This window comes from Motiliproteus sediminis, from assembly GCF_017912535.1.
Lineage (GTDB): Bacteria > Pseudomonadota > Gammaproteobacteria > Pseudomonadales > Balneatricaceae > Motiliproteus > Motiliproteus sediminis.
Genome location: NZ_JAERQK010000002.1, coordinates 278,340 through 334,234, shown reverse-complemented (window position 1 = coordinate 334,234; position 55,895 = coordinate 278,340). Strand labels below are relative to the sequence as shown.

General features: G+C 59.3%; 53 protein-coding genes, 1 tRNA gene and 1 riboswitch (2 of these 55 cut by a window edge). Of the genes, 32 read left to right on the top strand and 22 right to left on the bottom strand.

Annotation, left to right across the window (positions count from 1 at the left end):
- A protein-coding gene (gene rluD / locus JJQ76_RS05995; protein WP_210395812.1) for a 23S rRNA pseudouridine(1911/1915/1917) synthase RluD crosses the window boundary here: on the top strand, positions 1-955 show its 3' portion. 11 nt of this gene lie to the left of the window's left edge; 955 of the gene's 966 nt are visible here — the last part of the coding sequence; its start codon lies off the left edge, out of view; its stop codon occupies positions 953-955.
- A gap of 1 nt (position 956) precedes the next feature.
- Positions 957-1,712, top strand: coding sequence for a peptidoglycan editing factor PgeF (gene pgeF, locus JJQ76_RS05990; RefSeq protein ID WP_210395811.1), 756 nt, complete (start codon positions 957-959; stop codon positions 1,710-1,712).
- Between the two features lie 37 nt (positions 1,713-1,749).
- Here pgeF and tdh read toward each other — a convergent pair whose 3' ends face one another.
- Together tdh and JJQ76_RS05980 are read right to left on the bottom strand one after the other, a co-directional pair.
- Entirely contained in the window at positions 1,750-2,775 is a 1,026-nt protein-coding gene (tdh, locus tag JJQ76_RS05985) for an L-threonine 3-dehydrogenase (protein WP_210395810.1), read from the bottom strand.
- Positions 2,776-2,784: 9 nt separating this feature from the next.
- A complete protein-coding gene (locus JJQ76_RS05980) occupies positions 2,785-3,978 on the bottom strand; it encodes a glycine C-acetyltransferase (protein ID WP_210395809.1) in 1,194 nt (397 codons plus the stop codon).
- Here JJQ76_RS05980 and JJQ76_RS05975 point away from each other — a divergent pair.
- Both JJQ76_RS05975 and clpB read left to right on the top strand, forming a co-directional pair.
- Entirely contained in the window at positions 3,977-4,255 is a 279-nt protein-coding gene (locus JJQ76_RS05975) for a hypothetical protein (protein ID WP_210395808.1), read from the top strand. The genes JJQ76_RS05980 and JJQ76_RS05975 overlap by 2 nt on opposite strands.
- Positions 4,256-4,267: 12 nt before the next feature.
- Positions 4,268-6,841, top strand: a complete 2,574-nt coding sequence (gene clpB / locus JJQ76_RS05970; RefSeq protein ID WP_210395807.1) for an ATP-dependent chaperone ClpB — start codon at positions 4,268-4,270, stop codon at positions 6,839-6,841.
- Positions 6,842-6,904: 63 nt separating this feature from the next.
- On the opposite strand, the gene JJQ76_RS05965 is transcribed toward clpB, so the two are convergent.
- A complete protein-coding gene (locus tag JJQ76_RS05965) occupies positions 6,905-7,462 on the bottom strand; it encodes a DUF4136 domain-containing protein (protein ID WP_210395806.1) in 558 nt (185 codons plus the stop codon).
- A 110-nt stretch (positions 7,463-7,572) separates the two neighbouring features.
- Between JJQ76_RS05965 and JJQ76_RS05960 the strand changes: the two genes are divergently transcribed.
- Positions 7,573-7,989 (top strand): gamma-glutamylcyclotransferase family protein, encoded by a 417-nt coding sequence (locus JJQ76_RS05960; protein ID WP_210395805.1) that lies wholly within the window; start codon positions 7,573-7,575, stop codon positions 7,987-7,989.
- On the opposite strand, the gene hmuQ is transcribed toward JJQ76_RS05960, so the two are convergent.
- Both hmuQ and JJQ76_RS05950 read right to left on the bottom strand, forming a co-directional pair.
- On the bottom strand, positions 7,980-8,306 hold the full coding sequence (gene hmuQ, locus JJQ76_RS05955) for a heme-degrading protein HmuQ (protein ID WP_210395804.1): 327 nt from the start codon (positions 8,304-8,306) through the stop codon (positions 7,980-7,982). The genes JJQ76_RS05960 and hmuQ overlap by 10 nt on opposite strands.
- Before the next feature lie 23 nt (positions 8,307-8,329).
- A complete protein-coding gene (locus JJQ76_RS05950) occupies positions 8,330-8,602 on the bottom strand; it encodes a hypothetical protein (RefSeq protein WP_210395803.1) in 273 nt (90 codons plus the stop codon).
- A gap of 421 nt (positions 8,603-9,023) precedes the next feature.
- On the opposite strand from JJQ76_RS05950, the gene JJQ76_RS05945 reads away from it, so the two are divergent.
- Entirely contained in the window at positions 9,024-10,745 is a 1,722-nt protein-coding gene (locus tag JJQ76_RS05945) for an acetolactate synthase 3 large subunit (RefSeq protein ID WP_210395802.1), read from the top strand.
- 1 nt (position 10,746) lies between these two features.
- The gene (gene ilvN / locus JJQ76_RS05940) at positions 10,747-11,238 is read left to right on the top strand and encodes an acetolactate synthase small subunit (RefSeq protein ID WP_210395801.1); all 492 of its coding nucleotides are present in this window, start codon (positions 10,747-10,749) and stop codon (positions 11,236-11,238) included.
- Between the two features lie 819 nt (positions 11,239-12,057).
- Here the strand turns inward: ilvN and JJQ76_RS05935 are convergent.
- On the bottom strand, positions 12,058-12,957 hold the full coding sequence (locus tag JJQ76_RS05935) for a LysR family transcriptional regulator (protein WP_210395800.1): 900 nt from the start codon (positions 12,955-12,957) through the stop codon (positions 12,058-12,060).
- 173 nt (positions 12,958-13,130) lie between these two features.
- Here JJQ76_RS05935 and JJQ76_RS05930 point away from each other — a divergent pair, with 173 nt between their 5' ends.
- The 3 genes from JJQ76_RS05930 to JJQ76_RS05920 all read left to right on the top strand — a co-directional run bounded on the left by JJQ76_RS05930 (position 13,131) and on the right by JJQ76_RS05920 (position 17,190).
- Positions 13,131-14,630 carry a CoA-acylating methylmalonate-semialdehyde dehydrogenase gene (locus JJQ76_RS05930; protein ID WP_210395799.1) on the top strand — a complete coding sequence of 500 codons (1,500 nt, stop codon included), beginning with the start codon at positions 13,131-13,133 and terminating at the stop codon, positions 14,628-14,630.
- 107 nt (positions 14,631-14,737) lie between these two features.
- Positions 14,738-15,226 (top strand): inorganic diphosphatase, encoded by a 489-nt coding sequence (locus tag JJQ76_RS05925; protein ID WP_210395798.1) that lies wholly within the window; start codon positions 14,738-14,740, stop codon positions 15,224-15,226.
- A gap of 143 nt (positions 15,227-15,369) precedes the next feature.
- Positions 15,370-17,190, top strand: coding sequence for an SLC13 family permease (locus JJQ76_RS05920; protein WP_210395797.1), 1,821 nt, complete (start codon positions 15,370-15,372; stop codon positions 17,188-17,190).
- 119 nt (positions 17,191-17,309) lie between these two features.
- Here JJQ76_RS05920 and ilvY read toward each other — a convergent pair whose 3' ends face one another.
- Entirely contained in the window at positions 17,310-18,203 is an 894-nt protein-coding gene (gene ilvY, locus JJQ76_RS05915) for an HTH-type transcriptional activator IlvY (protein WP_210395796.1), read from the bottom strand.
- A gap of 143 nt (positions 18,204-18,346) precedes the next feature.
- On the opposite strand from ilvY, the gene ilvC reads away from it, so the two are divergent.
- The 5 genes from ilvC to mnmL all read left to right on the top strand — a co-directional run bounded on the left by ilvC (position 18,347) and on the right by mnmL (position 25,136).
- Positions 18,347-19,363, top strand: a complete 1,017-nt coding sequence (gene ilvC, locus JJQ76_RS05910; protein ID WP_210395795.1) for a ketol-acid reductoisomerase — start codon at positions 18,347-18,349, stop codon at positions 19,361-19,363.
- Positions 19,364-19,448: 85 nt separating this feature from the next.
- Positions 19,449-21,335, top strand: coding sequence for a tetratricopeptide repeat protein (locus JJQ76_RS05905; protein ID WP_210395794.1), 1,887 nt, complete (start codon positions 19,449-19,451; stop codon positions 21,333-21,335).
- Between the two features lie 67 nt (positions 21,336-21,402).
- Positions 21,403-21,840 (top strand): hypothetical protein, encoded by a 438-nt coding sequence (locus JJQ76_RS05900; protein WP_210395793.1) that lies wholly within the window; start codon positions 21,403-21,405, stop codon positions 21,838-21,840.
- A gap of 99 nt (positions 21,841-21,939) precedes the next feature.
- Positions 21,940-22,046, top strand: a riboswitch (TPP riboswitch).
- Between the two features lie 106 nt (positions 22,047-22,152).
- Positions 22,153-24,033: a phosphomethylpyrimidine synthase ThiC gene (thiC, locus tag JJQ76_RS05895; protein ID WP_210395792.1), complete on the top strand. Its 1,881-nt coding sequence runs from the start codon at positions 22,153-22,155 to the stop codon at positions 24,031-24,033.
- 164 nt (positions 24,034-24,197) lie between these two features.
- On the top strand, positions 24,198-25,136 hold the full coding sequence (gene mnmL, locus JJQ76_RS05890) for a tRNA modification radical SAM protein MnmL/YtqA (protein ID WP_210395791.1): 939 nt from the start codon (positions 24,198-24,200) through the stop codon (positions 25,134-25,136).
- A gap of 38 nt (positions 25,137-25,174) precedes the next feature.
- Here the strand turns inward: mnmL and JJQ76_RS05885 are convergent, their stop codons facing one another.
- The 5 genes from JJQ76_RS05885 to JJQ76_RS05865 form a co-directional block, all read right to left on the bottom strand.
- Positions 25,175-26,251, bottom strand: coding sequence for a CNNM domain-containing protein (locus tag JJQ76_RS05885; RefSeq protein ID WP_210395790.1), 1,077 nt, complete (start codon positions 26,249-26,251; stop codon positions 25,175-25,177).
- A 43-nt stretch (positions 26,252-26,294) separates the two neighbouring features.
- Positions 26,295-27,137 carry an ion transporter gene (locus tag JJQ76_RS05880; protein WP_210395789.1) on the bottom strand — a complete coding sequence of 281 codons (843 nt, stop codon included), beginning with the start codon at positions 27,135-27,137 and terminating at the stop codon, positions 26,295-26,297.
- A gap of 176 nt (positions 27,138-27,313) precedes the next feature.
- A complete protein-coding gene (locus tag JJQ76_RS05875; protein ID WP_210395788.1) occupies positions 27,314-28,630 on the bottom strand; it encodes a YfiM family lipoprotein in 1,317 nt (438 codons plus the stop codon).
- 89 nt (positions 28,631-28,719) lie between these two features.
- Positions 28,720-29,481 (bottom strand): substrate-binding periplasmic protein, encoded by a 762-nt coding sequence (locus tag JJQ76_RS05870; RefSeq protein WP_210395787.1) that lies wholly within the window; start codon positions 29,479-29,481, stop codon positions 28,720-28,722.
- A 64-nt stretch (positions 29,482-29,545) separates the two neighbouring features.
- Entirely contained in the window at positions 29,546-30,757 is a 1,212-nt protein-coding gene (locus tag JJQ76_RS05865) for an HD-GYP domain-containing protein (protein ID WP_210395786.1), read from the bottom strand.
- 135 nt (positions 30,758-30,892) lie between these two features.
- Between JJQ76_RS05865 and JJQ76_RS05860 the strand changes: the two genes are divergently transcribed.
- The 3 genes from JJQ76_RS05860 to JJQ76_RS05850 all read left to right on the top strand — a co-directional run bounded on the left by JJQ76_RS05860 (position 30,893) and on the right by JJQ76_RS05850 (position 32,735).
- Positions 30,893-31,690, top strand: coding sequence for a DUF1223 domain-containing protein (locus tag JJQ76_RS05860; RefSeq protein WP_210395785.1), 798 nt, complete (start codon positions 30,893-30,895; stop codon positions 31,688-31,690).
- Positions 31,691-31,884: 194 nt separating this feature from the next.
- Positions 31,885-32,358, top strand: coding sequence for a DUF2489 domain-containing protein (locus JJQ76_RS05855; RefSeq protein WP_210395784.1), 474 nt, complete (start codon positions 31,885-31,887; stop codon positions 32,356-32,358).
- Positions 32,359-32,360: 2 nt separating this feature from the next.
- Positions 32,361-32,735 (top strand): hypothetical protein, encoded by a 375-nt coding sequence (locus tag JJQ76_RS05850; RefSeq protein WP_210395783.1) that lies wholly within the window; start codon positions 32,361-32,363, stop codon positions 32,733-32,735.
- A 3-nt stretch (positions 32,736-32,738) separates the two neighbouring features.
- Here the strand turns inward: JJQ76_RS05850 and JJQ76_RS05845 are convergent, their stop codons facing one another.
- From JJQ76_RS05845 to JJQ76_RS05835, 3 genes are all read right to left on the bottom strand, one after another.
- Positions 32,739-34,364 (bottom strand): methyl-accepting chemotaxis protein, encoded by a 1,626-nt coding sequence (locus tag JJQ76_RS05845; RefSeq protein WP_210395782.1) that lies wholly within the window; start codon positions 34,362-34,364, stop codon positions 32,739-32,741.
- A 146-nt stretch (positions 34,365-34,510) separates the two neighbouring features.
- On the bottom strand, positions 34,511-36,994 hold the full coding sequence (locus tag JJQ76_RS05840) for an ABC transporter permease (RefSeq protein ID WP_210395781.1): 2,484 nt from the start codon (positions 36,992-36,994) through the stop codon (positions 34,511-34,513).
- Positions 36,991-37,689 carry an ABC transporter ATP-binding protein gene (locus JJQ76_RS05835; protein ID WP_210395780.1) on the bottom strand — a complete coding sequence of 233 codons (699 nt, stop codon included), beginning with the start codon at positions 37,687-37,689 and terminating at the stop codon, positions 36,991-36,993. The genes JJQ76_RS05840 and JJQ76_RS05835 overlap by 4 nt, the downstream gene beginning before the upstream one ends.
- Between JJQ76_RS05835 and JJQ76_RS05830 the strand changes: the two genes are divergently transcribed.
- Entirely contained in the window at positions 37,671-38,306 is a 636-nt protein-coding gene (locus JJQ76_RS05830; protein WP_210395779.1) for an arylesterase, read from the top strand. The two genes, JJQ76_RS05835 and JJQ76_RS05830, sit on opposite strands and share 19 nt — an antisense overlap.
- A gap of 18 nt (positions 38,307-38,324) precedes the next feature.
- Here the strand turns inward: JJQ76_RS05830 and JJQ76_RS05825 are convergent.
- The 4 genes from JJQ76_RS05825 to flgA form a co-directional block, all read right to left on the bottom strand.
- Positions 38,325-38,400 (bottom strand) — tRNA-Arg (locus JJQ76_RS05825).
- Positions 38,401-38,438: 38 nt separating this feature from the next.
- A complete protein-coding gene (locus JJQ76_RS05820; RefSeq protein ID WP_210395778.1) occupies positions 38,439-38,918 on the bottom strand; it encodes a flagella synthesis protein FlgN in 480 nt (159 codons plus the stop codon).
- A 9-nt stretch (positions 38,919-38,927) separates the two neighbouring features.
- Positions 38,928-39,242 carry a flagellar biosynthesis anti-sigma factor FlgM gene (flgM, locus tag JJQ76_RS05815; RefSeq protein WP_210395777.1) on the bottom strand — a complete coding sequence of 105 codons (315 nt, stop codon included), beginning with the start codon at positions 39,240-39,242 and terminating at the stop codon, positions 38,928-38,930.
- Positions 39,243-39,391: 149 nt separating this feature from the next.
- Entirely contained in the window at positions 39,392-40,099 is a 708-nt protein-coding gene (flgA, locus tag JJQ76_RS05810; protein WP_210395776.1) for a flagellar basal body P-ring formation chaperone FlgA, read from the bottom strand.
- Positions 40,100-40,232: 133 nt separating this feature from the next.
- On the opposite strand from flgA, the gene JJQ76_RS05805 reads away from it, so the two are divergent.
- From JJQ76_RS05805 to flgL, 13 genes are all read left to right on the top strand, one after another.
- Complete coding sequence (locus JJQ76_RS05805; protein WP_210395775.1) at positions 40,233-41,162, top strand: chemotaxis protein CheV; 930 nt, start codon at positions 40,233-40,235, stop codon at positions 41,160-41,162.
- A 31-nt stretch (positions 41,163-41,193) separates the two neighbouring features.
- The gene (locus tag JJQ76_RS05800; RefSeq protein ID WP_210395774.1) at positions 41,194-42,048 is read left to right on the top strand and encodes a CheR family methyltransferase; all 855 of its coding nucleotides are present in this window, start codon (positions 41,194-41,196) and stop codon (positions 42,046-42,048) included.
- A gap of 208 nt (positions 42,049-42,256) precedes the next feature.
- Positions 42,257-42,661 carry a flagellar basal body rod protein FlgB gene (flgB, locus tag JJQ76_RS05795; RefSeq protein ID WP_210395773.1) on the top strand — a complete coding sequence of 135 codons (405 nt, stop codon included), beginning with the start codon at positions 42,257-42,259 and terminating at the stop codon, positions 42,659-42,661.
- 5 nt (positions 42,662-42,666) lie between these two features.
- On the top strand, positions 42,667-43,107 hold the full coding sequence (gene flgC / locus JJQ76_RS05790; protein WP_210395772.1) for a flagellar basal body rod protein FlgC: 441 nt from the start codon (positions 42,667-42,669) through the stop codon (positions 43,105-43,107).
- Positions 43,108-43,163: 56 nt separating this feature from the next.
- Positions 43,164-43,829, top strand: coding sequence for a flagellar hook capping FlgD N-terminal domain-containing protein (locus JJQ76_RS05785; protein WP_210395771.1), 666 nt, complete (start codon positions 43,164-43,166; stop codon positions 43,827-43,829).
- A gap of 11 nt (positions 43,830-43,840) precedes the next feature.
- Positions 43,841-45,817 carry a flagellar hook-basal body complex protein gene (locus JJQ76_RS05780; protein ID WP_210395770.1) on the top strand — a complete coding sequence of 659 codons (1,977 nt, stop codon included), beginning with the start codon at positions 43,841-43,843 and terminating at the stop codon, positions 45,815-45,817.
- Between the two features lie 161 nt (positions 45,818-45,978).
- A complete protein-coding gene (gene flgF, locus JJQ76_RS05775; protein ID WP_210395769.1) occupies positions 45,979-46,722 on the top strand; it encodes a flagellar basal-body rod protein FlgF in 744 nt (247 codons plus the stop codon).
- Positions 46,723-46,750: 28 nt separating this feature from the next.
- Complete coding sequence (gene flgG, locus JJQ76_RS05770) at positions 46,751-47,536, top strand: flagellar basal-body rod protein FlgG (protein WP_210395768.1); 786 nt, start codon at positions 46,751-46,753, stop codon at positions 47,534-47,536.
- Between the two features lie 24 nt (positions 47,537-47,560).
- Positions 47,561-48,241, top strand: a complete 681-nt coding sequence (gene flgH / locus JJQ76_RS05765; RefSeq protein ID WP_210395767.1) for a flagellar basal body L-ring protein FlgH — start codon at positions 47,561-47,563, stop codon at positions 48,239-48,241.
- Positions 48,242-48,252: 11 nt separating this feature from the next.
- Entirely contained in the window at positions 48,253-49,353 is a 1,101-nt protein-coding gene (locus tag JJQ76_RS05760) for a flagellar basal body P-ring protein FlgI (RefSeq protein ID WP_246480326.1), read from the top strand.
- Between the two features lie 11 nt (positions 49,354-49,364).
- Entirely contained in the window at positions 49,365-50,333 is a 969-nt protein-coding gene (gene flgJ, locus JJQ76_RS05755; RefSeq protein WP_210395765.1) for a flagellar assembly peptidoglycan hydrolase FlgJ, read from the top strand.
- A gap of 119 nt (positions 50,334-50,452) precedes the next feature.
- Positions 50,453-52,456 (top strand): flagellar hook-associated protein FlgK, encoded by a 2,004-nt coding sequence (flgK, locus tag JJQ76_RS05750; RefSeq protein WP_210395764.1) that lies wholly within the window; start codon positions 50,453-50,455, stop codon positions 52,454-52,456.
- A gap of 2 nt (positions 52,457-52,458) precedes the next feature.
- Entirely contained in the window at positions 52,459-53,739 is a 1,281-nt protein-coding gene (flgL, locus tag JJQ76_RS05745; protein WP_210395763.1) for a flagellar hook-associated protein FlgL, read from the top strand.
- A gap of 41 nt (positions 53,740-53,780) precedes the next feature.
- Here flgL and JJQ76_RS05740 read toward each other — a convergent pair whose 3' ends face one another.
- The 3 genes in view from JJQ76_RS05740 to fliD are tightly spaced (at most 27 nt apart) and all read right to left on the bottom strand, a layout consistent with a single transcriptional unit that may run on beyond the window.
- Positions 53,781-54,122, bottom strand: a complete 342-nt coding sequence (locus JJQ76_RS05740) for a flagellar protein FliT (protein WP_210395762.1) — start codon at positions 54,120-54,122, stop codon at positions 53,781-53,783.
- Between the two features lie 5 nt (positions 54,123-54,127).
- The gene (gene fliS / locus JJQ76_RS05735; RefSeq protein WP_210395761.1) at positions 54,128-54,547 is read right to left on the bottom strand and encodes a flagellar export chaperone FliS; all 420 of its coding nucleotides are present in this window, start codon (positions 54,545-54,547) and stop codon (positions 54,128-54,130) included.
- Between the two features lie 27 nt (positions 54,548-54,574).
- Positions 54,575-55,895 carry the 3' portion of a flagellar filament capping protein FliD gene (gene fliD / locus JJQ76_RS05730; protein ID WP_210395760.1) on the bottom strand. Its footprint extends 116 nt past the window's final position, so only the last 1,321 of its 1,437 coding nucleotides appear in the window; its start codon lies beyond the right edge, outside the window; its stop codon occupies positions 54,575-54,577.

The following is a 55,895-nucleotide window of genomic DNA, read 5'->3' as shown; positions in this document are numbered from 1 at the left end:
GATTTCTCTGAGCGCCACCGTGCCGGTCGAGCTGGGTGGTAGCCGGTTGGACCAGGTGGTGGCCCAGCTGTTCCCGGAACATTCACGCTCGCGCCTGACAAGCTGGATCAAGTCGGGCGAACTGCAGGTGGACGGCCAGGCACGACGCCCCCGCGACAAGATGCTGGGTGGTGAAAGCGTTCATCTGGAGGCGGAACTGCAGCTCGAAGAGCGCTGGGAAGCGCAGGAGATAGCCCTCGACATCGTGTATGAAGATGAGGATATCCTGGTGCTCAACAAGCCCGCCGGGCTGGTGGTGCATCCGGCCGCGGGCAACCATGACGGCACCCTGCTTAATGCTCTGCTGCATCATTGCCCCGATATCGCCGCGGTGCCGCGTGCCGGCATTGTTCACCGTCTGGACAAGGACACCACCGGACTAATGGTGGTGGCCAAGACTCTGGAAGCGCAGACAGATCTTGTCGGCCAGCTGCAGGAGCGCTCCATGGGGCGCGAGTACGAGGCGGTGGTAACCGGTGTGATGACCGGTGGCGGCACCGTTGACGAGCCGATGGCGCGGCACCCTAAAAACCGCCTCAAGATGGCCGTTCACCCCATGGGTAAGGAAGCGATCACTCACTACCGGGTGTTGCAGCGTTTCCGCGCCCATACCCATATTCGGGTCAAGCTGGAAACCGGGCGCACGCACCAGATCCGGGTGCACATGGCGCATATTCATTATCCGCTGGTTGGCGATATCCTTTACGCCGGGCGTACCCGCTTGCCCCGCGGGGTATCGGAGGAGCTGCAGCAGGCCTTGCGCGGCTTTCAGCGCCAGGCGCTGCATGCGCGCAAACTGGAGCTGTGGCATCCCACCAGCGGCGAGCAGATGAGCTGGGAGGTGGATCTGCCGCCGGATATGGCGGCGCTGCTGACGGAGCTGGCCGAAGACGGCAAGCAGGTGGAGCACTACTGAGATGGCCTGTTGGCTGGCGCCGGCCTGGCCCGCACCTGCGCGCGTCAACGCTCTGGCGACCACTCGCCTGGGAGGGGTTAGTAGGCCGCCCTATGACAGTCTTAATCTGGGCGATCACGTTGACGATGACCCCGTGAGGGTCGCGCAGAACCGTGAACGCTTGCAGGCGGAGGTCGGCGCTGGCGTCAAGTTGAGCTGGCTGCAGCAAGTACACGGTACGCGGGTGGTTGATGCCGCCGCGATCACTCCCGACGAGCCGCCGACGGCAGACGCCGCCTGGACCGGTTGTGCCGATACCGCCTGCGTGGTGATGACGGCAGACTGCTTGCCGGTGTTGTTCTGTGACCGTGCTGGTACCCGGGTAGCCGCGGCTCATGCCGGCTGGCGAGGGCTGGCAGACGGCGTGCTGGAACAGACCCTGGCTGCGCTGGCGGGTGACCCTTCCGAGGTACTGTGTTGGCTGGGTCCGGCGATCGGCCCTGCGGCGTTTGAGGTTGGCGAGGAGGTGCGCGAACGCTTCGTGGCCGAGCTGCCGGCCAGCGGCAGCGCTTTTGTGGCTCAGCCCGGGACCGGCAACAAGTGGCTGGCGGATCTTTACCAACTGGCACGGCTGCGCCTGCAGCGTGCCGGTGTCACCGCCGTGTATGGCGGTGACTGCTGCACCTTCAGCGATACCGAGCGTTTCTTCTCCTACCGCCGGGACGGAGTTACCGGGCGGATGGCAACGCTGATCTGGCTGGCGGCTGCTACCGACTAGTTTCGGCCCATGCCTTCAACCGGTCATTCCTAGGCTGTCACTCCCAATCAAGCACGACCTTGCCGGACTGGCCTGAACGCATCACCTCAAAGCCCTGCTGAAATTCATCTACGGGGAAGCGGTGGGTGATGATCGGGCTGATATCCATGCCCGCCTGGATCAGGCTAGCCATTTTGTACCAGGTTTCGAACATCTCCCGCCCGTAGACCCCCTTGATGATCAGCCCCTTGAAGATCACCTTCGACCAGTCGATGGCGGTGTGGGTGGCGGGAATCCCCAGCATGGCGATCTTGCCGCCGTGGTTCATGGTGTCGAGCATCAGGTTGAGGGCGCTGGGCACCCCGGACATCTCCAGCCCGACGTCGAAACCTTCGGTCATGTTGAGTTCGGCCATCACGTCGGTGAGCGGCTCCTGATCGATCTGTACCGTGCGGGTGGCACCCAGTTTCGCCGCCAGCTCCAGCCGGTAGGGGTTGATGTCGGTAATCACCACATGGCGGGCCCCGGCATGTCGTGCCACTGCGCAGGCCATGGCGCCGATGGGACCGGCTCCCGTGATCAGTACATCTTCGCCCACCAGGTCGAACGACAGCGCGGTGTGCACCGCGTTGCCGAGCGGGTCAAACACCGCCGCCAGTTCGTCGCTGATGTTGTCCGGTATCTTGAACGCGTTGACCGCCGGCAAGGCCAGGTATTCGGCGAACGCGCCAGGGCGATTGACGCCCACGCCGACGGTGTTGCGGCACAGGTGGCGGCGCCCCGCGCGGCAGTTGCGGCAGTGGCCGCAGGTGATATGGCCTTCACCGGAGACCCGGTCGCCGAGCTGGAATCCCTGCACCTCCTGGCCCACGGCGGCGACGGTGCCGACATATTCGTGGCCAACGGTCATCGGTACCGGAATGGTCTGCTGGGACCATTCGTCCCAGTTGTAGATATGAATATCGGTACCGCAGATAGCGGTCTTGCTGATCTTGATCAGCAGGTCGTTGTGACCGATCTCCGGCAGGCTGGCGTCATGGAGCCAGATGCCGGGCTCGGCGTGCAGTTTTGCCAATGCTTTCATGTTGTGCCTCTATGATCCGATCACGCCCAGCTCATGCCCCACCCGGGTGAAAGCGTCGATTGCTCGATCGAGCTGTTCGCGGCTGTGGGCGGCGGAGATCTGAGTGCGTATGCGTGCTTGTCCTTCAGGGACCACCGGGAACGAAAAACCGATGACGTAGATACCTTCGGCCAGGAGCCGGTCCGCCATGCGTGTCGCCAGCGCTGCGTCGCCGATCATCACCGGGATAATCGGGTGATCGGCACCGGCCAGGCGAAAACCGGCGTTACACATTCGCTCGCGGAAGTAGCGGCTGTTGGCATGTAGCTGCTCGCGTAACTGATCGCTTTGTTCAAGCAGCTTCAGCACCGCCAGCGACGCGCTGACGATCGCCGGTGCCAGCGAGTTGGAGAACAGATAGGGGCGCGAGCGCTGGCGCAGCCAGTCGACGATCTCCTGGCGGCCAGCGGTATAGCCGCCGCTCGCACCTCCCAGTGCCTTGCCGAGGGTGCCGGTGAGGATATCGACCCGTTCGATTACGCGGTGATACTCGTGGGTTCCGCGGCCGTGCTCGCCAAGAAAACCGACCGCGTGGGAGTCATCTACCATCACCAGCGCGTCGTATTGGTCCGCCAGATCGCAGATGGCCGGCAGGTTGGCGATTACCCCGTCCATGGAGAATACGCCGTCGGTGGCGATCAGACGGTAACGTGCGCTTTGTGCTTCGATCAGACGTTGTTCCAGCTCGGCCATATCGTTATTGGCATAGCGGTATTTCTTCGCTCGGCACAGGCGCACGCCGTCGATGATGCTGGCGTGGTTGAGGGCATCGCTGATGATGGCGTCTTCCGCGCCAAGCAGGGTTTCGAAGAGGCCGCCGTTGGCGTCAAAGCAGGAGGAGTAGAGGATGGCGTCGTCGGTCTGCAGGAATGCGCTGAGCTGCTGTTCGAGCTGGCGGTGGATATCCTGGGTGCCGCAGATAAAGCGTACTGATGCCATACCGAAGCCACGTTGATCCAGCCCCTCTTTTGCAGCTGCGACCAGTGCGGGGTGGTTGGCCAGCCCCAGATAGTTGTTGGCGCAGAAGTTGATGACCTCGCTGCCATCTTCGATGCGGATGGCGGTTTGCTGGGCTGAATGCAGCGGTCGCTCCTGTTTGAACAACCCTTGGCTCTTGAGGGCGCCGGTTTGCTGACGAAGCTGGTCGAGAAACGCCTGGCTCATGACGGTTACCTTTGCGCTGGATTATTTTGGAAAAGTTTCCGATATGGTGGATTTGTGCATCTTGCTGTTGCCAGGTAGTGCTGTCAACACTAAGAAGGAAAAAAATCCTCTATATTGGAAAAAAGGTCGCTTTTGCGCCAATTCTTCCTCTTTAAAGCTAGCACTGCTTGAACTTTGCGGTGCCGGCCCGCATTTCTACCATCAGTTGATGAATATCGAGCTCGCGGTTCTGGCTTGCCGGCGGACGGCAACGACCACACCCCGGGACGCAAATTGAGAGGCATAAGCTATGCGAATGGATCGACTGACCAGCAAGTTGCAGGAGGCGATCGTCGACGCCCAGTCCCTGGCCGTGGGCCGCGATCATACCCTGATTGAGCCAGCGCACCTGGTGTACAGTTTGCTGGAACAAAAAGGCGGTGCGGTGCGGCCACTGTTGGCCCAGGCCGGTTTCAATGTCAGCGCGCTGAAGAGCGGGCTGGACGTCATTCTTGATGGTCTGGCACGGGTGCAGCATCCGGACGGTGAGGTGGGAATGTCACCGGCGCTGGGGCGGATCTTTAACCTCGCTGACCGTTTGGCGCAGCAGCATCAGGATCAGTATGTTTCCAGTGAGCTGATGATGTTGGCCGCGATGGAGGATAAAGGGCCGGTGGGTGAGTTGCTGCGCAAACAGGGCGGCAAGGAGCAACTGCAGGCGGCGATCGACAAGGTGCGCGGTGGCGAGTCGGTCAGCGACCAGAATGCCGAAGAGAGCCGTCAGGCGCTGCAGCGCTTCACCATTGACCTAACCGCGCGGGCGGCGGAGGGCAAACTCGACCCGGTCATCGGCCGTGACGACGAGATTCGTCGCACCATCCAGGTGCTGCAGCGGCGCACCAAGAACAACCCGGTGTTGATCGGTGAACCCGGTGTGGGTAAGACCGCCATCATCGAGGGGTTGGCGCAACGGATTATCAACGGCGAGGTGCCGGAAGGACTGAAGGACAAGCAGGTGTTGTCGCTGGATATGGGCTCGCTTATCGCCGGCGCCAAGTACCGTGGCGAGTTTGAAGAGCGGCTCAAGGCGGTGCTTAACGAGCTGGCCAAGCAGGAAGGCGGCATTATCCTGTTTATCGACGAACTGCATACCATGGTGGGTGCCGGCAAGTCGGAAGGGTCGATGGACGCCGGCAATATGCTCAAGCCGGCGCTGGCACGCGGCGAGCTGCACTGCGTGGGCGCCACCACGCTGGATGAATACCGCCAGTACATCGAAAAAGACGCGGCGCTGGAGCGGCGTTTCCAGAAAGTGCTGGTGGAGGAACCCAATGTTGAGGACACCATCGCCATCCTGCGCGGCTTGAAAGAACGCTACGAGATCCACCACGGGGTTGATATCACCGACTCGGCCATAATCGCCGCGGCGCGATTATCGACCCGCTATATCACTGACCGCCAGCTGCCGGACAAGGCGATCGACCTGATCGATGAAGCCGCGAGCCGCATCCGCATGGAGATGGACTCTAAGCCGGAGGAGATGGACCGGCTTGAGCGTAAGTTGATCCAGCTGAAGATGGAGCGGGAGGCGCTGAAGAAGGAGAAGGACGCCGCCTCGCGCAAACACCTCGAAGAACTGGAGGCGACCATCGAGAGGTCCGAGCGTGAATTCGCCGATCTTGAAGAGGTGTGGAAAACCGAGAAAGCGGCGTTGCAGGGCTCTCAGCAGGTGAAGGAGAAGCTGGATCAGGCGCGTCAGGATATGGATGTGGCCCGCCGGAGTGGCGATCTGGCACGGATGTCCGAGTTGCAGTATGGGGTGATCCCGGAGCTGGAAAAACAGCTGGATATGGCCAGTCAGGCCGAGATGCTCGACATGACCCTGCTGCGTAATCGGGTGACCGAAGAGGAGGTTGCCGAAGTGGTCTCCAAGTGGACCGGTATCCCGGTTTCCAAGATGCTGGAAGGCGAGCGCGACAAGCTGCTGCGGATGGAGTCCGCCCTGCATGAGTGGGTGGTCGGCCAGGATGAAGCCGTGGTGGCGGTGGCTAACGCGGTGCGCCGCTCGCGTGCGGGGCTTGCCGACCCCAATCGCCCCAACGGCTCGTTCCTGTTTCTTGGCCCGACCGGGGTGGGCAAGACCGAGCTGTGTAAATCGCTGGCCAAATTCCTCTTTGACACCGAAGAGGCGATGGTGCGGATCGATATGTCGGAGTTCATGGAGAAGCACTCCGTGGCCCGCCTGATCGGTGCGCCTCCGGGGTATGTCGGCTACGAAGAGGGCGGCTACCTGACCGAGGCGGTGCGGCGTCGGCCCTACTCTGTGCTGCTGCTGGACGAGGTCGAAAAAGCCCACCCGGATGTGTTCAACGTGTTGTTGCAGGTGCTGGAAGATGGTCGCCTGACCGATGGTCAGGGGCGGACGGTGGACTTTCGAAACACCGTGGTGGTGATGACCTCCAATCTCGGCTCTGACATCATTCAGGGCTACCGCAGCGACGATGACTACGAGCAGATGAAGTCCACGGTGATGGAGGTGGTGGGCACCCACTTTCGGCCCGAGTTTGTTAACCGGATCGACGAAGTGGTGGTGTTCCATGCCTTGGGTAAGGAGCAGGTGCGTGGCATCGCCACTATCCAGCTGCAGCGCCTCGGTGATCGTCTGGCCGAGCGGGAGCTGGCCCTTACACTGAATGATGACGCGTTGGATACCCTGCTTGATGCCGGTTTTGATCCGGTCTACGGCGCCCGTCCGCTCAAGCGCGCCATTCAGCGTTATGTGGAAAACCCGTTGGCGGAAGCGATTCTGGGTGGCGAGTTCGCCCCTGGTGACCGCATTATTGGTCGGGTCAATGACGGGGTGATCGTCTTTGGTTGCGACTAAGGTGATCTAGCCGGACGACCAAAGGCGCCCGCGGGCGCCTTTGCTTTGTCCATGGCGAGTGCGCTATGGCTGCGGCGGGTATTTGGCCAGAATCGCCGCTACGGTTTCGGCGATGAAAGCGGCGTGCTCGGCGGGGGTGTCAAATCCAGGCAAGCGGCGCTCCGAACTGCCGCGCCATAGCAGCTGTTCTTCAGACGGATCGCGCAGGTCGATAATCAACCGGCTCTGTTGGTAATCGGTGCTGTGGGTGCGCATCAGACCCACGCCCATCCCGCCCCGGTGTTTGGAGTAGCTTCCTTCGATAGCGAACACCGGGTCGATATCGACCCGGTCCTCCACCACGATCAGGTAACTGATAAGCAGCTGGGCCTGGTCGCGTTGATCGGTGGGGAACAGTCCGTGGGCTACCAGCTCGTTCTCAACGGCCATCTCCACCCGTTGCTCTACCAGTTCGCTGTTGTAGACTGAAGCCGGCTGGGCGCTTTTTGTCGGGGGTAGCCAGTAGTAGCGGGTCAGTTGAGTAAAGTCGGTGCCGGGTTGATAGTCCACCGCCACCGCCACCGGAATTCGGGCGCAGCCTGCCAGCAGCAGAATTAGGATCAGGGTGAATAGTCGCGTCATAAATCGCTCCTGGCTGGGATATACGGGCCTGTGCGTTTGGACCGCTGTTGTCACGGACAGTTTACGTGGTGGCGGTCTGTTTTGCCCTGTTAGCTGAAAGAGTATTGCCGATGCATGTCTTTACGTACGGCTCGCTGATGTACGAGGCGGTGTGGTCACAGGTGGTGCGGGGGCACTACCGTCAGTGTCTGGCTGGACTGGCGGGGTACCGGCGCTGGTGCGTACGCGGTGAGCACTACCCCGGACTGTGGCCGGCGATGGCGACCGACAAGGTGAGCGGGGTGTTGTATTTCGATCTGGAGGCGGGTGATCTGGCCCGGTTGGACGCTTTCGAAGGCGCTTACTATCGTCGCCAGCGATTGCCCTGCGAGGTGGCTGGTGAGGTGGTGGAGGCGGAGGTCTATCTGTTCAGGTCGCGCTATCGCCAGCTGCTGACAACGCGTGAATGGCAGGCCGAAACATTTGAGCGTCAGGGCCTGCAACCCTTTATTCAGCGTTATCGTGGTTTTATGCCGCCTCAGAAGTGATAGCTGGGGCCCTGATCCATGACCGCTTCAAACCCCTCGAACTGTGGCGGGCCAAGGTAAAGTTCTTTGCTGGTGCCCGCCTGAGCGTGGGCCATCCTGAACTCGTCGGAACGGGTCCAGTCCATAAACGCCTGATAACTCTCCCAGACTGAATGGCTGGCGTAGAGGGTGTGGTCTGCCGCTTCCGGGCCTTTGAGCAGCTGAAATGACTTAAACCCCGGCACTTCGCTGAGGTAGGTGTCCCGCTCCTGCCAGATGCGCTCGAATTCGGCTTCGCGGCCGCGGCAGATACGGAAGCGGTTCATGGCGATATACATGGCGGGCCTCCTGTTTGCAGCGCTCAGTAAAGCGCTTTTTCGTCGCGCACGGTCTCGCGTAGCAACTCCAGAAACAGCTTGTCGGCATCGCTGTGTTGCGCTGGAATCTTGACGTTGGTCGATGCGCTGATGCGTTCGGCAATCTGGGCGTCGGCATTGTCGGAATCGATCAGTTCGCGGGTGATAGCCAGGCACTCGGGAATGATTTCGGGCTCGGCCAGTACTTTCTTGATAAACACGCGCAGCTCTTCAATGATGCGGTCGCGGTTACGGATATCGCTGGCAGGTGAGGTCATGGTCACTCCTTCTTATTCGTGACAGGGTTCAAACGTCTATGCGGTAACTATAAATCACAATTGGAACCTGCCCTAGACATTCGTCGTAATGGCTAATTCATAGTTGATTCGTCCGGTCGGGAATGTAAGAATGGCGTTCCTTTTCTGTTTAGGCAGTAACGTGCGGTTACCACCGGCGTTACGAGAAGTGAGCCATACCGGGCTTATTTCCACCGACTCAGTGCTGGTTAACGTACCGTACCCGCACACGCCCTGAACGTTTGTTGCCGATCCCTTCGGCGACACACTTAGCCCGGTAACTGTCGCTATACGTGTTCGTTAGCTGACATCAATAATGGCGCTGAGTGGTGAAACGTTCGTGTCTCAGACACAAAATCTGACCGATTCGCAGCCTGGTTGCGATAGATTTGAGGGTGTTACAGTGGAACTACTTTCCGGCGCTGAAATGGTTGTGCGCTCCCTGAAAGACGAAGGTGTCGAGTACATCTACGGCTACCCGGGAGGCGCGTTGCTTCATATCTACGACGCCATCTTCCAGCAGGACGACGTCAAACACATTCTGGTTCGACACGAGCAGGCGGCGACCCATATGGCCGATGCCTATGCGCGCGCCAGCGGCAAGCCGGGCGTGGTGCTGGTTACCTCCGGCCCCGGTGCCACCAACGCCGTCACCGGCATCGCCACCGCCTACATGGACTCCATTCCGATGGTGGTGATCAGCGGCCAGGTCATGAGCCACCTGATCGGTGAGGACGCCTTCCAGGAGTGCGATATGGTGGGGATCACACGCCCGATCGTGAAGCATAACCTCAGCATCAAACACCCCTCGGAAATACCGTCGGCGATGAAAAAGGCGTTTTATATCGCCTCCAGCGGCCGTCCTGGCCCGGTGGTGGTGGATATTCCCAAGGATATGACCACGCCCACAGACCGCTTCGAGTATGAATATCCGAAATCGGTCAAGCTGCGTTCCTATAACCCGGTATCCCGCGGGCACAGTGGCCAGATCAAAAAAGCGGTTGACCTGCTGATGAGTGCCAAGCGCCCGGTGATTCTGGCCGGTGGCGGGGTTATTGCGGCGAATGCCTCCGAGCAGCTGACCGAATTGGCCAAATTGCTGAACTATCCGGTGATCAACACCCTGATGGGCCTCGGTGCTTACCCCGGTACCGACGAGCAGTTCCTGGGTATGCCCGGTATGCACGGTGCGGTGGAAGCCAATATGGCGATGCACCACTCCGACCTGATTCTGAATCTGGGTTCGCGCCTGGATGACCGCATCACCAACGCCACGGAAAAATTCTGCCCGACGGCCAAGCTGATTCATGTGGATATCGATCCTTCGTCGATCTCCAAGACGGTTGCCGCGGATGTGCCGATCGTCGGGCCGCTGGACTCGGTCCTTAACGAGCTGCTGAAGCTGGTCAAGGCCAGCAACATCACGCCGGATAAGGAAGCCCACGGCAACTGGTGGAAGCAGATCGACGAATGGCGTGCCCGCCACGGTGGCCGCTACCGCACCGATGATTCCGAGCTGATGAAGCCGCAGCAGGTGATCGAGATCCTGTGTAAGGTCACCAAGGGCGACGCCTACGTCTGTTCCGACGTGGGCCAGCACCAGATGTTTGCGGCCCAGTACTACAAGTTCAACAAGCCGCGTCGCTGGATTAACTCCGGTGGTCTCGGCACCATGGGCTTCGGTCTGCCCGCGGCGATGGGGATCAAGCTCAATTACCCGGATGAAGAGGTGGTGTGCGTCACCGGTGAAGGCAGTATCCAGATGAATATTCAGGAGCTATCGACCTGTGCTCAGTATGACCTGCCGCTGAAGGTTATTCTGCTCAATAACCAGTCCCTCGGTATGGTTCGCCAGTGGCAGGATCTCAACTACGAGAGCCGTCACTCGCAGTCGTACATGCAGTCGCTGCCCGACTTTACCAAGCTGGTGGAGTCCTACGGCCACGTCGGCATGGAAGTCACCAAGTTTGACGAGCTGGAAAGCACGCTGGAGAAAGCCTTCGCCATGAAGGACAAGCTGGTATTTATCAACATCCACGTGGATCCCTTTGAGCATGTCTACCCGATGCAGGTGCCTAAAGCGGCCATGCGTGATATGTGGCTGAGCAAAACGGAGCGAACCTAAGATGCGGCACATCATTTCTGTACTGCTGGAAAACGAAGCCGGCGCCCTGTCCCGGGTGGTGGGCCTGTTCTCTCAGCGTAACTTCAACATCGAATCGCTGACCGTGGCGCCCACCGAGGACCCCACGCTGTCACGCCTGACCCTGACCACCGTCGGTAACGATCGGGTGATCGAGCAGATCACCAAACACCTCAACAAGCTGATCGAGGTGGTTAAGCTGGTGGATCTGACCGAAGGCGATCACATCGAGCGTGAGCTGATGCTGATCAAAGTGAAAGCGGTGGGCGCGCAGCGCGCCGAAGTGATGCGTAGCGTGGAGATCTTCCGCGGTCAGGTGATCGACGTCACCAGTACGGTGTATACCGTCCAGCTGGCCGGTGAAAGCGACAAGCTGGACGCCTTTATCAAGGTTATCGATCCCGCCAACGTGCTGGAAGTGGTGCGTACCGGGGTGTCCGGTATTGCCCGTGGCGAGAAGACGCTGGCGCTGTAATCACTGTTCGATGCGCTATGAAAAACCGCGGCTATGCCGCGGTTTTTTTATGGCGCTGCATGCTTAGGGTGCGGAGGCCGGAGTCGGCGCGAAACGGTCTTTAGTTCAGGGCCGGCCAGTATGGATTTTAAGCTATTTATCTGCGCTGATTGAAAGCCTCTCTTCCGCCCACCCGGGCGGCCCTATTCTTTGGCAAACGTTCCAAAGAACAGGGGAAGAAAGAACTACTTGTGCCTTATGTTCCCCTGGTTCCGCCGCCCTACGGGTCCACTGCGCGCGGCAACGGTGATTCGGGCGGATCGGACGGCACATACCTGTGCCGCAATCCGGCTCGGCATCCATGCCTCGCCCCCTTCGGGGCCTATTTCGAATCCCCGCCACCGTGCTCGTCGGCTCCAAAGGGGCTAAGTCGCAGCCGGATTACCGCATTCTTACTCGAGCCCGAAAAGCAGCTAACGGCACCCGGAGTGCGGCTGGCACCCCCGGCCCTCCGAAAGACGACGAGCACTGGGCGCTCTTGAGGGTTCCGGCCCGCAGGGGCAAGGCCCGGATGGCCGCCGCCGCAACAGCATGGCCAGGGACGGCCATTCTGTTGTGCCCCTCAAGGGCGTTCAGCGCGCAGGTCCCGTAGGGCGGCTTTTGCGGGCGAGTGCTTTCTTGCCTACTTCTTTATCACGACTGATAAAGAAGTAGGTCGCCGGGAGGCGAAACAAGGAATATCAAACCACTATGAAAACGAGCTTTGAAGCACCGACTTGCCGCAGCTAAGTATGTCCGCTCCGCGCCGACTGGCGTCATGAAGAACGCTCAAGGGGGTGGCTATTGGCTCCCCATCAACAGCGCGCGATTAGACGCCGCGTACTGTTTCAGGTGCTCCCACACCACCCCGACCCGGGCCAGTTTTTTCTGCTCTGGCTGCACCGCCATCCAGAAGGTGCGCAGTATGCTGGTTTCCTCGCTGAGGATCGGCACCAGCTCGGGGGCTTCGCGGGCCAGAAAACAGGGCAGAATAGCGACCCCCAGACTCTCCAGAGTGGCGGCCTGCTGAGTGATGACGCTGGTGCTGCGGAAGGTGGGGCGCGAGCCCGGCAGCAGTCGCTCCAGATACGACAGTTGGTCACTGAAGATCAGATCGTCGATGTAGCCGATCAGCGGGTGCTGTTGCAGATCTTCGAGTCGCCGGATCGGTGGTGCCCGATCAAGATAGCGGCGGCTGGCGTAGAGTTGCAGGCGGTAGTCGCACAGTTTGGTGATGATCAGCGAGCTATGACTCGGCTTTTCAATGGTGATGGCGATATCCACTTCGTGGCGTGACCATTTGACGAATCGTTGCAGCGGCAGCAGGTCAATGGCGATCTTGGGTTGGCGCTGGCAGAAACGCGCCAGTTCCGGGGCAATGAACGCGTTGCCGAACGCTTCGGTTACCCCGAGGCGCACTAGTCCCTCGACTTCCAGGTTTTTGCCCTGGAGCTGATCGATGGCGCCTTGGGCTCCCTGGTCCATCGCTTGCGCGGTCTGCAGCAGCAGGCGACCATGTTCGGTGAGGGCGTGGCCCTCGACGCTGCGGTCGAACAGCTGGGTGGCAAGGTTGTCTTCCAAACGGTGCAGGCGGCGCGATACCGTGGAGGGATCGATCCCCAGCAGCTTGGCCGCGTGCGACAGCTTTTCGGTGCGCGCCACCTCCAGAAACACCTTCAGGTCGTCCCAGTTAACGCTCATTGCTCGGCTCTCGATACTGGCTTGCAAATTTGCAAGCTGTTGTTGCTATTGTGCGCATTGTTACAAGACTGCCGTCTGTTTATGCTCGTCGTCAATAGCATCAACGAGTGCGAACCGCGACGGTGTTGATTGAATGCCGGTTGCAACAACAATAACTATGCATGGAGGTTGCCATGAGTGTCCCTAAGATTCCGATGATCATTAACGGTGAACCGGTTCAGTCCCAGAGCGGAAACTGGATTGACGTACTGAATCCCGCCACCCAGGAAGTGGTCGCTCAGGTACCTTTTGCCACCCTCGACGAAGTGGATCAGGCGGTGGCGGTTGCCAAGCGCGCCTTTGAAAGCTGGCGCAAGGTGTCGCTGGCCAAGCGTCAAGCCATCATGATGAAGTTCCGTCAGCTGGTGATCGATAATACCGCCGAACTGGCCGAACTGATCAGCCGCGAGCACGGTAAAACCCTGCCGGACGCCGAAGGCGAAGTGGGGCGGGGTCTGGAAGCGATTGAAAACGCCTGTGGCATTACCCGCTTGCAGTTGGGTGATATCGCCGACAATGTGGCCGGCGACGTCAACGTCTATACCCTGCGTAAGCCGTTGGGTGTGGGTGTCGGTATCACCGCCTTCAACTTCCCCATCATGTTGCCCTGTTTCATGTTCCCGATCGCCATCGCGGCGGGTAATACCTTCGTACTCAAACCCTCCGAGCAGGATCCGTCCTCGACCATGCGCCTGGTCGAGCTGGCGCACGAAGCGGGTGTGCCTGCCGGTGTTCTGAACGTGGTTCATGGTGGACCTGACGTGGCCAACCGTTTGGCCGACCACCCCGATACCAAGGCCCTGTCCTTCATTGGCTCGACTCATGTCGGTACCTCGCTTTACCGTCGTGCCTCTGAAGCGGGCAAGCGCGCCCAATGCATGATGGGGGCCAAGAACCACGCGGTGATCATGCCGGATGCGAATAAAGAGCAGGCGATCAACCATATGATCGGTTCCTGCTTCGGCGCGGCCGGTCAGCGCTGTATGGCCAACTCGGTGGTGATTCTGGTTGGCGAGGCGCGTAACTGGCTGCCGGAAATCGTCGAACGTTCGAAGTCGATGATCATTGACGAGGGCAGCAATCGGGCGGCAGATTTGGGCCCCTTGGTGTCGCCGGCGGCCAAGGCGCGGGTCGAGGGGCTGATTCAGTCCGGTGTCGATCAGGGTGCGACGCTTCTTTTGGATGGCCGCGGTGTGACTGTAGACGGTTACCCCAACGGCAACTTCGTAGGTCCCAGCATCTTCACCAACGTCACCACCGACATGGAGATTTACTCACAGGAGATCTTCGGCCCGGTGATGTGCGTGATGGAAGCGGAAACCCTGGCTGACGCGGTCGAGATAATCAACGCCAACGCCAACGGTAATGGCACCGCCATCTTTACCAGCTCCGGGTACCATGCGCGCTGGTACGAGAACAACGTTAACGTCGGCCAGATTGGTATCAACATCCCGATTGCGGTGCCGGTGGCGTACTTCTCCTTCACCGGTTCGCGCGCCTCCAAGCTGGGTGACCTAGGCCCTAATGGCCAGGAAGCGCTGCAGTTCTGGACCCAGACCACCACCGTGTCGGCGCGCTGGTTCGAGCCGGACGAGCAGTCTGATGGCGTGAATACTACGATCACCATGAAATAAGGGTTTGGAGTGATAAAAAATGCCGCGACACTGTCGCGGCATTTTTGGTTGGGGTGGGTTTCTCTGAGTGTGCTTCCGGTTCCGCCACACTGGGCTAGTCTCAACCCATGACCACCAACCCTGCAACACACACACTGCCTGAGCTGGAAGTGCTGATCGAGGTACCCAAGGGCAGCTTTCTCAAGCGTGGCTCCAACGGCCATATCGATTTTGTCTCGCCCTTTCCCTGCCCTTTTAATTACGGTTGCGTGCCGGATTATATCGGTGGCGAGGGCGATCTGCTGGATGCGGTGGTGCTGGGGCCGCGCTTGCCGTTGTGGAGCCGCGTTAGGATTCCCGCTCGCGGCGCGGTGGGGCTGTCCGAACGCTTTATGTACGATGACAAACTGATCTGCAGTGTGACCCCGCTGACAATCTGGCAGCGCCGTCGGGTACTGCTGTTCTTCCACGTCTATGCGCGCTGCAAGGACCTGCTCAACCTCTGGCGAGGGCGGCCGGGCCGGGCCCGCTGTGAGGGGTGGGGGAGCGCCGAAGACGCATTGCGGCGTGCTCGTCGGGTGCCGGCTGACTGGCAGGGGCCGACGGTACCTTTCTAACCGAACCACCCAGTCACTGACGCCGGTCATTTTATTTCTACGACTTTCGGTTAAGCTGCGACGCCGTTGGCCGATACTGGCCTGAACTCGTTAGTCGCGGCCACGCCAGCGTCGCAGTTCTAGAAAATCCCAGGGAGTACGCCGTGACCGGTGAAATTGTTTTTGTTTTTGCGCTTTTGGCTATCACCGTTCTGCTGTTCATTATCGACAAGATCCGGATGGATCTGGTGGCGATGATGGTGGTGGTCGCGCTGGCGGTGTCGGGCGTGGTATCGCCCAATGAGGCGGTGGCCGGGTTCGGTCAATCACTGGTGGTGATGATTGCAGCGCTGTTCGTGGTGGGCGAGGGGTTGTTTCGAACCGGTGTCGCCGCGGCCGCGGGTAACTGGCTGCTGCGCGTTGGTGGCGGCAGCGAGGTGCGGCTGTTGCTGTTCCTGATACCGGTGGTGGCTGGGTTGTCCGCCTTTATGAGCTCGACCGGTGCGGTGGCGCTGTTTATCCCTGTAGTGCTGAGTATGGCGCGCAAGTCCGGCATGAATCCGGCGCGACTGTTGATGCCGCTGGCGTTTGCATCGCTGATAGGCGGTATGCTGACGCTGATCGGCACGCCGCCCAATATCGTGGTTAGCAGTCAGATGGATGCTGCCGGCCTGACGCCGTTCGGTTTCTTTGATTTCACCCCCATAGGGCTGGCGATTCTGGTTGTCGGTTCGCTCTACCTGGTGTTTGTGGCGCGGCATCTGTTGCCTGCCGGCGAGGTGCGCAACCCGGATAACCCCCATCCGCATCTGGCCGAGTTTGCCGAACGTTACGGCATCAAAGACAACCTGCATCGTTTGCTGGTGCGTTCTGAATCGGACCTGGTCGGCAAGACCGCATCGGCAGCAGGGCTGCGCACCCGCTATGAAGTTACCCTGTTCGGTATTCGTCGCCGTGGTCGTCTGGTCTCCAGTCTGATGCCGGTGCTGGCCGAAACCCAGATGCAGGCCGGCGATACGCTGCTGGTATACGGTTCCCCCGATGATATTGAACACCTGTGTCTGGAACAGCACCTGGAGTCGATGGGCTTCCCCGCCGGTGAGATGGATCTGGTGCGGCGCGAGTTCGGTGTGGCCGAGGTGCTGTTGCGGCGTGGCTCGTCGTTGATTGGTGCGACCTTGAAAGAGGCGCGTTTTCGCGAACGTTTCGGCCTCAGCGTGATCGGTGTGCGCCGGGATAACCGGTCGCAGCAGGCAGAATTTGGCACCACCAAGCTCGCCTTTGGTGACACCCTGCTGTTGGCGGGTGGTTGGCACCTGCTGGAAGCGCTGAAAAACAAACGTGACTTTGTGGTGCTGGAAACGCCGGCGGAGATGAGTGAAGTGCCGGCACATGCGCAGAAAGCGCCGCTGGCGCTGGCGATCATGCTGGGGATGTTGCTGCTGATGGTGAGTGGCGTGACCTCGAGCCTGACGGCGGTGCTGTTGGCGGCGTTGGCGATGATTGTCAGCGGTTGTGTAACCATGCCGGAAGCTTACCGCTCGCTCAACGCCACCAGTCTGGTACTGATCGCCGGGATGCTGCCGCTGGCGGCGGCGATGGAGAAAAGCGGAGCTCTGGGGTTGATCGTTGATCAACTGGTGACCGGGCTTGGTGACAAGGGGCCGCTGATGCTCTGCGCCGGACTGTTTGTGCTGACTTCGGTGTTCAGTCAGTTTATCTCCAACACCGCAACAACGGTCTTGGTGGCGCCAATCGGTATCGCTGCGGCGCAACAGGTCGGGGTCAACCCGGAACCGATACTGATGACCATTGCGCTGGCCGCATCCACCGCATTTGCCACCCCGATCGCGTCACCGGTCAATACGCTGGTGCTGGCGCCCGGCAACTACCGCTTCATGGATTTCGTTAAGATCGGGGTGCCGTTGCAGCTATTGGCGATGGTGTTGATTCTGTGGTTAACGCCGATGTTGTTCCCGTTCTGACGGGGCGTTGAGATGAGCTGTGGTTGGCTTCTGCCAATGCGCGGCGGCCGGGGCTGATGCTTGGTTGGCTGCTTGCGAAGGTACTGCTGCAAGGCTGGTAACGGCGCGTTATACCGCGCTCAGCGCTGGTTATCCGGTAGCTGCTGCCACAGCGCCTTGACCAGCGGGTTGCGCAGGTTTTTCTGCTGCGCCACCAGGCCAACTTGATAGGGCGCGAGCGCCGGACTGACTTTAAGGGTCTCGACGTTGTTCGCCAACGGGCTGTTCTCCAGCACGATCTGCGGTACCACGCCGACGCCGAACCCCAGACTGACCATGCTGACGATCGCCTCGTTACCAGCCACTTGTGCGTAGATGCGTGGCTTGACGCCACGCTGGCTAAACCAGGCATTGACCCGTTTTCTCGACAACCCCTCCTCCGACACGATCATCGGTACCTGCTCCCAGTGCCCCGCCGTTACCAGCTCGCGCACTGGCTGTTCGCCCGGCAGCGTGTGACGCGGTGCGATAAATAGCAGCGGCGACAGGGCGATGGTCTTGAATGCCAGGCCGCTCGGCAGGCTATCGGGATGGGCGGCGATGGCGAGATCTTCGGTGCCGGCCTGGATACGGCTGAGTGCCGGTTCCGGGTCGCCGGTATGCAGCTTGATCTCAATGCGCGGGAAATCGCGGCGAAAGCGGCTGAGGATGTCATAGAGAAAACTGTAGCTGGCGGTCACCGAGCAGTAGAGGCTGATCTCTCCCTGCAATACACCGCTCTGTTCCATCAGGCTGGCGCGCAGCTGCTCCCATTGGCTGACGGCGTCGCGGGCGTAGCGTTGGAAGCGCTCACCCTCGGCGGTCAGGGTGACACTTCGGTTGTCGCGAATAAACAGTTCAACCCCCAGCTCCTGTTCCAACTGTTTGATGGCGCGGCTCAGCGTGGAGGGGCTGACGTGGCAGAGCTCGCTGGCGCGGCCAAAGTGGAGGCTGTCGGCGAGACTGAGAAACTGTTTGAGCGGGCGAATATCCATGTTGGTTATTATATTGCAGTATTTGCAATGCTTCATTGCATATATATCATTTTACGCAACAAGAGGGATCGCTTATGGTGTCGCCATCGAGCCCCGAGGCTCGCCCGAAACCAGATCTTTAATCATTACGTCAGGACTGAATCATGCAAGTTTATTACGATAAGGATTGTGACCTTTCCATCATCCAAGGCAAGAAAGTTGCCATCATCGGTTACGGCTCCCAGGGCCACGCCCACGCCTGCAACCTGAAAGATTCCGGCGTTGATGTCACCGTTGGCCTTCGCAGCAACTCGTCCTCTGTGGCCAAAGCGGAAGCGCACGGTCTGAAAGTGGCACTGGTTGCCGAAGCCGTTGCAGCCGCCGACGTGGTGATGATCCTGACTCCGGACGAGTTCCAGGGCAAGCTGTACAACGAAGAGATCGAACCCAACATCAAGCAGGGCGCCACCCTGGCATTCGCCCACGGCTTCTCCATCCTCTACAACCAGGTTGAGCCGCGCAAAGATCTGGACGTGATCATGATCGCGCCCAAGGCGCCGGGCCACACCGTGCGTAACGAGTTCGTTAACGGCGGCGGTATCCCTGACCTGATCGCGATCCATCAGGACGTTTCCGGCAACGCCAAGAACGTTGCTTTGTCTTACGCTTGCGGCGTCGGCGGTGGTCGTTCCGGCATCATCGAAACCACCTTCAAGGACGAGACCGAAACCGACCTGTTCGGCGAGCAGGCAGTGCTGTGCGGTGGGTGTGTTGACCTGGTCAAGATGGGCTTCGAAACTCTGGTTGAAGCAGGTTACGCACCGGAAATGGCCTACTTCGAGTGTCTGCACGAGCTCAAGCTGATAGTTGACCTGATGTACGAAGGCGGCATCGCCAACATGAACTACTCCATCTCCAACAACGCCGAGTACGGTGAGTACGTCACCGGCCCCGAGGTGATCAACGAGCAGTCTCGTGAAGCGATGCGCAACGCACTCAAGCGCATCCAGAGCGGTGAATACGCCAAGATGTTCATCGCTGAAGGTCAGGCCAACTACCCTTCCATGACCGCGCGTCGTCGCAACAACGCAGCCCACCCGATCGAGCAGACTGGCGAAAAACTGCGTGGCATGATGCCTTGGATTGCTGCCAACAAGATCATCGACAAGTCCAAAAACTAAGCGGACTTTTGATCGAACTAAAACGCGGCTTCGGCCGCGTTTTTTTATGCTAAGTTGGCGTGATTGGCTGCAGGGGAGGGCGGTAGTGAACGAGATTGATCAGTGGTTGCGGCGAGGGCTGGCCGCCCATCAGCAGGGGCGCGCGGATGAGGCCAGCCGTTGCTACGCTGAGGTGCTGACGCGTAAGCCCCGCCATCCCGATGCTCTCCACCTCAGTGGAGTATTGGCGCTGCAGCGCGGCGATCTGAAACAAGCCGAAAAACTGATTCAACGCGCGATCAAAGCCAATCCGAACGTGGCGGACTTTCACAGTAACCTGGGTGAGGTACTGCGTCAGGGTGGCCAGCCGGCGGCGGCGCGCCGGGCACTGCTTCAGGCCCTCAAACTGCAACCGAAGCATCCCTTGTGCCTCAACAATCTGGGTTTGGTCGCCGGCCAGTTAAACCAGCCAGATGAGGCCGAGAGCTGTTTTCGCAAGGCGTTGCGCCTGCGCGCCGATTATTTCGAGGCGCAGCTGAATCTGGGCCAACTGCTGGCTCGGCAGGGGCGGAACCGGGACGCGCTGGAGCCGTTCCGGCAGGCGGCGGCGCTGCGCCCGGATTTCTGGCCGCTGCGCCAGAGCTGGGGTAACGCTTTGCGCCAGATGCAGCGCTATCAAGAGGCGCTGGAGCAGTTTGATATCGCTCTTCAGCTGAGCCCCAACGCTCCTGCTCTGTTAGTCAACCGGGGCGAGTGTCTGCTGCGGCTGGGGCAGTTGGACGCCGCCGCGGAGGTGCTACAGCAAGCGCTGGCACGGGATGCCGGGCTGGCTGCCGCCCATAACACCCTCGGTGTCGTAAGGATGGAGCAGGGGGATCAGGCGGCTGCCAGAGCGGCGGTTGAACGGGCGCTTGAACTCGAGCCGGGGCTGGTGACGGCGCGGCTGAATCTGGCCCAGCTGCTGCGCGAACAGCGTTTGATAGACGATGCGCTGCGACACTACGACCAGGCCCTGCAGCAGGCGCCCGAGCTGCCGGAGGCGCATTTCGGCCGAGCGATGGCGTTGCTGTTGACCGGGCGCTGGCAAGAGGGTTGGGCAGCGTATGAATGGCGTTTTGCCAGCTCGTTTCAACCTGAGTTGCCTACTTTGCCAACACCTAAGTGGACCGGTCATGGGAGCGGACGAACACTGGTCCTGAGCGAGCAGGGCTTGGGCGATAATCTGCTTGGCTGGCGCTGGTTGTCGCAGGCCGCGGAACAGTGTGGCGAGCTCTTGCTGCAGGTGCCGCCGCCGCTGGCAACGCTGGCACGGCAACTCGCCGGCGTTGCCTGTGTGGTGACTACCGATCAACCGCTGCCGGATCACGACTACCACTGCGGCTTGCTGTCGCTGCCGCACCTGTTAAACAGCGCACCGGATCGGGAGCTCCCGCAGGCTTACCTGTCAATCGAGGACAACGCCAATACGCCTTGGCGCCAACGTTTAACCGCCGCTGCCGATGGCCAGCTGAAGGTTGGCCTTTGCTGGGCAGGGAGTGCGCTTAACCCGAAAAACCGTCAGCGCCGGTTGGGGTTGGAGCCGCTGTTGCCGCTGCTGGTCGAGCCGGGTGTTTGCTGGGTGAGCTTGCAGAAAGAGGTCGCTCCAGATGATGGGGAGTTGCTGCAACAGAGCGGCGTTCAGGTGCTGGACTGGATGGCCGAGTGTGATGATTTTGCCGCCACCGCGGCGCTGGTTGGCGCGCTGGATCTGGTTATCAGTTTGGACAGTGCGGTGGCGCATCTGGCCGGGGCGATGGGTAAGCCCTGCTGGACTCTGGTGCCCTATTATCATGATTGGCGCTGGCAGCTGAATGGCGACGAGGCGCTGTGGTACCCGCACATGCGGCTGTTTCGCCAGCCTGCCGGCGACGGTGACTGGACCTCCGTGGTAGCGCAGCTGGATGACGCGTTGAGGAAGGTGGTCGCCACGGGATTGATCCATGGCAAGGATTAAGGATGTTCAGTCGGGGGCGACTGGGGTATGTTAGCGCGGTGAGAATAATTGACGCATGGAGAGAGCGATGTCTCTAACCTCTGAACAGAAAGATAAGCGTATTCGACTTTTCTGGTACCTGGGCCTGCTGGCGTTGCCGCTTTTGGTGTTGGCGCTGCTGTTGAACCAGGATCCCTACCATCGGGTGCAGTTTAATCAGGTGCTGGAGTTGCGGGCAGAGCTTGCCGAACGTGGGGTTGGTGCGGATGTGATCGCGCAGCTGGACCGGGTTGGCGGGCGCAATATCAGCGCTGCGGAGCTGGACAATCTGCTCGAGGCCGACAGCCAAACGCTGTTCTTTATGCTCAACAGTGCCCAGTTGAGCAGTCAGCTGAAGGGCTCGATGCAGGTCATTCTCAAAGATGGTTTTGTGACCCGCCAGGAAGCACGCCAGTACGGCGTGGTGGCCAAAGCGGTGCTCACCGACCCTGCACTCTACCAGCGCCTGGGTTACGCCCCGGAGTAGTGGCCAAGCCACGCTGCGCGGACTGTTGCTGTGTGCACAAACGTCACCGGTGTTAGCCGGGGTTGCCTTGTCTGGGCGTGGCGCTAGCTGTATAGTTGAGCGGTCTTGTCGGGGTTCCCTGTTGCTAACGGGATGAGAGGTGACAACAACCAACCCGCGAACCTGATCCGGCTAATACCGGCGTAGGAAACAAGATTCCGGCCCCGTGCTGTCGCTGCACGCTCTCGGTTTCCCTCCCCACAAGACCCGTATCGTTTTACACACCCGACTCGTTGTTGAGTCGCAGGCATTGTTGCCGGGGAGAGGTCACAGATGAACAGCAAAGAAAACCTGAGTCTACGCGAGTCCGCCCAAGTCGATCAGGCATCGGTACAGCCGTTTCCGGGCAGTCGCAAGGTTTATATCGAAGGCTCACGCCCCGATATTCGCGTGCCGATGCGTGAGATCACCCTGGCCGATACCCCTACTGAGTTTGGCGGCGAGAAGAACGAGCCGCTGCGGGTTTATGATACCTCTGGCCCCTATACCGATCCCGACGTCAGCATCGACGTGCGCAAGGGGCTGGCGCCGATGCGCGAAGCCTGGATTCTGGAGCGTGACGACACCGAACAACTGGCCGGGCTGACCAGTGACTATGGCCGCGAGCGTGAAGCCTTGGCAGAACTGGAAGGCCTGCGCTTCGAGCTGCAGCGCAAACCGCGCCGTGCTAAAGCGGGCAAGAACGTGACCCAGCTCCACTACGCCCGCCAGGGGGTCATCACCCCGGAGATGGAATATATCGCCATCCGCGAGAACATGAAGCTGGTGGAGGCCAGGAACAATCCGCAGCTTAACGAGCAGCATCCGGGCCACAGCTTCGGTGCCAACATTCCCAACGAGATCACTCCCGAGTTTGTTCGTCGCGAAGTGGCCGAAGGACGGGCGATCATCCCCGCCAATATCAACCACCCGGAAGTGGAGCCGATGATCATCGGCCGTAATTTCCTGGTCAAGATCAACGGCAATATCGGCAACTCGGCCTTGGGCTCTTCGATCGAAGAGGAAGTAGCCAAGATGACCTGGGGTACCCGCTGGGGCTCCGACACCATCATGGACCTCTCCACCGGCAAGAACATCCACGAAACCCGCGAGTGGATCATCCGCAACAGCCACGTGCCGATCGGTACCGTGCCGATCTACCAGGCGCTGGAAAAGGTTAACGGCGTCGCCGAGGACCTCACCTGGGAGGTGTTCCGCGACACCCTGATCGAGCAGGCGGAGCAGGGGGTGGACTACTTCACCATCCATGCCGGGGTACTGCTGCGCTACGTGCCACTGACCGCCAAGCGGATGACCGGCATCGTCTCCCGCGGTGGTTCGATCCTGGCCAAGTGGTGTCTGGCGCACCACAAGGAAAACTTCCTCTACACCCACTTCGACGAGATCTGCGAGATCTGCAAAGCGTACGATGTGTCGTTCTCTCTGGGTGACGGTCTGCGTCCCGGCTCGGTGTACGATGCCAACGACGCGGCCCAGTTCGCCGAACTGGAAACCCTTGGCGAGCTGACCAAGATCGCCTGGCAGCACGACGTGCAGGTGATGATCGAAGGCCCCGGCCACGTGCCGATGCACATGATCAAAGAGAACATGGACAAGCAGATCAAGGAGTGTCACGAAGCGCCGTTCTACACCCTGGGACCGTTGACCACCGACATCGCCCCCGGCTACGACCACATCACCTCCGGCATCGGCGCGGCGATGATCGGCTGGTACGGCTGCGCCATGCTCTGCTACGTGACGCCCAAAGAGCACCTGGGACTGCCCAACAAAGATGACGTCAAGACCGGTATCATCACCTACAAGCTGGCCGCTCACGCTGCGGATCTCGCCAAGGGCCACCCCGGCGCGCAGATCCGCGACAACGCCATGTCCAAGGCGCGCTTCGAGTTCCGCTGGGAAGACCAGTTTAATATCGGTCTCGACCCGGACACCGCGCGCGCTTACCACGACGAAACCCTGCCCAAGGAATCGGCCAAGGTGGCCCACTTCTGCTCCATGTGCGGACCCAAGTTCTGCTCCATGAAGATCAGCCAGGAGGTGCGCGAGCTGGACGACAGCCAGATCGCCGCCATCAATCTGGAGGCTGAGAAAGGGATGGCAGCCAAAGCCGAGGAGTTCAAGGAGACCGGCAGCGAGCTGTACAAAAAGGTTTAAATTGCCCCAGCGCTCCTGCGCTCGGTGATACGGCGTCAAAAATCAGCGGTGCTTGCTCATTTACGGTTAGTAAACTCCGCCGCCCCGCTGATGTTTTCCTAGTCTTACCGTCGCTCGTAACGCGCTGAAACAATTTAATCGAGGGGAATACAGGCTTTTAATTCATGCAGCTCGCAGACCACGTCAATACCCTGGGGCGCCACCTGAAGGCCAAGTACGGTCAGCGGGTGCACAAGCTGGCGCTCAACGCCAGCTTCACCTGCCCTAACCGGGACGGCAGCAAGGGGGTCGGCGGTTGCACCTTCTGCAACAACGTCTCCTTCAGTCCCAACGCCAAGCAGCCGCCCACCATCGCCTCGCAGATCGAGGCGGGACGGCAGGTGATTCGTAAGCGCACCGGCGCCATGCGCTATCTGGCCTACTTTCAGGCCTACACCAATACCTATGCCGACATTAATTACCTCAAGGGCTTGTACGACGCGGCGCTGGCCGAACCCGACGTAATCGGTCTCTCCGTGGGAACCCGCCCCGACTGCGTGCCAGACCCGGTACTGGATCTGCTCGCGGGCTATCAGGCCGAGGGCTATGAAGTGTGGCTGGAGCTGGGGCTGCAGTCGGCCAACGACGCCACCCTGGCGCGGGTTAACCGCGGCCACGGCTGGGTGGAGTATGAAGACGCCATCCGTCGTGCCCATGCGCGCAGTTTGCAGATCTGTACCCACCTGATCGTCGGCTTGCCGGGTGAGAGCGCCTTCGACAGCGTTGGCTCCTTTGAGCGGGTGATGGCCTTGGGTACCGAGGGGTTGAAGCTGCACCCGCTGCATATCGTCAAGGGCACCCAACTGGCGCGCCAGTACAAACAGGGGCTCTACGACGGCGTGCCCTTTGATGATTACGTCGATACCTGCGCGACCATCATTCGTCAGGCGCCACCGGAGCTGGTATTCCACCGCCTGACCGGCACCGCCGATCCCCGGATTTTGCTGTCGCCCATCTGGTGTGCGAAAAAGTGGCAGGTGCTGAATGCCATCGCCGCAGAACTGTCGGAGCTGCCGCAAATGCAAGCCCTCGCGACACCTGACGTGCTGGTGGCCAGCGCTTGATCCGATACTGATCAAGCCGGGCTTGGCTCAATGACCTGTCAGGTCGGCGGGTTGCTGTTATCGCCGTGGTGTTGCAGGTCGAGGCCCATCTGTCTGGCCCGCCGCTTCCAGAGCTGGCGCGCCAGCCGCTGCATATTGGTTACCCGATCCCCTTCGTCGACAATCTCCAGACCCAGCAGAGTCTCGAGTACATCCTCCAGTGTCAGTAGTCCTTGGGTTGAACCGTACTCATCCACTGCCAGCATGATATGGGCTCGGTGACGCATCAGCTCGTCATACGCTTGCGATAGCGATAGCTCGGCCAATAAGCCGGGCAACTCACGGCGAAAGCGACGAAGCGGCAACTCCTGATTACCCTCTGCCTGGGCTTGCAGCAGGTCGGCACGCAGCACAAATCCGGTAGGTTTGTCACGGGCAACGTTGTAGATCGGGATGCGAGAAAAGCGCTGATGTCGGTGGTGCTCGAAATAGTCGCCCACACTCAGTGTCTCTGACAAAGAGAAGATCACCGGTCGCGGTGTCATGACATCCCGTGCTTTGGTTTCCCGCATCAATAGCAGGTTCTGCATGATCCGGGATTCGTGACGCTTCAGCTCGCCCTCCTGTGCGCTGATCTTGGCCATCACTTTGAACTCCTCACGGCTAAAACCGTTGAGAGTGGGTTCGGCGGTCAGGCCACGGGTAAGCCATTCCGAAAGTTTGACAAAGGGATATAGCAGCCAGATAAGGCCTGTCAGACCATAAGCGGTAGCGGGCGCCAGTTGGCGCCAGTAATGGGCACCAAGCGTTTTGGGGATGATCTCGGAGAACACCAGAATCAGCAGAGTCAGTATGGCTGAAGCGATCGCCACATAAACATCACCAAATACCGCCGCTGCCTGGGCGCCCGCGCCTGCGGCACCCACCGTGTGGGCGATGGTGTTGAGGGTTAGGATCGCCGCCAGCGGACGGTTGATATCCTCTTTGTGCTGTTTCAGGAGCCGGCCGGCACCGCTACCCTGCTCCTCCATCAAGGCGATATGTGCTGAGGTAACCGAGAGAATCACCGCTTCAGCAATGGAGCATAGAAATGAGAATCCCAGCGCAACGGATATATAGATGATCAACAGAGTCATGGTGCTGTGTTTGTCCTCAAGTGCCGATGGCTGTGATCCTTGATCAGGGAGTGCGGTTTTGTTGCAGTAGTTGTTTCAGCTCCGCCAGCTCTGTTCGCAGCGCTTTCATTTCGGCGTGCATGTCGGCTTCGATATGATCGCGTGCCTCGTCTACGGCGCTGACCGTGGTCTGGGTTTCCGATTCGGTAAAGCTCTGCATCGCGTTGACGATAATGGCGATAAACAGGTTCAGCATGGTAAAGGTGGCGATCAGGATAAACGGTATGAAAAACGCCCAGGCGTAGGGGTAGGTCTCCATCACCGGGCGCGAGATCCCCATCGACCAGCTTTCCAGGGTCATGATCTGAAACAGCGTATAGAGCGAGGCGCCGATGGAGCCGAACCACTCGGGGAACGCTTGTCCGAACAGGTTAGTGGCGATCACCGCAAACACGTAGTAGATCAGCAGCAGTACCAGCGCGATAGAGGCCAGGCCAGGTATTGATGCCAGCAGTGCACCTACCACGCGGCGCATGGATGGTACGATAGACAGAATGCGCAGTACCCGCAGCACCCGCAGCGCCCGTAGCACGGCAAACTGGCCGGTGGCCGGCATCAGCGCGATGGCGACTACGGCGAAATCAAACAGGCTCCAGGGGTCACGGAAAAAGCGCCCCCGATAGACAAACAGCCGCAATCCAATCTCGATCACAAATACGCCCAGAATGATTTTGTCCAGCAGCAATATGGGGTCGCCATAGAGCGCCATCACCCTGGGTACGGTTTCCAGTCCCAGCGTGACGGCATTGATCATGATCAGGGCGAGAATCGTGTGCTGGAAAACCTTATGGGTAATCAGCTGTTCGCAACGGGCGGTCAAGGAAGCTGTGGGGCGGGGAGAATGCATGGTGTCGTTTTCGTTCGATATCGGTTGTCGGGAGATCATCTGGCTGGGTAAGGATTGACCCGGTTACCGCGGATTCTATCCCGCGGGCGCTGTTCAATGGAGAATAAAAACGGCTGAAGAGCAATAAATGCCGGCGCTGTTCTGCCCATTGTCACTGTTAGCCTGCTATTGGTCATCTACGGTGGGTTGATGCCACGGTAGAGGCGTAAGGTCATTAGCTGCTGGTCAATCTGTGCTACCAGCTGCTGGTAAGGGGGGCTGGCGATGTCGCCAAAGTGGCTGCTGAAACTGGTGGCGTCGATCCCTTCGGGCAGCTGTTTCACGCCGATCATCAGATCGCCTTCACGCAGCGGACGATCGAAGCGTTGCAGCAATGCCCGCGCCTGCTCCGCGTCGGCGGTTGCGCGCATGGCAAACAGGGTGCCGGCGCGATCCGCGGCCAGATCGGCGAAGCTGAATCCGCTGCCGCTGGGATTGGCGTCGAGCAGCTCTTTCAGCTCTCCCAACGCATAACTTAAACCCTCGGCCGCCAGCACCTGAACCGCGGCCGAATAGATAAAGTGCAGCCGCAGGTCTGCCCGTTGCCGCAGCAGGGTGCGGCGATGCGGCCAGATTTGACGCTGCTGATCCGTAAGCACCGGCCCCGTGAGTTGCTCGAAGCGGGGGTCACCGAGGTAGATCGCCAGTGCCAGGATCGCAGCCCGGGCGCGCAGGTGCTCTTTCCCGGCCGGCGAGGTAGCGGCCACGTGCCGAAACAGCGGCGCGATAAAATAGGTCAGAGAGACCCACTGTTGCGGTTCCAGCTTGTCGGCTTCGGTCAGCAGTACCGCATAGGACTCGGCGATCCAATCGCCGTTGAGGCTTTCCTCGCTACCGCTCCAGCCGCGTAATCGTTCCAGTAGGCGGCTGAAATGGCGCTCCGGGTTAGCTGGAGGTGTGAGCCGCAAGGTCAGCGAGCTTGCGCTCGGTTGGAGTAATACCACGCTGTCCAGCAGGGCCTGACGGGTGCGATGACCAAGCAACAGATCTAACGCCGGTCCCAGCAGTAGGTTGGCCAGAGCGTCTGGAAGCCGCAGCTTGCCGACCTCTACCTGACTCAGGCGGGGTTCTGTAGACGGCGGAATTAGCGCCGTTACCGAAAGGTAGCGGCCCAACGACCATCGTTGGTGGTGCCAGCTGATGGCCAGATGCAAACCTTCGGCTCGGGTCTGGAAGCGGGTGTGCAGCGTTGGGTAGGCCCGCGCAATCAACGATGGCAGCGCCTCAAGCTCTGCGGCACTGAGCTGGAGGTCGGCAGAGGGCTGAGCACGGGTTATCACGCGCAGGGTTCGTTTGACGGCGCTGCGCCCGAGCTGTACCTCTTCGGCGGAGGCCGTTGCCGGAAAGGGCACGCGTGGCGTGTTTTCCAGCGCCTGACCGAGCAGATACAGTAGTATCACCGCCAGCAGGGTGGTCAGCGTGATCAATATCAGGGTGATTTGGCGCCATGACATCGGGAGGTGTACCTCGTGCCCCGCAGTGGGTGACAAGGTTTTAGGTTATAGGGATTTGGCGGCCTGTTGGCAACTGCCGCGCTGCAGCCTCAGTCAGCTTGCGCCGGCGCTGTCCCCAGATAGTGTGCCCGGATGCTGCTGATTTCGCCGGCTTGCTGCAGCTGTTCCAGCCCCTGTTGCAGTCGTTGCAGCAGCGCCGGGTCGGTATCGCGGTGGAAGGCGTAGCCGAGCTCCCCCTCGAGCAGGGTGTAGATAATGGTGAAGTTTTGCGGGTCTACACCCGCTTCGCGCATATTCCAAGTCACCACATCGTAGCTGTAGGCGATGGCGTCGACCCGCCCGCGTTGTAGCAGCTCGACCAGTTTCGAGGCACGGTCGGTTACCACCATGCTGGACGTGTCCACTCCTCGCTCCAGCAGCAGCTGTTGGCCGATGTCTTCGCGCACGACTCCAAGGCGGAGGGATTTCAGGTCGTCGTCGGAGGTTACTCTGGGCGGGCTGTCCCTGCGCGCCAGCAGCACCATGTGAATCGGGACCAGCGGCCCGACAAAGCGGAACTGTTGCACCCGGGAAGGGGTATAGGTCATGGCGAACAATGCGGTATTCGGCTCACGTTGCAGGCGGGCGTAGCCGCGTGCCCAGGGCAGAAACTCTATGGCCCCGGTACCGAGGCTTAGGCCCAGTTGTTGCCACAAGAGCGCCAGTGAATCAACGGCAACCCCGCGCGCGTTGCCTTCAGCGTCGGTGAAGTTGTAAGGCGGGTACTCTTCGCTCATCCAGGTGATTGCCGTTTCGGCGTGCGCCACCGGAGCGAGTAGCAGGCAGAGTGATAGTAGCAGGGGTCTGGTCACGGCGGGTCAGGGATAATGTGAGTCGGTGGATTGACTATAGTCGACCCGGGGGCTCACCAATGCGTCAGCGAAGCAATCGACGAAGCAGAGGCTGGGCATCCAGCCCCCAAGCGGCCAGATCTGCGTAGCGATGGATGTGGTCTTGGTCGCCTGCCAGGTCGAAGTCATAGGGCTCGACAGAGCGCTTGCGCAGGGTGTCGTAGAAGATGCGTACCCTGGGATTGAGCCGATCATCACTGCGCTCCAGCACCAGTGCCAGATGACCGCTGGCCAGCTCCACCACCGAGCCGGCCGGATAGACGCCGACAAAGCGGATGAACTGCTGCGCCAGTTGCGGGTGAAACTGGTGTTGGCTCCAGTCATAGATTTTACGCAGCACCGCGGTGGGGGCGATGGCATCGTGATAGCAGCGGTCACTGGTCAGAGCATCGTAGACATCAACGATTGCCGCCATATGGCCATAGTGGCTGATCTGCTCGCCCTTAAGACCCAGCGGATAGCCGCTGCCGTCGAAGCGCTCGTGGTGTTCAGCCACTACCGCCAGCGCTGTGGGCTCAACCTCGCATTCACGCAACAGTTGCTGCCCGCTGGCAACGTGGCCTTGCATGATGCGAAACTCCTCTTCGGTCAGCTTGCCCGGCTTGTTCAGAATCTGGTCGGCAATCGTTACTTTGCCGATATCGTGCAGCATGGCACCGGTGCCGATGGAGCGAATGGTTTCCGGGTGCAGGCCAAGGTAGTGGGCGAAAGCCACCATCAGGGTACAGACATTGATGGAGTGTTCGAAGGTGTAGTGATCGACTGAGCGGATGCGACCCAGCGCCATCAGCGCATCGGGGTTACGGATAAGGGAGCGGGTCATCCGTTCCACCACCTCTTCGGCCGCGGCGACTCTGATGCGCTGGCCGAGTTTAATACCGCTCATCAGTTCGCCGATGACGCGATGGGCATCACGGGTTATCTCGTGAGCGTTGACCAGCTCCTGGTCAAAACCAAGGTTTTCAACCGGCGCTGGTGCGGGAGCCTCAATGATCGCTTCGACCGCTTGCTGTTGCTGTTCTTCAACTTCCTGGCGTGACGGCGCATCGATGACATCGAGGCCTCTCTCCGTGTCGATGTAAAGGGTCTGCACCGGCAGTGCACGCAGCTTGGCCAGGGTTTTGGCGTCTTTGACCAGAAAACGGTTGCGGGCAAACGGGTGGTCGAGCCAGCCGCAGTTGAGGTCGTCGATGTACATGCCCACCGTCAGGGCATCAATGGTGATCTGTTTAATCAAGCGTCCTTTCCTCGCGTGCACCGGCATCATATCCGTGGCCGATGTTTTGACGTTAGCACACTCGGGAATCTATCGCTGAAGTGTAATGCAGGCCCGTGACGAACGTCATTAAAGCAGCGACGGGAGGATTTGGGTATGAAAGGGTTAGTGCGGTGGCTGGTGTGTATTCCTTTATCGCTGGAGGTCACTGAGGGCCGATCCGAGGTCTGGGTGCAGCGTGGCCCGCCGCCTCAGCTGATCGAACTCTTCACCTCGGAAGGGTGCTCCAGCTGTCCACCGGCGGATACGCGGTTAGCGGGGTTGCTGCATGATCCTGAGCTGTGGCGCAAGCGTTTGCCGGTGGCATATCACGTTGATTACTGGGATTACCTCGGCTGGCGGGATCCTTTGGCTGATCCGCAGCACGCGCAGCGGCAGCGAATGTTATACCGGCAAGGAAAACTGCGGTCGGTGTATACCCCCGGGTGGCTGGTGGATGGGCAGGAGTGGCGGGGCTTTTTCCGTGGTCAGGAGTGGCCGCCCCAACCGCGGCGAGCGGGCGGAGAGTTGAGTGTGTCCGTTGAGCAGCGACAGTTGCAGGTCCGATATCAGGATCGCGACAACCGGGCGTTGCGGGCGCATGCGGTGCTGCTGGGCTTTGACATCGAAAGCGCGGTTGGAGCAGGCGAAAATGCCGGACGACTGTTGCGCCACCAGTTTGTTGCGCTGCAGGTGCTTCGTGCCGACGGGCAGTATCAGTGGCGTTTCGACTTGCAACCACCCAGCGGTCGCAGGGAAGCGGTAGTGGTATGGGGTCTCGCAACCCGACAGTGTACAGCCGTTGCAGGCGCTGGGCGGGTGGCTGGCCGATCCCCGGCCCTGAAACGAGCAAGGGCCCGTCAGCATCCTGCTGAGGGGCCCTTTGGTATCATCCTGATGAGTCTCTCGTCCTGAGAGAAGTTCGAATCCTTCGAACCGTCCTATCCGTTGGCTATCCGTGTTGGAAACCATTATTGCTGCACTGCGTGATGTCAGCTATAGGGCTTTTTCCTATATTTTACGGTATCGGGTGCCAGCGGCTGTGCGGCCGCTGCTGCAACTGCGCTACCCACTGGGTACAATGGCGGCACTGTCGATGGAGTAGAGATATGAGCGAATCCACCCAATGGTTGTTAATTGTTGTCGGGTGCCTGGCGATTGCCGGCCTGATGCTGCTGATTCGCGGTCAGTTGCGCCGTCAACAAAAGGTGCAACAGCAACAGCAGCAGCGCCTGGCAGAGATCGAAGCGGAAGCGCAGAAGCAGCGCGACTACCTTGAGCAAAGCGTGCGGGTCATTGCTACCGCGATGCAGGAGGAGCAGTGCGAAATGGTTGAAGGCTGCATCCGGTTGAAAAAATTGCTTGATCACCTTGCGCCTTATCTGCACGAGCACGAAACCTTCGGTATTTTCAATACGGTGTTTGAAGCCACCAAGCATATGCCGATCCTGGATGAGTGGAAGAAGCTGAAGCTGCGCCAGAAGGTCGGCTATATGCAGGAGATGGATGCGCTGGAAAAAAGCCATAAACAAACGGTGCTGGCGGCCGCCGCTGAACTGGCCAGTTACCGCTTCAGTCACTGACCATGGAAGTGCTGATAACCGTCGCCCTCGCTATTCCGATTCTGGCATTACTGATCTGGGTTCTCAGTCGTTCAGCCATGGGGGGCCAGCGTATCGATCGTCGCAGTGCGCTGGTTTTGCTTGAAGGGGTGGTAAGCGGGGAAACACCCCAGGCGCGGTGGGACCTGTTTGTCAGTTATCCGATCACCTGGGATGAGGAGCTGGAAGCGATCCGGCGTCGTTGCGTGGTACTGCAAGAGGGTGACGATCAAAGCCCGCCGGCAGTGGGTGGGATCGGGGGTTATATATTCAACCGCGCCGGTCGGGCCGAAGTGGCCAAACTGGCTGAGGAGCTCAAGGCTTTGATTGCACAAGAGCCCTATCAGCGCGACTTTTAGAGATTATCGCCCGGTACCGAACTGATCCACCATCTGTCGCAGTTCCTGCGTCAAATCATGAAGCTGACTGACGGCTTGGGCGGTTTGCGCTGCGCTGGCAGCGGTACTGTCGGCTACGTCGTTGATCGATAGTACGTTGCGATTGATCTCGCCCACCACCTGCTGCTGTTCTTCGGCAGCGGCGGCGTTTTGCACGTTGAGCAGGTTGATCGTGGTTACCGCGTCGGTGATTTCGGTGAGGAAACGCCCGGTTTCTGCGGTCTGCTGCACCGTCTCCTGAGCTTTTTCACTGTTGCGTTTCATCCCCTGGGCTGCGTTATGAGTGAGCTTTTGCAGCGATTCGATCATGCCCTGAATCTCTTCCGTGGATTCGTGGGTGCGGGTGGCCAGCGCCCTGACTTCGTCGGCGACCACGGCAAACCCGCGTCCCTGTTCGCCGGCGCGTGCGGCTTCAATGGCGGCGTTGAGGGCCAGCAGGTTGGTCTGTTCGGCGATGTTGGAGATCACCTCGACTACCTGGCCAATGCTGTCGCTACTGGAGCGCAGCTGGTCTGCGCTGACGGCCGCATCGTTGAGCTCGTCGGCCAGGCGCTCGATCCCCTTGATCGCGGTAGTGACGGTTTTTGCGCCTGATTCGGCGTGACGGCTGGCATCTTCGGTGGCATGGGCCGCTTTGGCTGCGTTAGAGGCGACCTCGTGCGCGGTTTGTTCCATCTCGGTGATGGCCGTGGCGACCAGGTCGGTGTCCACATGTTGTTTTTCTGCGCCCTCGATGGTCATGCGCGCGCTCTGCTCCAGCTCGCCGGACTGCTGGCTGAGCTGGTGGGTAAGGTCGTGCAGCCGCCCAATGATGCGGCTGAAGGTATCCATCATCCGGTTGAAGCCGTTGGCCATTTCGCCCAATTCGTCGCTACTTTTGATCTCTATTCGTTGGCTGAGGTCGGCGGTGTCGTCAATGGTTCGGATGGTCCGGGTAACCTGACCGAGAGGGCCTGTGACCAGTTTCTTCAGGATCAGGCTGACCAGTATCAGCCCGCCAACGAGTAGCAGGGTGTTAAGGCCAATATTGGTCCACAGCTGGCGAGAGAGGTGGTCATCGAACTGCTTCAGGGAGTAATCCAGGCGTACCGCCCCCAGCACGGTGCCCGGTTCAGCTGGGTGGCAACTGATGCAATCCGTGCCGCGGAAATTCTTTTCCGCCTTAAGGGGGAGGGTGACCGTCAGCAACCGTCCGTCGTCACTGGTGGTGATGGCATCCAGTTTTGAGCCGTCCAGGGCCTGCCGGTCGATGCTGTCTTTGGCGGTGGCGCTGGTGAACCCGGGACCATAGAGTTTGCGCACTGCTTCACCGCGGAGGATTCGAGCGTCAACAACCTCGGCGCGGGCGGTGATCTTGGTGCGGGCAATCTCCCGTTCTGCCATCTTACCGGTCAGCATCAGCGTGTTGACGTTGTCGAAGTAGGCGTCGGCCAGGGCTTCTGCCTGGTTGAACACCATCGACTCGACCATGTCCCGTTGACTGCGGAACTGGTAGGCCGAGGAAGCCACCAGAATGACTGCGAACAGACAAACCAGAGCAAGATCTATTTTCAGGCCAATTGAAAGATGGCGGGGGGCTGTTGCTGACATCGTCTAATCCCTCAGATCCAGTAGACGCCGATCCAGGCGTTGCGGCTACTCAGCAGATAAGCAAGCACTTATATTGAGTTTGGTCACATTTCGCGGTGGCAACAATAGGTAAAGCTCCTAAAACGGAGAAGGAGGCCTGACCTGGGTCAGTCCTGATGGTCGCGCAGCAGCGCTATCGGTGCTTGGTGGAGAATCCGTTCGGTAGCAAGCCGACCGGCCAGCCATACCAGCAGGGCTCCGACCAGCGGCGCGCTGATCCAAAGCAGTAGATGAAATCGTGGTGCCAGTTGCAGCAGTTGGTAGAGGGCAAAGATTCCGGCCTGCGCCAGCAGCGCCGCCAGTAACCCGGACAGGGCGCCAAGTAACAGGAATTCGATGCTCAGCATCCGGCGTATCAGCGTGCTACCTGCACCCAGAGTGCGCAGCAGCGCGCTTTCGCGCAGCCGTTCGTCGATACTGTTCGCCAGCCCGGCAAAGAGAACAGTGATGCCGGCGGCTAATACGAAGAACAGCACATACTCTGCGGCCAGGGAAACCTGTGCCACGACGGCGCGCAGGTTTTCCAGCAGGGGGGCAACCTCCAGCAGCGTCAGGGTCGGGAATTGCTGCACTAACTGGCGCAGCCATGGCCCTCGTGATGCGGGCAGATAAAAGCTGGTGATTGATGTGGCAGGCAGGTCTGCCAGTGAGCCGGGGGCAAAAATAACAAAGAAGTTAGGGCGTAAAGAGCTCCAATCCAGACTGCGAAGGCTGAGAATTTCGGCGTCGATCTGGCGATCGCCAAAGCTGAACCGCAGCTGGTCGCCCAGCGTGACGCCCAGATCCTTGGCCAGCTTGGCCTCCAGTGAGATATAGGGCCGGCCATAGTCCTGTGGTTGCCACCAACGGCCGGCTTCAATGCGGTTATCCGGTGCGAGGTCGGCGCTCCAGCTCAGATTGAGTTCCCGCCGAATGCCGCGCCTCCCCGGGGCATCTGGCGGAATCTGCTCGGCTGCCGGTTTGCCGTTAATGTGGCTGAGCCGGCCGCGAATCATGGGGTGAATGCCACTGTGGCGCACGTCACTTTGCAGCAGAAAATCCTTCAGCAGATCAACCTCCCAGGGCTGGATGTTGATCAGAAAGTGATTGGGGGCATCCTCGGGTAGTTGCGCTTGCCAGTCTCGCACCAGATCAGTACGAACCACCAGAATCAGTGCCATGGCGGCAAGCGTCAGGCCGAAGGCGGTTAGCTGGGTCAGGCTGGCACGGGGGTGGCGGTAAAGGTTTTTCAGCGCCAGGCGCCAGGGTAGCGGTCCGGGAATTCGCCCAACCAGCCGCAACAGCAGCCAGCCGAGTCCCGCGAGTAATGCTGTTCCGGCAACGCTGCCACCCCCCAGCAGTATTGCCAGTGAATAGTCGCCACTGTAAAGCCACAGCAGGCCGATGGCGACGCTGATGGCGAGTCCGTATATCAGTGTACTGGCGGGTGCGATCGGAGCCAGCTCACGACGCAAAACCCGCAACGGTGATACTGATGCGAGTTGCAGCAGCGGAGGCAGTGCGGTTGCGAGCAGAATTAACAGGCCGGTTGCGGCACCGGTCAGGGCCGGTCGCCATCCACCCGGAGGTAGTTCGATCTGGAGCAGCTCTCCCAGCAGCGCCACCAATCCCCATTGTGCGAGCCAGCCGAGGGCGATGCCGAGCAGGGTGGCCAGCGTGCCGGCGACCAGTAACTGAATACAGAACAGCCGCATGATCCGCCCTTGCGACTGACCCAGACAGCGCAGCAGTGCTGCGGTGTCGTAGTGGCGCCGGGTATAGCGGCGGGCTGCCATGGCAATGGCTATCGCGGCCATCGATACCGCGAGCAGCCCTGAGAGGTTGATGTAGCGGCGGGCGCGTTCCATGGTGCCGCCGATAGAAGGGTTTTCCTGGCGGACATCCAGCAGCCGCTCGCCGGGGCGTAGCTGCGGCGTGAGCCAGTCGCGTAACTGTTGGATGGCAGCGGCATCGCCACTGAACAGGTAACGATAGGTAACCCTGCTGCCGGGCTGGACCAGCCGGGTGTCCGGCAGGTCGTCCAGGTTGATGATTAAGCGCGGGCGAAGACTGATCAGGCCGCCACCGCGGTCCGGTTCGTTGACGATCAGCGCACCCAAAGTGAACTGGCTGATCCCTAGCGTCAACGGTTGCTCGGGGCTGGCATTCAGGCCTTGTAGCACCCGGGGCTCGGCCCACAGGGTGCCGGTTGCCGGTGCGCCCCGTTGGGAGAATGGCTGGGCTTGTATATCACGGGAAAGCCTGAGATCGCCGCGCAAGGGGTAGGCTGAGTCCACCGCCTTGACGCTAACCAGCAGTGTTTCGCCTTCGGCGCTTACCATGGTGGAGAAGCGTTGCTGTTCGCTGTAGCTCAGCCCTGCGTTGCGAGCCTGGCGGCGCAGATCTAGTTGGCTGGGATGGGCGCTTTGCAGTGCCAGATCTGCACCGAGGAATGTGGTGGCCTGGCGCAGCAATGCCCGTTCAACCCGGTCGGTAAAAAAGCCAACCGCGCAGCTGGCGGTGATGGCGATTGCCAGAGCCAGAGTCAGCAGTCGGAGCTCGCCACTGCGCCACTCGCGTGCGAGCAGGCGCAGTGCCAGGGTCCAGGTCATGCTAGTGTTTCCAGCTGGCCCGACACCAGCTGCAAGCGGCGTTGGCAGCGCGCGGCGAGCTGGGCGTCATGGGTGACCAGTACCAGCGTAGTGTGCTCGCGCCGGTTGAGATCGAACAGCAGCTGGATGATTGCCTCGCCGGTGTGCGAATCAAGATTGCCGGTGGGTTCGTCGGCAAACAGAATCTTCGGTTGGCTGGCGAAGGCGCGAGCAATGGCCACCCGTTGCTGCTCGCCGCCGGACAGTTGGCGAGGGTAGTGATCTTCGCGCCCGGATAACCCTACCGCCTGCAGTAGTCTTGACGCCTGGCTCTGCGCAGCGCCGTAACCGGACAGCTCCAGTGGCAGCAGCACATTTTCCAGCGCCGTCAGTGCGGGTAGCAGTTGAAAGCTCTGAAACACGAACCCGACCCCATCGGCACGAACCTCCGCTCGCTGATCCTCATTGAGGCCTTTAAGCGAGATGCCATTGAGCTCCACCTCGCCGTCGCTTTCCGTATCCAGACCGGCCAGCAGTCCCAGCAGGGTCGACTTGCCTGAGCCAGACGCGCCGAGAATAGCGACGCTCTCGCCCGGGTTGACCACCAGCTCTACGCCGCTGAGAATGGTTAGCGTGCCGCTGCGGGCGTTGACACGTTTGCCCAGTTGGCGTGCGCGAAGAATCGGAGTGGCAGAGGATGAGGAAAGTGAAGTCATGGATTGTGGGAGTGTTGTTGTGGCTGTCGGTTCCCGCACAGGCCGAAACGGTGTTGGTTCTCGGTGATAGTATCAGTGCCGCTTATGGCATGGAAACGGCGCAAGGCTGGGTGGCACTGCTGGAACAGCGACTGGAACAGCAGGGCTACGCTTTGCGGGTGGTCAACGCCAGCGTTAGCGGCGAAACCACCAGTGGCGGCCGCAGTCGTTTACCCGGGCTCCTTGAACGCCACCAGCCGGCGCTGTTGATTCTTGAACTGGGTGGCAACGATGGCCTCCGGGGCGTGCCGCTGGAGGCTATCAAACGTAATCTGGAAGCGCTGATTAGCCAGGCGAGGCAGGCCGGAGCCTCGGTGCTGCTGCTGGGGATGCGTATTCCACCCAATTACGGCCCGGTGTACGCGGATGGTTTTTTCGCTCTGTATGCTGATCTCAGCGAGCGTTTGGGTACTGCGCTGGTGCCCTTCCTGCTCGATGGCGTGGGTACCGATCCTGAGCTGATGCAACCTGACGGTATTCATCCCACGGCGTCCGCGCAGCCGGCACTGCTGGACCAGGTTTGGCCGGTACTGGAGCCGGTGTTGGCACAGTTGCAAGCAGTGGGTGCGGTGAAGTAGCAGGACAAGATAGAAAACTGGCCTCCCCGCCAGGACTTGAACCCGGATCTAAGCCTTAGGAGGGCCTCGTTCTATCCAGTTGAACTACGGGGAGACGCGCCGCATTCTACCAGAACGTCACGGTGTGTCGACTCAGGCTTTCCCCAGAGTGCCGCGGGCACTGTAATTTTTCAGTCCGGCCTGATCGTAGAGTGTGGTTTTGCCGCTTTGACCGCGCAGTATTGATAGCAGTTGTTCCAGGCTCTGCTGGTTACGCTTGACGATCTGCTCATTGCGCTGGTTTAACTCGGCTGCCCGGCGAAGGGTTTCGGTCAGCTTGTTCCACGCATTCTGTAGTTGCTGCCCTTGGGTGGTAGGTAGTGAAGCGATCAACTGGTCAACGCCCTGCTGGTCACAGCTCAGCCCCTGCTGGCGGAGAAACTGGTTGCGGGCATCGGTGTTGGCGGCAAGAGCCTGCAGACTCTGCTGCTTGGCGGTCACCACGTGTTGCAGATCGGCGGCCGCCATCTTTTCGATCGCAGATTTTTCGGCGTCGCTTAAACGACAAAGGGTAGCGAGAAGCTCGCTACCCTCGGAGACCAGAGCCATAAAGGCACTAGGAGTTTGGGTCATGGGGCGGTGTTATCCGAACAACTGATCCTCAAGCTGCAGCAGCTTGGCTGCCACGCGCTGGGAGTCCACTTGATAGGAACCGTCCTCGATGGCCTGCTTGATCTGTGCTACCCGATCCGCGTCCACGTCCGGCAGTTGCGCAACCTTCTCTTCCAGCTTTTGCAGGGTTTGCGCTTCCGCACTCAGCTTGACCGTTTCCGGCGCTGCGTTGGGGCTGCCTTCCTGCGCGGCTTTCTTGGCCGGAGTGTCGGTAGCGTTGCCACTGACCCGGTTGGTGTTGCCTGCGTTGGTGCGTGATGACAGGCCGTTGAAATCGATGGCCATGTCTATCTCCTCATTAAATTGCGTTTCTGGGTATAGCTATCGGCCGAGGTCGGCACGACTTGAGACCTTTTTAAGAAAAAAATTGATCTCGATTAATGCTCTCGGAGTATAACCTATGCGCGGCTTGAAATCTTCTATTGATCACTGAGTTAGCGCGTGACCACCCGCCCTCTGGCGGCTACTCTGGCGCGAATGACGCGTTCGGAACGGCTGTTTTTTACCCGAATCTGCTGATCCAGCCGGCCATCTTCCAGCGCGATGCCCCGGGTTTCTACGCTCAGCAGGCTCCCGCCCGCCTGAATTACGACGTCGTCACCTTCGCGGACCAGTAGTGGCGGGGACAGGTGGCGGGGTTGCAATACCTGTTGTGCCGGCAGGTTGCGCCGGCTGATATGGTCGGTCAGCAGGGACGGGTCGGTATAGTAGCCGTGATGCAGCTGGCTGAGGGGGCGTTCGGCGAGAGTCAGTAGCGTACTTGTGAGGCGGGTGTCACGGCCAATGGGGCGGGCACTGACCACAACCGGGCGGAATATCTCCACGTTGCCATTCAGATACACTGACCAGCGTTTGGGGCCTGCGCATTCGGTCTTGACTGAAAAGGCCCCTGGTTCTATTGCACGTGGGTGCTCAAACACCAGCGGGAAAGCGCATGCGGGGAGCTGCAGACGAGAGTCGATGGTTCTTACTTCAATATCGATGCGATCCCCGGGCTGCAGCAGTGGGGCCAGCTGCCGGCGAAGGTAGTCCTGTGCTTGCTGGTAGAGAAGGTCGTTGGCACTGGTAGGGGTAGCCACTAGCGCCGTAAGCAGCATCAGGCACAGCCGGCGAACACTGCCGTATAAACTACCCCTGCACATGGAAATGTCCTATGATTCTGGCACGCTGCATCGCTTTTTCAGGGTGCGCGACGGCGGGTATTTCCTTGGGAGTTGGCATGACGCCATTTAAGGGGTTATCCGGGGCTAACGCAAGTTAAGGAAGAGAATTCAAATGGCGGGTGTCCTCGATAGTGTCAATCAACGCACGCAGTTAGTTGGTAAAAACCGTCTGGAACTGTTGCTGTTCCGTTTGGAAGGTTCGCAGATCTACGGTATTAACGTGTTCAAGGTGCGTGAAGTTATTCAATGCCCCAAGCTGACGTTGATGCCCAAACTTAAAGCCGGGGTTAAGGGCGTGGCCCAGATTCGCGGTACTGCTATTCCGGTGCTGGACCTCAGCGCCATGATGGGTCGTGGCCCCATTTCGGATCCAGCCAACAGCTTTGTCATCGTGACGGAATACAATCAGCAGGTCTTGGGCTTTCAGGTCAGTAAGGTCGAGCGGATCATCAACACCAACTGGGAGGAGATCCATCCGCCGCCCAAAGGTACCGGCAAAGACAGCTACCTCACTGCGGTCACCGACCTCAACGGTGCGTTGGTTGAAATCCTCGATGTGGAGAAGATTCTGGCTGAAGTGGCGCCGCGCTCCGAAGAGGTGGACTTGGGGCTGGCTGATGAAATTCGCGCCAACCGCCAGCACCGGCCGCATGTCTTGATTGTCGATGACTCGGTGGTTGCGCGTAAACAGCTGGAGCGTTGTCTTGAAACGCTTGAAGTGGATGTAACCACCAAGAAAAACGGTAAGGAGATGCTCGATTTCTTGCGCGGCGTTGCGGATGAAGGCGGTCGGCCGGCTGATGACTATTTGATGCTCATCTCGGATATTGAGATGCCGGAGATGGATGGTTATACCCTCACCGCTTCGTTGCGAGCGGACGAGCGCATGAAAGGATTGCACATTATGTTGCATACCTCCTTAAGTGGCGTGTTTAATCAGGCCATGGTGGATAAGGTCGGTGCCGATGACTTTCTGGCCAAGTTCCAACCCGATGAGCTTGCCACTCGTGTTAAAGAGCGGTTGCAGGCAGTCAAGCCCTAGTCTCCCCACAGGAATCGGATAACCATATTTAATGACCAGTCTTCGCACTGCGCCACGCGTTCAGATTACCGCTCAAGGGTTTGCCCTGTTCCGCGACTTTTTGCAGGATGCCTGCGGTATTTTGCTGGGCGATAACAAGGAATACCTCGTTAGCAGTCGTTTATCGTCGATTATGGCGGAGATCAACTGCACCACGCTGGATGAGCTGGTTAAGGCGATGAAGGGCGGAGCGGGTTCTCGCCTGAGAGAACGGGTGGTGGACGCGATGACCACCAATGAAACGCTCTGGTTTCGTGACGTGCATCCGTTCAATATTCTGCGTGATCGGTTGTTGCCCGAGTTGGCTGGTCGAACCGGGGCGCAGCCGCTAAGGGTCTGGTCTGCAGCCTGCTCTTCGGGGCAGGAGCCCTACTCCATCAGCATGACCCTCGAGGAGTTTAAACGCAGCAAGCCAGGGATGCTGCGGGCGGGCGAGCGGGTGGTGGCGACCGATATCTCGCCCACCATGCTGGAGCACGCCAAAAAGGGCGAGTACGACATGCTGGCGGTGGGGCGCGGACTGCAGAAAGAACGACTGGAGCGCTATTTTCTGAAGCTGCCTGAAGGTGGTTTCAAGGTGCGTCCTGAGATTAAGGCGCGGGTCGAGTTTCGCGCACTCAATCTGTTGAGTACCTACACTTTGCTGGGTAAGTTCGACGTGGTGTTCTGTCGCAACGTGCTGATCTATTTCTCTTCCGAGCTCAAGCTGGAAATTCTGCGTAAGATCCACGCGCAATTGAAGCCGGGTGGATACCTGTTTCTGGGGGCTTCCGAGTCCCTCGGACACCTCAACGACCTCTACGAAATGGTTCACTGCAGCCCTGGCATCATCTACCGGGCCAAGTAGTCACTTCTTTGCCGGCGTCTTGCCGGCCCTCTGCCTCTGCTGTTGAGCCCTTGCCGCCCTACGGCGGCAACGTGGCGGTAACACCTTGCCGCTTTTGCCTGTTCTTGCTTTTCTTTTTTTCTTATTCTGTTGTTTATAAAGGGTTTTTATTTATGGCATAAGTGTTGCTTTGTTCTTGGTGCTCGTAGCGCGTAGAGAGGACGGCAACATGGCAATTTCATTTGATGCAGCACTGGGAATTCACCCGCAGGCGCTTTTGGTGCGTACCAAGCGGGCGGAAGTGCTGGCCAATAATATTGCTAATGCCGATACCCCCAATTACAAAGCGCGGGATATTGATTTTCGCGCGGTGTTGGCGGCGCAAAACGCCAGTGATGTGGCACCGGTGAAGCTGGATGTGCGCCGGAATGGTCATCAGTCGGGACTGGTCAATCCGGACCTGGCGGCGGAGCTGCTGTACCGCAATCCGACCCAGCCCTCTGTCGATGGCAACACAGTCGACATGCAGCGCGAGCAGGCGGAATACGCCCAGAATGCGATGGCCTTCCAGGCCAGCTTTATTTTTCTCAACCGCAAGTTCAGCGGCCTGTTGTCCGCGATCAAGGGTGAATAACAATTATGTCTCTCGCCAACGTTTTTAACATCGCCGGGTCCGGTATGAGCGCCCAGTCGATCCGTCTCAATACGGTGGCCAGCAATATTGCCAATGCCGAAAGCGTGAGCAGTAGTGTGGGTGAAACCTACCGTGCCCGCCAGCCGCTGTTTGCAGTGGCTCATCAGCAGGCGATGCAGAAGCCGTTGGGTGATGACGTGCTCGATGCCAGTGCGGGTGTTGGCGTAAAGGTACAGGGCATTATCGAAAGCGACGCACCCTTGCGCCGCCAATATGAGCCTAATCATCCCATGGCCGACGACAACGGCTTTGTGTACTACCCCAACGTCAATGTGGTTGAAGAGATGACCAACATGATTTCGGCCTCGCGGTCCTTTCAGACCAACGCCGACATCATGAATAGCGCCAAAGAGATGATGCAGCGCGTGCTGACGCTGGGGCAGTAAAGCATTTTAGCAATGCGTAAGACCGCCGACGGGTGGCGCTTGCGAGGAGGGCCGTCATGGCTGATATCAAAGGTGTAAACAACGCGGACAATCCGTATCTGAATCTCAATCCGTCCAAAACCGAAAAGGCGGCAGAGACGCAGAGCGATATGTTCATGAAGTTGATGATCGCCAACCTGCGTAATCAGGATCCGACCAGTCCCGCTGAAACCAGCGAGTTCATGAGTCAGATCTCCGATATGAGCATGGTGGAGGGGATCGCCAACCTCAATAACTCGATGAACAACTTCTCCAACTCGATGATGTCGAGTCAGACGGCGCTGCAGGCTTCGTCGTTGATCGGACAGACCGTCTATGTGCCTACGACCACGGCTCAAGTGGATGCCAACGGTCGGGTTGATGGCGTGTTGGAGCTGCCCTATAGCTCGCCGGACGTTAAGGTCACGGTGTTTGACGAAGCGGGGAAAGAGGTTGGGAGTTTCTCTCTGGGCGCTCAGGCTGCCGGTGACGGCAACTTTGCCTGGAACCTGCCAGCGGAGTTGGCTGGTGGTACCTACCGTTTCGAAGCGTCAGCGTTAGGGCCTGATAACGAGTACGAGGCGGTGCAGACCTATCTGGGTCGCAACGTCGAAAGTGTCACCCTGGGTCAGAACGGCGTGGGGATGAAGATCAATATACCGGGCGGATCCGTGTCGCTCGATCAAATCAAACAGATAGGATAAGGGGTGACGTTATGGCGTTTAATACCGCTATCACCGGCCTGAAGGCGTCCACCATCGAGCTGGATGTAACCGGCAACAACATTGCCAACGCCAGTACGGTGGGGTTCAAGTCGGGTCGCACCGAGTTTGCCGACATCTTCACCACGGTGGTGGTCGGTGCCGGTAGTACCAATAACCCCGGTGCCGGTGTGATCGTGTCTGATATCGCGCAGGACTTTACGGCGGGTACGATCGAATTTACCAACAACAATCTGGATCTGGCGATCGACGGCTCCGGTTTTTTCCAGCTCAATGACGGCCAGGGTGGTACTACCTATACCCGTGCCGGCGGCTTTGAGCTGGATAAAGACGGCAACGTGGTGAGCAAGAACGGCAAGTTCCTGCAGGGCTATGGCTTGGATGATGCTGGCAACCAGCTGCCTATCGGTACCATGGCGGTATCGCAGAAGGAGAGCCCGCCGCAAGCGACCGAAAGTATCGGCCTGTCGTTCAATGTCGATTCGCGTGCCGATGCCGATGGTCTGTTGCGTCCTTATGACCCTGATGATTCGGCGTCTTATACGTTCAGTACCACCACGCGGACCTTCGATAGTCTGGGTAACGAAAACACCATCAAGTTCGATTACGTTGAGCAGCCAGCACTGCGTGAGCGTCAGACCCTCAATTTTGCTGATCTGGGCGGATTTCCTATCCCTGACGGGACTGTGGTGCAGATTGCCGGTGGCGATGTGACGCTTAACTTTGGTGGGCCAATAACTGACGCGGCGGATTTAGTCGCCGGTATTTTGGGTGATGCCAATGCGCTAAATTCAATCCGAACTTCCGATGGCAGGGTGCGCAGCATTGCGGCAGACGCTGCAGGGACCGGTCTTGAAGTTACTTATTTTGCGTCGGCCGCCAACGTTGAGGATGTGGTTACTAACTTTCCTGCGGGTGTAAATGTAACAGGTACTTCTGCAGATGTATCTGCCGCTGAGGTGCAGGGACTTTTGTTTGACGGCACCGCCTTTCCTGCAGCAGCGGATGGGAGTATTACCATCGGAAGCGGCACTAAATCGTACCAGCTGGATTATGCGCAGAACGCGACGGTAACGGATATTATCACTCAGTTTGAAAATAACCAGTCGGCAATATTAGCGATCTTTCCTGAAATCGATACGATATCTGGCGATCCCACCAACAATAACCAGCTCCTGATTACTTATAAAACGGATCAGGGGGACTTGGATCCGCTAGCGGTAAGTGAAACGGGGGCTGTTTTGGATACGGTGGCCATGCCGGGCGGGCAGTTGGCGACCATTGAGAATGGCGACAACAGTTTTCAGGGGGTCTATCAGATGTACGCCTATCTGAATGGTACCGATCTGCTGGATATCGGCAAAGCCTTGCCGCCAGGGGCAAGTGGTAATCCGACTGAACCTGGACCGGTGGTTATCACTTTTGATAACACCACCGGTACTTTGCAATCCGTCAACGGCTCGCCGGTGAGTGCGTCAGGCCTGGCGCCGCGGTTGACGATTCAGAATGCCGACCCTGCGAACCCTCAGACCGACGTCATTTTGGACTTGAGTGGTACTACTCAGTTTGCTTCCGAGTCGATCGTAAAATCCTCGACTCAGGATGGTTTCACCAAGGGTGATCTGATCGGCGTAACCTTCGCCGCGGACGGCACCATGGTGGCGAGCTTCAGTAATGGTCAGAACTCCAATCTGGGAATCGTGGCGCTGGCCACCTTTGAGAACCAGGGTGGCTTGCAGCCCACGGGTAACACCGAGTGGAGTGCTACGCTGGAGTCCGGCCAGGCGATTCTGAACCCGCCGGGAACCGGTCTCAACGGCTCGCTGCGGTCGGCCGCGCTGGAACAATCCAACGTTGATCTCTCTGAAGAGCTGGTGGCGCTGATCGAAGCGCAGCGGAACTTCCAGGCCAACTCCAAGACCCTGCAGACCGAAAACGCCGTAACCCAGGCGATTCTGCAGATCAGTTAAGCGCCTTAAGGCCCCGTCCGGGCGGGGTCATGGCTTCTTTTCAGGCACGGTTCGGCTGCGGTCGGGCTGTGCTTTTTTGCGCCTGATAGTTTTGGCACTGCTCTTGCAGTACGTACTGACAACAGTCGTTTTCAGCGTATTAAAAGAGAGGACAGGGCCGAATGGACAAGCTGCTTTATCTGTCGATGACCGGTGCGACGCAGACCATGCTCGCGCAGACCGCGCATGCCAACAACCTCGCTAACGTCAATACCACCGGGTTCAAGTCGGATCTGGCGCAAGCCCGTGCCATGCCTGTGTTTGGCGACGGTTACAACAGCCGTGTGTACGCCATGACCGAGCGTCCCGCCACCGACCAGAGTCCCGGTATGCAGAACCACACCGGCAATGACCTGGACGTGGCGATCCAGGGAGAGGGTTGGTTGGCGGTGCGTGCCGCAGACGGCAGCGAAGCCTATACCCGTGCCGGCGAGCTGCAGATCACTGCCGCCGGCGTGCTGGTTACGGGCAGTGGATTGCCGGTTCTCGGCGAAGGCGGGCCGGTGCAGTTGCCGCCTGCCGCCAAGGTGGATATCGGTGAAGATGGCACCCTGACGGTCAAGGTGGTGGGTGATGCCGATAACACGCTGGCGGTGGTGGATCGGTTGAAGCTGGTCAAGCCTGCCGCGGGTGAACTGGAAAAAGGTCTCGATGGCCTGATGCGCGCCAGTGATAACGCGGTGTTACAGCCAGACCCCACGGTGCGGGTAAAAAGCGGCTATCTGGAGAGCAGCAACGTTAACGCGGTGAGCGAGCTGACCGCGATTATCGATCTTTCTCGTCGTTTCGAAATGAACATCAAGATGATGCAGGACGCCAAGGAGAATTCCGAAGCGGCGGCACGTGTATTGCAGAATCTCGGATAAGGCAGAACAAGGGTAGGAGAGCAAGCGAATGAATGCAGCGCTGTTTGTAGCAAAAACCGGAATGTCCGCCCAGGACACCGCCCTGCGGACCATTTCCAATAACCTGGCCAACGTCAACACCGACGGTTTCAAGCGGGATCGGGCGGTATTTGAAGATCTGTTGTACCAGGTGCAGCGTCAGCCCGGAGCCCAGTCGTCAGAGAGCACCGAGCTGCCCTCCGGCTATCAGCTGGGGTCCGGAGTTCGCACCGTGGGGACCCAGAAACTCTTTACCCAGGGTACGCTGGAAATTACCGAGCAGAATCTGGATGTGGCGATTCAGGGGCGCGGTTTTCTGCAGTTCAGCACTCCCGATGGCGAGATCGGTTACTCCCGCCACGGTCAGTTGCAGCTGAACTCCAACGGCGATCTGGTCAATGCGCAGGGGTTCCTGCTGGAGCCGCAGATCACCATTCCGCAGGATACCACTTCGCTGACCATCGGCATTGATGGTGTGGTCTCTGTCACTCAGGCCAGCACCGGTACGGCAACCCAGATCGGCCAGATTCAGCTGGCGGACTTTACCAACCCCGGCGGGCTGCTGGCGGTCGGCGGTAACCTCTACAAGGAAACCACCTCCAGCGGTGCGCCGACGGTGACCAACCCCAACAGCGATGGGTTGGGTTCCACGGTGCAGGGCGCGCTGGAAAACTCCAACGTCAACTCGGTTGAAGAGCTGGTCAATATGATCTCGACCCAGCGGGCGTTCGAGATGAACTCCAAAGTGATTTCGACCGCGGACCAGATGCTGTCGTTTGTGACCCAGCAACTCTAACCGGTCTGATCGGGGGATAGCTTGATGACTTCACTTCGCTCCTTAACCTTGGCTACGGTTGCAGTCGCTCTGGTCGGTTGTGCCAAAGCGCCGCCGCGCCCGGACAATCCCTATTTTGCCCCGGTGACGCCAGAGGCGATGGCGGCGCCCAAGGTGGTGGATGGCGCTATCTATCAGGCAGGTCGCGGATTGTCCCTGTACGAAGACGCCAAGGCGCGCCAGGTGGGTGACATTCTCACCGTGGTGCTGACCGAAAGCACCAGTGCCAGCAAGAGCGCCGACAACGAGATCGATAAAGAGAGCAACGTGACCATCGATGCGCCCTCGGTATTTGGCAAAGAGCTGAAAGCATTTGGTAACCCCCTCTCTGCCAACCTTGGCGGGGGCACCCGGTCGTTCACCGGTGAAAGCGAAGCCACCCAGAACAACAGCCTGAGTGGCAATATCACCGTTACCGTGGCCAGTGTATTGCCCAACGGCGTATTGCAGGTTCGCGGCGAGAAATGGATGACCCTGACCAGCGGTGATGAATATATCCGTATCAGCGGACTGGTGCGGCCGCAGGATGTGCAGCCGGACAATACCGTGGCCTCGACCAAGCTGGCCGATGCGCGGATCACCTACAGCGGCACCGGCGCCTTCCATGATGCCAACGAAATGGGCTGGCTGGCCAAGTTCTTCTACAGCCCGCTGTGGCCCTTCTGAGGATGATGACGATGAAAGCGGCTATCACACAGATTGCGTTGATCCTGCTGGGTCTGAGCTGGGGCGGAGTTGCCCAGGCCGAGCGGCTGAAGGATATCGCCGAGGTGCAGGGTGTGCGGAGCAACCAACTGGTGGGTTACGGCCTGGTGGTTGGTCTCAGCGGAACCGGTGACAAGAGCGGGTTTACCTCGCAAACCTTCAAGAACATGTTGGCGCAGTTCGGCGTCACGCTGCCGCCGGGACTGGACCCCAAGTCCAAGAACGTCGCTGCGGTATCGATCCACGCGGAGCTGCCGCCCTTTGCCAAGCCGGGTCAGGCCCTGGATATCACCGTCTCCTCGATTGGTGATTCCAGCAGCTTGCGCGGCGGCAGCCTGCTGATGGCACCGCTGAAGGGGGCCGATGGTCAGGTTTACGCCATTGCCCAGGGCAATCTGGTGGTGGGTGGTCTTGGTGCTGAAGGGCGGGACGGTTCCCGCATTACCGTCAACGTCCCCAGTGTGGGCCGAATTCCTAACGGTGCCACGGTTGAGCGCGCAGTACCGACCCCTTTTGCCCAAGGTGACCATCTGACTCTGAATCTGCGCCAGCCCGATTTCACCACCTCGCGCAGGGTGGCTGAAAAGATCAACCAACTGTTGGGGCCGGAGGTGGCTACGTCGCTCGACGCAACCTCTATCCGCGTGCGTGCGCCGCGGGATGCAGGGCAGCGAGTGACCTATCTGTCGGTGTTGGAGAATCTTGAGGTGATGCCCGCTGCTGAAACCGCCAAGGTGATCATCAATTCGCGCACCGGCACCATCATCATCGGCGAGAACGTCCGGGTATCTCCAGTGGCGATCACCCACGGCGGGCTGACGGTTTCCATTCTGGAAAATCTGGATGTCAGCCAACCCGATGCCCTGGCCGGCGGTGACACCGTGGTGACTCCGCGCACCGGGATCGAAGTGGATGAAAACAGCGGTCATATGTTCACCTTCCAGCCCGGCGCCTCCCTCAACGATATCGTTGAGGCGGTTAACCAGGTCGGCGCGGCTCCCGGTGACCTGATGGCGATTCTGGAAGCACTGAAGCAGTCCGGCGCACTGAAAGCCGAACTGGTCGTAATCTGAGGTAACGACGGATGAAAAGCCCGGTCGACAACAGCACCTTCCGCTCCGCGACTGACCTGCAGCAGCTGGGTAAGTTGCGCAGCGATGCCCGCAGCAAGGACCCCAAGGCGCTGGAGGCGGTTGCCAAACAGTTCGAGTCGCTGTTTCTCAACATGCTGCTGCAGAACATGCGCAAGGCCAACGAAGCCCTGGGCGGCGACGACCTGTTCAGCAGCAGCCAGACCAAGTTTTATCAGGGCATGCTGGATCAGCAGTTGGGCCTGAACATGGCGCAAGGCAAGGGTATCGGTCTCAGTGAAGTGCTGGTGCGTCAGTTGAGTAAACAGCAGTCCGCCGAGACGGTTGATCCCCAAGTGCTGGAAGCGCGGCAGAGCTTCGATCGTGCGTTGGAACAGACCGCGCGTGCCGCCGTAGAGGCGCTGATGCAGGGCGAAGACAGCACTGCGACTACGCAAACCGCTCCTTCCAACCCGACCGAGCTGCCTGAACGCTTTGCCTCGCCGGACCAGTTTGTCGCCGTCCTCAATCCGGTGGCTGAGAAAGTGGCCGAAGCGGCCGGGGTTGATCCGCGGGTGCTGCTGGCGCAGTCGGCGCTGGAAACCGGTTGGGGCCAGCACCTGCCGCGTAAGAGCGACGGCAGTAACAGTTACAACCTGTTCGGCATCAAGGCAGATAGCCGCTGGCAGGGTGATCGCGTTTTGGTCAACACACTGGAGTTTCGTGATGGGGTGGCGCAGCAGGAGAAAGCCGCTTTTCGGGCTTACGGCTCCTATGAAGAGAGCATGTGGGATTACCTCGACTTTTTGCGCCAAAGCCCCCGCTACGAGCAGGCGCTGAATCAAGGTCGGGATGGTGAGGCCTATCTGCAGCAGTTGCAGTTGGCCGGCTATGCCACCGACCCGGCCTACGCCGAGAAAATTACCGGCATTCTGAACGGTGACGTCCTTCAGAGTGCCTTGGAACGACTTAAAGACAGTTAAGAATTTGCCGATAAATTAGGTGATGGGAAAAGCTGCATAGCAGCTGCCAGCGCAACGCAAAACCGGCCGACGAGCAACGTCGCCAAAAGCGCATCGAGGCACCATCCCAGGAGGTTCCCATGAGTGGATCAGTCAGTGTTGCCCTGCAGGGGCTGTTGGTTGCGCAACAGGGGTTTGAAGTTGCCAGCCAGAACATCGCCAACGTTAATACCCCCGGTTATTCCCGACAGCAGGTCGAGCTCAGTGCGCGCTCCGCGCCGGAGCTGGGGGTGCAGATCACCAGTATTAACCGCGTGGTCGATCAGTTTGCCATGCAACAGTACTGGTCGAGCACAGCCTCGTTCAAGACCACCGAGGCGTTTGCCCAGATGACCGGCCAGGTGGACGACCTGCTGGCCAACCCGATAACCAGTATTTCTGCTGCTATGGGCGAGTTTTTCAGTGCCTTGCAAACTGGCGTTGACGATCCCGCATCCATTCCCGGGCGGGAGCTGATTTTGTCGCAGATGGATGCCTTGACACGCCGCTTTAGTGAGGTGGATCGTCAGCTGCGGGGGCTCAATACCAGCGTTAACACCCAGCTCGACAGCGCCGTCAGTGAACTGAACTCAATGGCGACGCAGGTTGCCGAATTAAACAAAAAGATTCAGTTGGCTGATTCCCGCGGTGATGCTGCTAACGAGCTTAAAGACCAGCGTGACGAATTGGTTCTGGCGCTCAGCGCCAAGGCTGGGGTGTCGGTGCAGACTGGCACCGGATCGACCGATATCAATCTCTATATTGGCAATGGCCAGCCGCTGGTTATCGGCGGTAACGCCAGCCAAGTGCAGGCGCGTCAGGGCGATCCCGATATCAACAATATCGAAATTGACCTGGTGGTTGGCGACAAGCGGATCAAGATCAGCGATCAGATCTCCAGTGGCGAGATCGGTGGCATGCTACGGGTCAAGGAGGAGGTGCTGATTCCGACCTGGAACGAACTCGGTCGCCTGGCAATCGTGTTCGCCGACACCATGAACGAGCAGCAGCGTAAGGGGCTCGATCTGGATGGTAATCTGGGAAGCAACCTGTTCAACGACCCTGCAAATCTCGGTGAAGTCAGGGCTTCCAGCGCCAATAATACCGACCTCGCGACCACCTCTAACGTGGTGATTCGTGATACCACGTTGCTCAAGGCCAGTGACTATCAGGTCAAGTTCAACAAAGACGGTGACTTTACCGTTACTCGCTTGTCCGATGGCAAGATCTTTAACAAGGCCGATTTTGCCACCCGCTCTGCGGCGCCTGGTGCCCCGGTTTATCAGGATATGACCCTGGATCAAAACGCCAGTGGCGGTACCCTCCGGCTCAATATCGACGGCGTCGATATCTCGTTGGCGTCGGCCAGTGGCGGGCCGTTCACCGACCGGGATTTGATGCTGGTTCAGCCCGTGCGCTTCGGTGCCGAGGAGTTGGAGATGCAACTTACTTCCGGCAATGAGCTGGCTTTTGCATCACCGGTTCGTTCCACGCCCGCAGAGGACAATGTTGGTCTGGCCAAGGTTGATGAGGTCAACGTGACCGATCCGCTGCAGTTTGGCCTGCCGGGACAAACGGGCAGTTTGAATCCGCCGGCGCGTATTCTGTTCACTGATGCCAATACTTACAGCGTCTACGACATGACCGACCCGAACAACCCGACGGTGATTTCTGCCGGTAATACCTACACCGATGGTGCCGCGATCACGCTGAACGGCTATGAGGTGGTGCTGCGAGGCAAGGCGGCCACGGGCGACAAGTTCGATTTCACCTACAACACGGACGCCTCCGGCGACAACCGTAACGCACTGCAGCTTTCCAACCTGCAGCAGGAAAAATTGGTGGACGGCTCCAGTTATCAAGACAATTACGGTCGCATGATCGAGCGCATTGGCACCAAAGCCAGTGTCGCCAATATCGATCTGCAGGCTACCGAAACCGTTATGCGCAACGCCGAAACCGTGCGCAACGGCATCTCCGGTGTCAGCCTGGACGAAGAAGCGGCCAACATCATCAAATTCCAACAGCAGTATCAGGCAGCAGCGCAGGTCATCAATGCCGCACGCAGCCTGTTCGATACCTTGCTGAGTGCATCAGGAGGCTGATCATGCGTATCTCTAGCCTGCAAGTGTTTCAAAATGGTGTGCGCAATATTCAGACCGGGCAGACCAACATCGCCAATATCCAGAACCAGATCTCTACCGGGCAGAAGTTATTGCGCCCCTCCGACGATCCGGTGGCTGCGGCGCAGATTCTCAAGATTCGCCGTGAGCTGGAAACCAATGAGGTCCAGAACGAGAACATTACCGTGGCCGAGCGTCGCCTGAGCTTACAGGAACTGACGCTGCAACAGATTAACGATGCGGGAGACCGGATCAAGGAGCTGGCGATCCAAGCCAACAACTCCTCGCTGCAGCAGCAGGACAGAGCAGGTATCGCCAATGAGATCAAAGAGGTGCAGAACTTTATTCTGGGCTTGATGAACACCAAGGATGCCCAGGGCGAGTACCTCTTTGCAGGAGCCAAGGGGCAGACCCAGCCGTTCAGTGAGTCCTCTCCGGGGGTATTCAGCTACCAGGGCGATTCTGAGCCTCGTTTTATTCAGGTAGGGCCTGAGACCTTTATCAAGAGCACTGACACCGGCCAGGAGATCTTTCAATCCATCGAAGGAGATCCGGTGGTGAATGTGGTCAGCGGCGGTGCCGCCAGCCTGCAGAATCTGACTCTGGAAGTGGCCGATAAGGCAGCCTTTAAAGCGGCAACCACAGCGCTGGGTCTCAGTACCGCCGCCAGCGGAGTGATTACCCTGCGGGTAACCGGTAATGACCCGGTCGCCAATACCTATGACATTCAGGTAGAGGCCGCTGACGGTACGGTACTGGCAACGGAAACCGGGATTGCCATGGGGTCTCCCCATAACCTCACCGTTGCGGCAGCGGGCGACCCGCTGGGTATCACCACCGGGACGGCGCTGGGGCTGAGTATTAACCCAGAGACCCTGCCGTCTGGTGGCGAGTACGACATTCAACCCGATGTGCCCAAGACCAATTTGCTCAATACCGCTCAGGCATTGATTGATGGCTTGACCAACGCCACCACCTCTGACGAGGTTAACCGCATTGTGTCCAAAGCGCTGGGCGAGATCGACGAAGGGCAAAACGGCGTGGTCCGGGTGCAGTCGCAGATCGGCGGGCGGCTGAACGGGCTGGAAAACCAGCGTGGTCTCAACGAGGAGTTTGAGCTGTTTAACCGTGCCGCTTTGTCAAACCTTGAGGATCTCGACTACGCCGAAGCGCTGAGTGAGTTCAGCTTTCAGGAGGTCGCACTTCAGGCTGCACAGCAGACCTTTAGTCGGGTCAACAGCCTGTCGCTGTTTAACTTCCTGTAGGTTGCGTTAGAACTAAAAGAGCCGGCATGACGCCGGCTTTTTTATTTGCGCTTGGCAATGCTCTGGTAGGTGTTGGTTGCGTCGCTCCGGCTGCGTAGTTGGCGCAGGGTCGCAGCGATGGCAGAGCGGCGGGCTTCGGCCGCTTGCTTCAGTTGCGAGTCCTGCTCCAGTAGCTGCCGCAGCAAGGCGGCGACCTGGGGCTGTGATGTGGGCGCATCGGCCAGAGGTAGGGCGCGCAGCTCTTGGCTGCGCTTAGCGGCCAGGGTTTCGTTGTCGTCGTTATCGGGATCGGCTAATGCGGCGAGCAACGCTTCGCCGCTCGAAATGACGGAACCCAGCCGCTGTTGCCATTCGGCCGGGCTCCAGTTGGTGGGTGCTGACACGCTGCTTACTTGCCTGCTTCAGGTGTCGTCGAGGTGGTCTGATGGTGCTCTGTGGGAATGGCGTCCCAGCCGCTCTTGATCTGCACCAGCACCCCCATCACTTCGTCCAGCTTGGCGACCGATGCCGTGCGATTGGCTTCTACCAATCCCTGGGCCACGAAGTCGTACAGGGCGTCCAGATTACGGGCGATGTCGCCACCCTGGTCCGCGTTTAGCGTACCCTGTAACCCGCCGACGATGGTAATCGCCTTGCTGATCTCTTCACCTTGCAGGGCGACCTCTTTGCGCTCCATGTGGCCCTTGGCGGTGGCGACGCGCTTGAGCGCCCCTTCGAGCAGCATCTGCACCATGCGGTGGGGGGATGCCTGGTCGATACCGCTTTTTAAATCAACCTTGTTGTACTCGTTTATCGCTTTGGTATTCATGTAGCTTGAGCTCTCTGTGTGTGCGAGTTAGTCCTTACTCTTGCGGACCACGCCCGGCAGGCTTTCGAGTTGGGATGTCAGCCAATCGCTGGTGGAGTTGAGTTGAGCCACCAGTGTGTCCATCGCAATGAATTGGCTCATTAACCGGGATTCAAGTTTGCCAAGGCGCAGCGCCAAGGCTTCTCGTTCATCTTCCAGCCCGCTCAGTTTGTTGTTCAGTGAGTCGGTGCGGCTGTCGAAGGTGCCGTCTGACTTGAGATAGTTGTCGAGGGTGGTGTCGAGCCGTTTGGCGATCCCATCATCGTTGGTAAACAGCTGAACGATACCGTCATAATCGCTGCTGATTGCCGAGGCCAATGTTGCTGAATCGATCTGTAACTGGCCGCTGGAGTCGGTGGTGATGCCGATGGCCGCCAGGGAGTTTAGCTCGCTGCTGGACGAGCTAACCGGCCCGGTGACCCCATTGCGCACCTGGGAGCTAACCGAACGCAGTAACGAGTCGGCAAACAGGGGGGTCGACTGGGTGGTTTCCGGATCGAACTGGGACTGATCCTTGAACGCTGACTGCAACGAGTTATAGGCGTTAACAAACCCCTCAATTTTCTTCTGGATGCTGCTGGTGGTGACAGACACGTTGATGTCGATGGTCTGGCCCACATTGGTTGCATTCAGCGTCAGGCTGAGGCCGTCGATGGCGTTTTCAAAGGTGTTGGTGCTGCCGGTAACGGCCTGCCCGTCGATCTCAATCAGCGCATCTTTGGCGTAATTGACGTCGTTGGTGTCAACCAGGTTGTTGATCGTTAAACCGGTGAAACTACTGGTGACCTCAAAGGCGTTTGCCAACCCGGGGTCGTCAGCGTTGAGTACCAGTTGGGCGCCGGCATCGGTGTTGATGATCGAGGCGCTGATGCCGGGATTGTCTTCGGCATCGTTGATCGCGTCTTTGAGCTCTTCCAGCGAGACGATACCATCCTCGTCGGCATCGGCGGTGGCCAGATCGACGCTGAAGGTGTCGCCGTCTCCCGCATCGCTACCATCGCTGGGTGCGAGTTTGTCGGCGCCAAAGGTGGTGATAGTGAAGGTGCCGGTGCCGATATCATCAGCATCGACTGCGGCATCGGAAATCAGTTTGTGCGCGGAAGCAAGCTGCTGCACTTCGAGTTTGTAGGAGCCGGTGCTGGGCTGCTGCCCCGTCAGTATGCTTACCGACGCGATGTCAGCGTTAGAGCTGCTGGCGCTGCGCGCGGAAAAGCTGGAAGCAGTGCTGAGGCCGGAAAGGGCCGATTGAAAGTCGGACAGCGAGGCTTTGAGTAGACCTAGCGCTGACAACTCCGACTGGATGATCGCC

Excerpts from the sequence above, each read along its gene's own strand:
- JJQ76_RS05875 (WP_210395788.1), bottom strand. The coding sequence starts at position 28,630 with ATGTCATGGCGCCAAATCACCCTGATATTGATCACGCTGACCACCCTG.
- JJQ76_RS05860 (WP_210395785.1), top strand. The coding sequence starts at position 30,893 with ATGAAAGGGTTAGTGCGGTGGCTGGTGTGTATTCCTTTATCGCTGGAG.
- JJQ76_RS05785 (WP_210395771.1), top strand. The coding sequence starts at position 43,164 with ATGGCTGATATCAAAGGTGTAAACAACGCGGACAATCCGTATCTGAAT.
- JJQ76_RS05950 (WP_210395803.1), bottom strand. The coding sequence starts at position 8,602 with ATGACCTCACCTGCCAGCGATATCCGTAACCGCGACCGCATCATTGAA.
- pgeF (WP_210395811.1), top strand. The coding sequence starts at position 957 with ATGGCCTGTTGGCTGGCGCCGGCCTGGCCCGCACCTGCGCGCGTCAAC.
- flgA (WP_210395776.1), bottom strand. The coding sequence starts at position 40,099 with ATGTGCAGGGGTAGTTTATACGGCAGTGTTCGCCGGCTGTGCCTGATG.
- JJQ76_RS05800 (WP_210395774.1), top strand. The coding sequence starts at position 41,194 with ATGACCAGTCTTCGCACTGCGCCACGCGTTCAGATTACCGCTCAAGGG.
- JJQ76_RS05975 (WP_210395808.1), top strand. The coding sequence starts at position 3,977 with ATGACGGTTACCTTTGCGCTGGATTATTTTGGAAAAGTTTCCGATATG.
- ilvC (WP_210395795.1), top strand. The coding sequence starts at position 18,347 with ATGCAAGTTTATTACGATAAGGATTGTGACCTTTCCATCATCCAAGGC.
- JJQ76_RS05780 (WP_210395770.1), top strand. The coding sequence starts at position 43,841 with ATGGCGTTTAATACCGCTATCACCGGCCTGAAGGCGTCCACCATCGAG.
- JJQ76_RS05830 (WP_210395779.1), top strand. The coding sequence starts at position 37,671 with ATGAGGAAAGTGAAGTCATGGATTGTGGGAGTGTTGTTGTGGCTGTCG.
- flgB (WP_210395773.1), top strand. The coding sequence starts at position 42,257 with ATGGCAATTTCATTTGATGCAGCACTGGGAATTCACCCGCAGGCGCTT.
- tdh (WP_210395810.1), bottom strand. The coding sequence starts at position 2,775 with ATGAAAGCATTGGCAAAACTGCACGCCGAGCCCGGCATCTGGCTCCAT.
- JJQ76_RS05845 (WP_210395782.1), bottom strand. The coding sequence starts at position 34,364 with ATGTCAGCAACAGCCCCCCGCCATCTTTCAATTGGCCTGAAAATAGAT.
- JJQ76_RS05855 (WP_210395784.1), top strand. The coding sequence starts at position 31,885 with ATGAGCGAATCCACCCAATGGTTGTTAATTGTTGTCGGGTGCCTGGCG.
- JJQ76_RS05885 (WP_210395790.1), bottom strand. The coding sequence starts at position 26,251 with ATGACTCTGTTGATCATCTATATATCCGTTGCGCTGGGATTCTCATTT.
- JJQ76_RS05840 (WP_210395781.1), bottom strand. The coding sequence starts at position 36,994 with ATGACCTGGACCCTGGCACTGCGCCTGCTCGCACGCGAGTGGCGCAGT.
- flgL (WP_210395763.1), top strand. The coding sequence starts at position 52,459 with ATGCGTATCTCTAGCCTGCAAGTGTTTCAAAATGGTGTGCGCAATATT.
- JJQ76_RS05930 (WP_210395799.1), top strand. The coding sequence starts at position 13,131 with ATGAGTGTCCCTAAGATTCCGATGATCATTAACGGTGAACCGGTTCAG.
- JJQ76_RS05935 (WP_210395800.1), bottom strand. The coding sequence starts at position 12,957 with ATGAGCGTTAACTGGGACGACCTGAAGGTGTTTCTGGAGGTGGCGCGC.
- JJQ76_RS05820 (WP_210395778.1), bottom strand. The coding sequence starts at position 38,918 with ATGACCCAAACTCCTAGTGCCTTTATGGCTCTGGTCTCCGAGGGTAGC.
- flgK (WP_210395764.1), top strand. The coding sequence starts at position 50,453 with ATGAGTGGATCAGTCAGTGTTGCCCTGCAGGGGCTGTTGGTTGCGCAA.
- thiC (WP_210395792.1), top strand. The coding sequence starts at position 22,153 with ATGAACAGCAAAGAAAACCTGAGTCTACGCGAGTCCGCCCAAGTCGAT.
- JJQ76_RS05850 (WP_210395783.1), top strand. The coding sequence starts at position 32,361 with ATGGAAGTGCTGATAACCGTCGCCCTCGCTATTCCGATTCTGGCATTA.
- JJQ76_RS05965 (WP_210395806.1), bottom strand. The coding sequence starts at position 7,462 with ATGACGCGACTATTCACCCTGATCCTAATTCTGCTGCTGGCAGGCTGC.
- JJQ76_RS05900 (WP_210395793.1), top strand. The coding sequence starts at position 21,403 with ATGTCTCTAACCTCTGAACAGAAAGATAAGCGTATTCGACTTTTCTGG.
- ilvN (WP_210395801.1), top strand. The coding sequence starts at position 10,747 with ATGCGGCACATCATTTCTGTACTGCTGGAAAACGAAGCCGGCGCCCTG.
- JJQ76_RS05835 (WP_210395780.1), bottom strand. The coding sequence starts at position 37,689 with ATGACTTCACTTTCCTCATCCTCTGCCACTCCGATTCTTCGCGCACGC.
- JJQ76_RS05925 (WP_210395798.1), top strand. The coding sequence starts at position 14,738 with ATGACCACCAACCCTGCAACACACACACTGCCTGAGCTGGAAGTGCTG.
- JJQ76_RS05880 (WP_210395789.1), bottom strand. The coding sequence starts at position 27,137 with ATGCATTCTCCCCGCCCCACAGCTTCCTTGACCGCCCGTTGCGAACAG.
- flgM (WP_210395777.1), bottom strand. The coding sequence starts at position 39,242 with ATGGCCATCGATTTCAACGGCCTGTCATCACGCACCAACGCAGGCAAC.
- flgF (WP_210395769.1), top strand. The coding sequence starts at position 45,979 with ATGGACAAGCTGCTTTATCTGTCGATGACCGGTGCGACGCAGACCATG.
- JJQ76_RS05760 (WP_246480326.1), top strand. The coding sequence starts at position 48,253 with ATGAAAGCGGCTATCACACAGATTGCGTTGATCCTGCTGGGTCTGAGC.
- JJQ76_RS05980 (WP_210395809.1), bottom strand. The coding sequence starts at position 3,978 with ATGAGCCAGGCGTTTCTCGACCAGCTTCGTCAGCAAACCGGCGCCCTC.
- fliS (WP_210395761.1), bottom strand. The coding sequence starts at position 54,547 with ATGAATACCAAAGCGATAAACGAGTACAACAAGGTTGATTTAAAAAGC.
- flgH (WP_210395767.1), top strand. The coding sequence starts at position 47,561 with ATGACTTCACTTCGCTCCTTAACCTTGGCTACGGTTGCAGTCGCTCTG.
- JJQ76_RS05960 (WP_210395805.1), top strand. The coding sequence starts at position 7,573 with ATGCATGTCTTTACGTACGGCTCGCTGATGTACGAGGCGGTGTGGTCA.
- flgG (WP_210395768.1), top strand. The coding sequence starts at position 46,751 with ATGAATGCAGCGCTGTTTGTAGCAAAAACCGGAATGTCCGCCCAGGAC.
- hmuQ (WP_210395804.1), bottom strand. The coding sequence starts at position 8,306 with ATGTATATCGCCATGAACCGCTTCCGTATCTGCCGCGGCCGCGAAGCC.
- flgJ (WP_210395765.1), top strand. The coding sequence starts at position 49,365 with ATGAAAAGCCCGGTCGACAACAGCACCTTCCGCTCCGCGACTGACCTG.
- mnmL (WP_210395791.1), top strand. The coding sequence starts at position 24,198 with ATGCAGCTCGCAGACCACGTCAATACCCTGGGGCGCCACCTGAAGGCC.
- ilvY (WP_210395796.1), bottom strand. The coding sequence starts at position 18,203 with ATGGATATTCGCCCGCTCAAACAGTTTCTCAGTCTCGCCGACAGCCTC.
- JJQ76_RS05805 (WP_210395775.1), top strand. The coding sequence starts at position 40,233 with ATGGCGGGTGTCCTCGATAGTGTCAATCAACGCACGCAGTTAGTTGGT.
- flgC (WP_210395772.1), top strand. The coding sequence starts at position 42,667 with ATGTCTCTCGCCAACGTTTTTAACATCGCCGGGTCCGGTATGAGCGCC.
- clpB (WP_210395807.1), top strand. The coding sequence starts at position 4,268 with ATGCGAATGGATCGACTGACCAGCAAGTTGCAGGAGGCGATCGTCGAC.